At 65.3% G+C, this 53,949-nt stretch carries 45 protein-coding genes and 1 pseudogene; 23 read left to right on the top strand and 23 right to left on the bottom strand.

Annotated features, from left to right (window positions below):
* From K2Y03_RS01135 to K2Y03_RS01115, 5 genes are all read right to left on the bottom strand, one after another.
* On the bottom strand, positions 1 to 452 hold a 452-nt coding region (locus K2Y03_RS01135; RefSeq protein WP_294087609.1), incomplete at its 3' end, for an ATP-binding cassette domain-containing protein.
* Entirely contained in the window at positions 436 to 858 is a 423-nt protein-coding gene (locus tag K2Y03_RS01130; RefSeq protein WP_294087607.1) for a hypothetical protein, read from the bottom strand. The genes K2Y03_RS01135 and K2Y03_RS01130, both read right to left, overlap by 17 nt.
* A complete protein-coding gene (locus tag K2Y03_RS01125; protein WP_294087605.1) occupies positions 855 to 1,361 on the bottom strand; it encodes an endonuclease domain-containing protein in 507 nt (168 codons plus the stop codon). The genes K2Y03_RS01130 and K2Y03_RS01125 overlap by 4 nt, the downstream gene beginning before the upstream one ends.
* Before the next feature lie 41 nt (positions 1,362 to 1,402).
* Entirely contained in the window at positions 1,403 to 2,866 is a 1,464-nt protein-coding gene (sufB, locus tag K2Y03_RS01120) for a Fe-S cluster assembly protein SufB (RefSeq protein ID WP_294087603.1), read from the bottom strand.
* Positions 2,866 to 3,318, bottom strand: coding sequence for an SUF system Fe-S cluster assembly regulator (locus K2Y03_RS01115; protein WP_294087601.1), 453 nt, complete (start codon positions 3,316 to 3,318; stop codon positions 2,866 to 2,868). Before K2Y03_RS01115 ends, sufB begins: the two co-directional genes overlap by 1 nt.
* Positions 3,319 to 3,477: 159 nt before the next feature.
* Here K2Y03_RS01115 and K2Y03_RS01110 point away from each other — a divergent pair, with 159 nt between their 5' ends.
* The 3 genes from K2Y03_RS01110 (at position 3,478) to K2Y03_RS01100 (ending at position 8,123) form a co-directional block, all read left to right on the top strand.
* Positions 3,478 to 4,542 (top strand): quinone-dependent dihydroorotate dehydrogenase, encoded by a 1,065-nt coding sequence (locus K2Y03_RS01110; protein WP_294087600.1) that lies wholly within the window; start codon positions 3,478 to 3,480, stop codon positions 4,540 to 4,542.
* Entirely contained in the window at positions 4,539 to 6,248 is a 1,710-nt protein-coding gene (ggt, locus tag K2Y03_RS01105) for a gamma-glutamyltransferase (protein WP_294087599.1), read from the top strand. The genes K2Y03_RS01110 and ggt overlap by 4 nt, the downstream gene beginning before the upstream one ends.
* A gap of 81 nt (positions 6,249 to 6,329) precedes the next feature.
* Positions 6,330 to 8,123: a long-chain fatty acid--CoA ligase gene (locus K2Y03_RS01100; protein WP_294087596.1), complete on the top strand. Its 1,794-nt coding sequence runs from the start codon at positions 6,330 to 6,332 to the stop codon at positions 8,121 to 8,123.
* 49 nt (positions 8,124 to 8,172) lie between these two features.
* Here the strand turns inward: K2Y03_RS01100 and K2Y03_RS01095 are convergent, their stop codons facing one another.
* On the bottom strand, positions 8,173 to 11,136 hold the full coding sequence (locus K2Y03_RS01095; RefSeq protein ID WP_294087594.1) for a pitrilysin family protein: 2,964 nt from the start codon (positions 11,134 to 11,136) through the stop codon (positions 8,173 to 8,175).
* 202 nt (positions 11,137 to 11,338) lie between these two features.
* On the opposite strand from K2Y03_RS01095, the gene K2Y03_RS01090 reads away from it, so the two are divergent.
* The 7 genes from K2Y03_RS01090 to K2Y03_RS01060 all read left to right on the top strand — a co-directional run bounded on the left by K2Y03_RS01090 (position 11,339) and on the right by K2Y03_RS01060 (position 17,376).
* Positions 11,339 to 12,193, top strand: a complete 855-nt coding sequence (locus tag K2Y03_RS01090) for an aspartyl/asparaginyl beta-hydroxylase domain-containing protein (protein WP_294087592.1) — start codon at positions 11,339 to 11,341, stop codon at positions 12,191 to 12,193.
* 47 nt (positions 12,194 to 12,240) lie between these two features.
* Positions 12,241 to 12,813, top strand: a complete 573-nt coding sequence (locus K2Y03_RS01085; protein WP_294087590.1) for a NifU family protein — start codon at positions 12,241 to 12,243, stop codon at positions 12,811 to 12,813.
* A gap of 28 nt (positions 12,814 to 12,841) precedes the next feature.
* Positions 12,842 to 13,435 carry a malonic semialdehyde reductase gene (locus K2Y03_RS01080; RefSeq protein WP_294087588.1) on the top strand — a complete coding sequence of 198 codons (594 nt, stop codon included), beginning with the start codon at positions 12,842 to 12,844 and terminating at the stop codon, positions 13,433 to 13,435.
* An 84-nt stretch (positions 13,436 to 13,519) separates the two neighbouring features.
* Complete coding sequence (queA, locus tag K2Y03_RS01075) at positions 13,520 to 14,545, top strand: tRNA preQ1(34) S-adenosylmethionine ribosyltransferase-isomerase QueA (RefSeq protein ID WP_294087586.1); 1,026 nt, start codon at positions 13,520 to 13,522, stop codon at positions 14,543 to 14,545.
* A 144-nt stretch (positions 14,546 to 14,689) separates the two neighbouring features.
* On the top strand, positions 14,690 to 16,054 hold the full coding sequence (locus K2Y03_RS01070) for an NAD(P)/FAD-dependent oxidoreductase (RefSeq protein WP_294087584.1): 1,365 nt from the start codon (positions 14,690 to 14,692) through the stop codon (positions 16,052 to 16,054).
* A gap of 129 nt (positions 16,055 to 16,183) precedes the next feature.
* Positions 16,184 to 16,720: an EF-hand domain-containing protein gene (locus K2Y03_RS01065; protein ID WP_294087582.1), complete on the top strand. Its 537-nt coding sequence runs from the start codon at positions 16,184 to 16,186 to the stop codon at positions 16,718 to 16,720.
* Between the two features lie 5 nt (positions 16,721 to 16,725).
* Entirely contained in the window at positions 16,726 to 17,376 is a 651-nt protein-coding gene (locus tag K2Y03_RS01060; protein WP_294087611.1) for an HAD hydrolase-like protein, read from the top strand.
* Here K2Y03_RS01060 and K2Y03_RS01055 read toward each other — a convergent pair whose 3' ends face one another.
* The 10 genes from K2Y03_RS01055 to K2Y03_RS01010 all read right to left on the bottom strand — a co-directional run bounded on the left by K2Y03_RS01055 (position 17,377) and on the right by K2Y03_RS01010 (position 28,963).
* Positions 17,377 to 18,453, bottom strand: a complete 1,077-nt coding sequence (locus tag K2Y03_RS01055; RefSeq protein WP_294087580.1) for a cell wall hydrolase — start codon at positions 18,451 to 18,453, stop codon at positions 17,377 to 17,379.
* A 158-nt stretch (positions 18,454 to 18,611) separates the two neighbouring features.
* Positions 18,612 to 21,446, bottom strand: coding sequence for a pitrilysin family protein (locus K2Y03_RS01050; RefSeq protein WP_294087575.1), 2,835 nt, complete (start codon positions 21,444 to 21,446; stop codon positions 18,612 to 18,614).
* Between the two features lie 55 nt (positions 21,447 to 21,501).
* Positions 21,502 to 22,263 (bottom strand): GNAT family N-acetyltransferase, encoded by a 762-nt coding sequence (locus tag K2Y03_RS01045; RefSeq protein WP_294087572.1) that lies wholly within the window; start codon positions 22,261 to 22,263, stop codon positions 21,502 to 21,504.
* Complete coding sequence (locus K2Y03_RS01040; protein ID WP_294087570.1) at positions 22,260 to 22,457, bottom strand: hypothetical protein; 198 nt, start codon at positions 22,455 to 22,457, stop codon at positions 22,260 to 22,262. Before K2Y03_RS01040 ends, K2Y03_RS01045 begins: the two co-directional genes overlap by 4 nt.
* Positions 22,454 to 23,590, bottom strand: a complete 1,137-nt coding sequence (gene tgt, locus K2Y03_RS01035; protein WP_294087568.1) for a tRNA guanosine(34) transglycosylase Tgt — start codon at positions 23,588 to 23,590, stop codon at positions 22,454 to 22,456. Before tgt ends, K2Y03_RS01040 begins: the two co-directional genes overlap by 4 nt.
* Before the next feature lie 3 nt (positions 23,591 to 23,593).
* A complete protein-coding gene (locus K2Y03_RS01030) occupies positions 23,594 to 24,529 on the bottom strand; it encodes a cation diffusion facilitator family transporter (protein ID WP_294087567.1) in 936 nt (311 codons plus the stop codon).
* Positions 24,530 to 24,720: 191 nt separating this feature from the next.
* Positions 24,721 to 26,628, bottom strand: a complete 1,908-nt coding sequence (locus K2Y03_RS01025) for a prolyl oligopeptidase family serine peptidase (RefSeq protein WP_294087565.1) — start codon at positions 26,626 to 26,628, stop codon at positions 24,721 to 24,723.
* Positions 26,629 to 26,695: 67 nt separating this feature from the next.
* Positions 26,696 to 27,145 carry a MaoC family dehydratase gene (locus tag K2Y03_RS01020; protein WP_294087563.1) on the bottom strand — a complete coding sequence of 150 codons (450 nt, stop codon included), beginning with the start codon at positions 27,143 to 27,145 and terminating at the stop codon, positions 26,696 to 26,698.
* A complete protein-coding gene (locus K2Y03_RS01015; protein ID WP_294087561.1) occupies positions 27,142 to 27,498 on the bottom strand; it encodes a homogentisate 1,2-dioxygenase in 357 nt (118 codons plus the stop codon). The genes K2Y03_RS01020 and K2Y03_RS01015 overlap by 4 nt, the downstream gene beginning before the upstream one ends.
* A gap of 217 nt (positions 27,499 to 27,715) precedes the next feature.
* A complete protein-coding gene (locus K2Y03_RS01010; RefSeq protein WP_294087559.1) occupies positions 27,716 to 28,963 on the bottom strand; it encodes an ectonucleotide pyrophosphatase/phosphodiesterase in 1,248 nt (415 codons plus the stop codon).
* 119 nt (positions 28,964 to 29,082) lie between these two features.
* Here K2Y03_RS01010 and K2Y03_RS01005 point away from each other — a divergent pair, with 119 nt between their 5' ends.
* Entirely contained in the window at positions 29,083 to 30,714 is a 1,632-nt protein-coding gene (locus tag K2Y03_RS01005) for a hypothetical protein (protein ID WP_294087557.1), read from the top strand.
* An 8-nt stretch (positions 30,715 to 30,722) separates the two neighbouring features.
* Here K2Y03_RS01005 and ychF read toward each other — a convergent pair whose 3' ends face one another.
* Positions 30,723 to 31,823, bottom strand: a complete 1,101-nt coding sequence (gene ychF, locus K2Y03_RS01000) for a redox-regulated ATPase YchF (protein ID WP_294087556.1) — start codon at positions 31,821 to 31,823, stop codon at positions 30,723 to 30,725.
* A gap of 140 nt (positions 31,824 to 31,963) precedes the next feature.
* Between ychF and K2Y03_RS00995 the strand changes: the two genes are divergently transcribed.
* Together K2Y03_RS00995 and K2Y03_RS00990 are read left to right on the top strand one after the other, a co-directional pair.
* The gene (locus tag K2Y03_RS00995; protein ID WP_294087554.1) at positions 31,964 to 32,362 is read left to right on the top strand and encodes a hypothetical protein; all 399 of its coding nucleotides are present in this window, start codon (positions 31,964 to 31,966) and stop codon (positions 32,360 to 32,362) included.
* A 39-nt stretch (positions 32,363 to 32,401) separates the two neighbouring features.
* The gene (locus K2Y03_RS00990; protein ID WP_294087552.1) at positions 32,402 to 32,581 is read left to right on the top strand and encodes a DUF2256 domain-containing protein; all 180 of its coding nucleotides are present in this window, start codon (positions 32,402 to 32,404) and stop codon (positions 32,579 to 32,581) included.
* Here K2Y03_RS00990 and K2Y03_RS00985 read toward each other — a convergent pair.
* The 5 genes from K2Y03_RS00985 to K2Y03_RS00965 form a co-directional block, all read right to left on the bottom strand.
* Entirely contained in the window at positions 32,578 to 34,131 is a 1,554-nt protein-coding gene (locus tag K2Y03_RS00985) for a cryptochrome/photolyase family protein (protein ID WP_294087550.1), read from the bottom strand. The genes K2Y03_RS00990 and K2Y03_RS00985 overlap by 4 nt on opposite strands.
* Positions 34,132 to 34,279: 148 nt before the next feature.
* Entirely contained in the window at positions 34,280 to 34,477 is a 198-nt protein-coding gene (locus K2Y03_RS00980) for a hypothetical protein (protein ID WP_294087548.1), read from the bottom strand.
* 64 nt (positions 34,478 to 34,541) lie between these two features.
* Complete coding sequence (locus K2Y03_RS00975) at positions 34,542 to 34,754, bottom strand: cold-shock protein (protein WP_294087546.1); 213 nt, start codon at positions 34,752 to 34,754, stop codon at positions 34,542 to 34,544.
* A 194-nt stretch (positions 34,755 to 34,948) separates the two neighbouring features.
* Entirely contained in the window at positions 34,949 to 35,227 is a 279-nt protein-coding gene (locus K2Y03_RS00970) for a hypothetical protein (RefSeq protein WP_294087544.1), read from the bottom strand.
* Positions 35,228 to 35,323: 96 nt separating this feature from the next.
* Positions 35,324 to 35,497, bottom strand: a complete 174-nt coding sequence (locus tag K2Y03_RS00965; protein WP_294087542.1) for a hypothetical protein — start codon at positions 35,495 to 35,497, stop codon at positions 35,324 to 35,326.
* A gap of 649 nt (positions 35,498 to 36,146) precedes the next feature.
* On the opposite strand from K2Y03_RS00965, the gene K2Y03_RS00960 reads away from it, so the two are divergent.
* The 5 genes from K2Y03_RS00960 to K2Y03_RS00940 all read left to right on the top strand — a co-directional run bounded on the left by K2Y03_RS00960 (position 36,147) and on the right by K2Y03_RS00940 (position 44,393).
* A complete protein-coding gene (locus tag K2Y03_RS00960) occupies positions 36,147 to 36,620 on the top strand; it encodes a hypothetical protein (protein WP_294087540.1) in 474 nt (157 codons plus the stop codon).
* Positions 36,617 to 39,715 carry an N-6 DNA methylase gene (locus tag K2Y03_RS00955; protein WP_294087538.1) on the top strand — a complete coding sequence of 1,033 codons (3,099 nt, stop codon included), beginning with the start codon at positions 36,617 to 36,619 and terminating at the stop codon, positions 39,713 to 39,715. The genes K2Y03_RS00960 and K2Y03_RS00955 overlap by 4 nt, the downstream gene beginning before the upstream one ends.
* Positions 39,715 to 40,368, top strand: coding sequence for a hypothetical protein (locus K2Y03_RS00950; protein ID WP_294087536.1), 654 nt, complete (start codon positions 39,715 to 39,717; stop codon positions 40,366 to 40,368). The genes K2Y03_RS00955 and K2Y03_RS00950 overlap by 1 nt, the downstream gene beginning before the upstream one ends.
* A 153-nt stretch (positions 40,369 to 40,521) precedes the next feature.
* Complete coding sequence (locus K2Y03_RS00945; RefSeq protein ID WP_294087534.1) at positions 40,522 to 42,507, top strand: AAA family ATPase; 1,986 nt, start codon at positions 40,522 to 40,524, stop codon at positions 42,505 to 42,507.
* A 59-nt stretch (positions 42,508 to 42,566) separates the two neighbouring features.
* Positions 42,567 to 44,393, top strand: coding sequence for an ATP-dependent helicase (locus K2Y03_RS00940; protein WP_294087532.1), 1,827 nt, complete (start codon positions 42,567 to 42,569; stop codon positions 44,391 to 44,393).
* Positions 44,394 to 44,451: 58 nt separating this feature from the next.
* Here the strand turns inward: K2Y03_RS00940 and K2Y03_RS00935 are convergent, their stop codons facing one another.
* Complete coding sequence (locus K2Y03_RS00935) at positions 44,452 to 47,811, bottom strand: type ISP restriction/modification enzyme (protein WP_294087530.1); 3,360 nt, start codon at positions 47,809 to 47,811, stop codon at positions 44,452 to 44,454.
* 516 nt (positions 47,812 to 48,327) lie between these two features.
* Between K2Y03_RS00935 and K2Y03_RS00930 the strand changes: the two genes are divergently transcribed.
* The 5 genes and pseudogenes from K2Y03_RS00930 to K2Y03_RS00910 all read left to right on the top strand — a co-directional run.
* Positions 48,328 to 49,296: a zincin-like metallopeptidase domain-containing protein gene (locus K2Y03_RS00930; RefSeq protein WP_294087528.1), complete on the top strand. Its 969-nt coding sequence runs from the start codon at positions 48,328 to 48,330 to the stop codon at positions 49,294 to 49,296.
* Between the two features lie 160 nt (positions 49,297 to 49,456).
* Positions 49,457 to 51,601 carry a ParB/RepB/Spo0J family partition protein gene (locus K2Y03_RS00925; RefSeq protein ID WP_294087526.1) on the top strand — a complete coding sequence of 715 codons (2,145 nt, stop codon included), beginning with the start codon at positions 49,457 to 49,459 and terminating at the stop codon, positions 51,599 to 51,601.
* A 105-nt stretch (positions 51,602 to 51,706) separates the two neighbouring features.
* A complete protein-coding gene (locus K2Y03_RS00920; protein WP_294087524.1) occupies positions 51,707 to 52,123 on the top strand; it encodes a hypothetical protein in 417 nt (138 codons plus the stop codon).
* Positions 52,116 to 52,760: an antitoxin of toxin-antitoxin stability system gene (locus K2Y03_RS00915; protein ID WP_294087522.1), complete on the top strand. Its 645-nt coding sequence runs from the start codon at positions 52,116 to 52,118 to the stop codon at positions 52,758 to 52,760. Before K2Y03_RS00920 ends, K2Y03_RS00915 begins: the two co-directional genes overlap by 8 nt.
* Before the next feature lie 119 nt (positions 52,761 to 52,879).
* Positions 52,880 to 53,949: pseudogene (locus K2Y03_RS00910) on the top strand (methylase); the annotation flags it as partial.

The raw sequence follows: 53,949 nt of genomic DNA, 5'->3' as shown, positions 1-53,949 counted from the left end.
AAGTCCGCGCCCGACAGCGGCGCCTCATCACGCGCGCGGCGCTGCGCGTTCAGGCTCTCGCGCAGGAACTGCACGTTGGAGACGCCGGGAATTTCGACCGGGTACTGGAAGCCGAGGAACAGGCCCGCGGCGGCGCGCTCATGGGGTTCGAGTTCGAGCAGGTCCACCCACTCGCCGTCACCCCGGGCTTGACCCGGGGTCCCGCTTCCTTCTTCCGCCGCCAAGAAGCGGGACCCCGGCTCAAGGCCGGGGTGACGCGCGGGGCGGAACATCACCTCGCCCGACGTCACCTCATAACCCGGCCGCCCGCCGAGCACATAGCCGAGCGTGGACTTGCCCGCCCCGTTCGGCCCCATGATCGCATGGACCTCCCCCGCATTCACGGTGAGCGAAAGGCCCTTGAGGATCGGCTTGCCGTCGATTTCGGCGTGGAGGTTATTTATTTTGAGCATTTAGTCCTCGAATACGCTTGCGGTGGGAAGCTATCTGCACCCGAGCGGCAGCCAGCGCGATATCTCGATCTCGAATATCATCCCCAAACTGTTTATTTATCCAATTACCAATAGGAATATCCGGTAAGGCGGATCTTGGATGATCATCAAAAAATTGATCAACGTAATCTTGTACACAACGTTTCAATTGCCTCTCGCGCTCGTTTTTTATTTTTAAATTTGAATAGCGGTTACGCACCGCTTCCAAGTCACCAAGCGCCTTAGATGCTCGAACGCGGAGCACGTCGACTTTCAAACCGTAAAAGCTAGCAGCCTGAACTATCGCAACATCCGCGGCGACTCCCTCGGCCAACAAACCTTCAAGCTCATCCAGCGCGTTCTCGACCCGCTCCTCAATCGGAGTCACCCCGCCCTCCCCTCAAGCGAACCTGCCGGCAAGCGCGCGCCCGCTTCAAGCCCCTCCCCTTCAGGGGAGGGGTTGGGGTGGGGCCTGTCCGCCTGCCCCAACGCCCGCAGGATCGTGGCCGTTACGCCCTCGACATTGCGCATCACCTCTTCATTGGTGAAGCGCAGCGTGCGGTACCCCGCCTCGGCGAGGCCCGCGTCGCGCGCCGCATCCGCCGCCGCGTCGTGCGTGTCACCATCCACCTCCACGATCAGCCGGGCCGCAGGGCAAAGAAAATCGGCGATGCTGACGCCGATCACCTGCTGACGGCGAAACTTCCAGCCGCCCAGCTGACCGTTCGACAGGTTCCGCCACAGCCGCTTTTCAGGCTCGGTGGGGTGGTTGCGCATGTGGCGGGCGCGTTCATGCAGATCGGCGAGGGTATTCGCGGAAAGGCCCCACCCCTTGCCCCTCCCCTGAAGGGGAGGGGTTCCGTGGCGCATGGCGTCGTCGCGCGCGCTCAAGCCCCTCCCCTTCAGGGGAGGGGTTGGGGTGGGGCCGTCAATCATCCAACCGACCCCTCAAGCGAAATCCCCAGCAGCTTCTGCGCTTCGACCGCGAATTCCATCGGCAGCTGCTGCAGCACTTCGCGGGCGAAGCCGTTGACGATCAGCGCCACCGCCGCTTCCTGGTCCAGCCCGCGCTGCATCGCGTAGAAGAGCTGGTCGTCGGAAATCTTCGACGTCGTCGCTTCATGTTCGATCTGGGCCGACGGGTTCTTCACCTCGATGTACGGCACGGTGTGCGCGCCGCACTGGTCGCCCAAGAGCAGGCTGTCGCACTGGGTGAAGTTGCGCACGCCTTCCGCGCTTGCCGCCACGCGCACCAAGCCTCGGTAAGTGTTGTCGCTGTGCCCGGCCGAAATCCCCTTCGACACGATGGTCGAGCGGCTGCCCTTGCCCAGATGGATCATCTTGGTGCCGGTGTCGGCCTGCTGGCGGTTGTTGGTGACGGCGACCGAATAGAATTCGCCGACGCTGTTTTCGCCCGCCAGCACGCAGCTGGGATATTTCCAGGTGACGGCGCTGCCGGTTTCAACCTGCGTCCAGCTCACCTTGCTGCGCGCGCCCTGGCAAAGCGCGCGCTTGGTGACGAAGTTATAGATGCCGCCCTTGCCATTCTCGTCGCCGGGATACCAGTTCTGGACGGTGCTATACTTGATCTCGGCATCGTCGAGCGCGACCAGTTCGACCACAGCCGCGTGCAGCTGGTTCTCGTCGCGCATCGGCGCGGTGCAGCCTTCGAGGTAGCTGACATACGCCCCCTTGTCGGCGACGATCAGCGTGCGTTCGAACTGGCCGGTATTCTCCGCATTGATGCGGAAATAGGTGCTCAGCTCCATCGGGCAGCGCACCCCTTCGGGAATGTAGACGAAGGTGCCGTCGGAAAAGACCGCGCAGTTCAGCGTGGCGAAATAATTGTCGTGCATCGGCACGACCTTGCCCAGCCACTTCTTCACCAGCTCGGGATATTCCTTGATCGCCTCGCTGATGCTGCGGAAGATGACGCCGGCGGCCTCCAGCTCCTTGCGGAAGGTGGTGGCGACCGAGACGCTGTCGAACACCGCGTCCACTGCCACCTTGCGCGCGCCCTCCACCCCGGCGAGCACTTTCTGCTCCTCGATCGGGATGCCCAGCTTTTCGTAAACGCGCAGGATTTCGGGGTCGACCTCGTCCAGGCTGCCCAGCTTCGGCTTGGCCTTGGGCTCGGCGTAATAATAGGCGTCCTGATAATCGATCGGGTCGATGTTCAGCTTGGCCCAGTCAGGCATCTCCATGGTCAGCCAGTGGCGATACGCCTTCAGCCGCCATTCCAGCATCCATTCCGGCTCGCCCTTCTTGGCCGAAATGAAGCGCACCGTGTCTTCGCTCAGCCCCTTGGGCGCGAAATCCTGTTCGATGTCGCTGGAAAAGCCCCATTCATATTTCTTGTTGGCGGCGGCAATCGCCTCGGCATTCTTGGTGGCCATCAGTCAACCTCAACGGGAATTTTTGCAGGGGCAGGCACGGGCGGCAGATCGGCGGAAAGATCAGCCAGCTTCACGCCATCGAGCGCACCGCGCACCGCCGCGTTCACCACGCCCCAGTGCGGGCGCACGCGGCAGCTGGTTTCGATCACGCAGTCATGGCGGCCCTCATCGACACAGGCCGTCATCGCAATCGGGCCTTCGACCGCCTCGATAATGTCGGCAAGACTGATCGCGGCGGCCGGGCGCGCCAGGCGAAAGCCACCGCCAGTGCCGCGCGCGCTTTCCAGGAGGCCGGCGGCAGACAGGCGGCTGACCAGCTTCTGCGCGGTCGGCAGCGGCACGCCCGTCTCGCCGGCGAGCAGCGTGGCGTTCAGCCGGTGCGCGCCGCCGCAATGGCGCGCGGCAGCGGCCATCATCACCACGGCATAATCGGCAAGGCTGGACAGGCGCATGAGTTCCAATTCGGATTGATTCGATCCGAATTGGCAGATGGGCACCGCCTGCCCCTGTGTCAAGCAGGTGTCTGCCGGCAAAAAGCGTGCATCCAGTGTCCACGAGACGCTCTTTTTTGCCCTTTGACCGCAAGCGGCGGCTGCGCCAGAAGCGGCGCCGTGCTGTTCCCGCTCCTCCGCCCCGCGCTGTTCGCGCTCGATCCCGAAGATGCCCATGGCCTGACCATATCGCTGCTGGCCGGCTGGGCCGGGCTGGGCGCGCCGGGGGGGAGCAGCCGGCACGACCCGCGGCTGGCGGTGCGGCTGGCGGGCATCGACTTTCCGGCGCCCGTCGGGCTTGCCGCCGGTGCCGACAAGGATGGCCGCGCGATCGACGCATGGCATGCGCTGGGCTTTGGCGCGGTGGAGATCGGCACGCTCACCCCGCTCCCCCAGCCGGGCAATCCGCGCCCCCGGCTGTTCCGGCTGGCGGCGGATGCGGCGGTCATCAACCGGATGGGCTTCAACAATGGCGGGCTGCCCGCCGCCCTGCCCCGGGTGAAGGCGGCGCGGCGGCGGGGGGTGCTGGGCATCAATGTCGGCGCGAACAAGGACAGCGCGGACCGGATTGCCGATTATCGCGCCGGGGTGGCACTTGCCGCGCCGCATGCCGATTATGTGACGATCAACATCAGCTCGCCCAATACGCCGGGCCTGCGCGACCTGCAGAGCGGCCAGGCGCTGATCGACCTGCTCGCCGCCTGTGCCGAGGCGCGCGGCACAACGCCCCTGTTCCTGAAGATCGCGCCGGACCTGGACGCAGGCGGCATCGACCATGTCGCCCGCGCCGCCCTCGACCAGCGGATCGACGCGCTGATCGTGGCCAACACCACGCTCAGCCGGCCGGGCCTGTCCTCGCCGGCAGCGGGGGAGGCCGGTGGCCTGTCGGGCGCGCCGCTTGCGATGCTCGCCCGCCAGAAACTGGCCGAGGCGCGCGCGGCGACCGGCGGGCAGATGCCGCTCATCTCGGCCGGCGGCATCGACAGCGCCGAGGAGGCCTATGCCCGGCTGAAGGCCGGTGCGCAGCTGGTGCAGCTTTATTCGGCGCTGGTCTATCACGGCCCGGGTCTTGCCCGGCGGATCAACCGGGGGCTGGCGGCGCTGATGGCGCGCGACGGCATTGCCAGCCTGGCCGATCTGCACGGTTTGACCGCGCAACAAAGCCCGCTAGGGTCGCCGGCATGATCCGATGGCCCTTTTCCGCTGCGCTTGCCGCGCTGATGCTGTTGCCGATGGCCGCCACTGCAGACCCCGCCCCGAAGCCAAAGCCCGCCCCGGCCGCCCCCGGCGTGGTTTCCGCCGCGCATCCGCTGGCGGCGGAAGCCGGGCGCGAGATGCTGCGCGCCGGCGGCAGCGCGGCCGACGCCACCTTTGCCATGATGCTGGCGCTGACCGTGGTCGAGCCGCAATCAAGCGGGATCGGCGGCGGCGGCTTTCTGGTCTATCAGCCCGCGGGCGGCAAGCTCGCCAGTTTTGACGGGCGCGAGGCCGCCCCCGCCGCCGCCCGGCCCGAGCGGTTCCTGAGCGCGAACGGCAAGCCCCTGCCCCAGTTTCAGGCCGCGCCCGGCGGGCTCTCGGTCGGCGTGCCGGGCAATATCCGGCTGATGGCAATGGCACATGCCCGTTATGGCAAGCTGCCGTGGAAGGCGCTGTTCGCGCCGGCCATTCGCCTGGCCGAACAGGGTTTTGCCGTCAGCAAGCCAATGGCAACCGCGATGGGCTATGTCAGCCAGACCTGGGGCTCCTTCCCCGCCATCGCAGCACTCTATGCCCCGGCCGGCCAGCCGCTGGCGGAAGGGGTGATCGTCCGCAACCCGGCAATCGCCGCGACGCTGCGCGAGATTGCCGACAAGGGCGCCGATGCCTTCTACACCGGCGCCACGGCACAAGCGATTGTCGACGCCGTCACCAAATCCACCCGCAACCCGGCGGACATGACGCTGGCGGACCTGGCCGCCTATCGCGCCAAAGAACGCGCGCCGATTTGCGGGCGCTATCGCGGCTACCGGGTCTGCGGCATGGGGCCGCCCTCGTCGGGCGCGATCACCGTGCTCCAGATTCTCGGCATGCTCGAACGCTTCGACCTGAAGGCGCTGGGCGCGGACAATCCGCAAAGCTGGCACCTGATCGCCGAGGCGATGCAGCTCGCTTATGCCGACCGCGAACGCTACCTTGCCGATACCGATTTCACCCGCGTGCCGCTCGCCGGCATGATCGACCGGGCCTATCTCGCCCGCCGCTCGGCGCTGATCTCGCCCGACAAGGCGCTCGGCACCTACGAAGCGGGCACGCCCCCCGGCGCCGAACCACGCACCGCCGCGATTTCGGGCGAGGTCGCCGGCACCACCCATTTCGTCGCGGTCGACCGGCAGGGCAATGTCGCCACCATGACGTCGACGGTGGAGGGGCCGTTCGGCAGCCAGCTGGTCGCCGGCGGCTTCGTGCTCAACAACGAGCTGACCGACTTCACCTTCGCGCCGGTGCGCGAGGGCGGCGCGCCGGTCGCCAACCGGGTGGAGGGCGGCAAACGGCCGCTGTCCTCCATGTCGCCGACGATTGTTTATGATACCAAAGGCCTGCCCGTGTTCACCGTCGGTGCGGCCGGCGGCAAGACGATCATCATGCAGGTCGCCAAGGCGCTGATCGCGCATCTCGACTGGGGCATGGATGCGCGCGCGGCGCTGGGCCAGGGCCTTGTCTATTTCGGGCCGCGCGGCATTGTTCTGGAACAGGGCACGGCGCTGGAGGCGATGAAGGCCGCGCTAGAGGCGCGCGGGCACCGGGTGGCGATTGCCCGGCTGGGGCTGAAGGCGAATGCCGCCGAGCGCACCGCCACCGGCTGGCGCGGCGCCGCCGACCCGCGCAGCATCGGGACGGCCTTGAGCGAATAGCCCCACACTGGCAGGACGGCAGCATAACGATCGATCAGAGTCGCCGGGCACAGGCGACCGTTCAGGGTTTTGGGAGAGACGATGCGTAAGATGGAACATTTCCCCAATCTCGTGACCATGTTCTTCACACGGGCACGCGAGCTGGGTGACAAGCCCTTCCTGTGGCACAAGCACAACCGCCAATGGGTGTCGCAAAGCTGGCGCGAGGCGGCCGAGCAGGTGGCGAGCCTGGCCGCCGGGCTGAAGGCGATCGGGCTGGAACCGGGTGACCGGGTAATGCTGGTTGCCGAAAACCGCCCCGAATGGTGCATCAGCGACCTGGCAATCATGGCGGCGGGCTGCGTCACCGTGCCCACCTACATCACCAATACCGAGCGCGACCACAGCCACATCATCGAAAACAGCGGCGCGCGCGCGGTGATCGTGTCGGACGCCAAGCTCGCCAAGACGCTGCTGCCGGCGGTGCTGCGCTCCAGCCAGCTGCGCCGGGTGATCGGGATCGAGGATCTGCGCGTCGCGCAATCGGGCGATGTCGCCTTCCACAGCTGGCACGGCCTGATCGCCGAACATCGCACCGATCCGGCAGCGGCGGAGGCCGGCGTGGCGCAGGTCGGGCGCGAGGACATGGCCTGCATCATCTACACCAGCGGCACCGGCGGCGCGCCGCGCGGCGTGTGCCAGCACCACGGCGCGATCCTGCACAATGTCGCCGGCGCCAGCGCAGTGATCGCCGAGGATTTCGGCTGGGGCGACGAAGTGTTCCTGTCCTTCCTGCCCTTGAGCCACGCCTATGAGCACAGCGCCGGCCAGTTCCTGCCCATCGGCCTGGGCGCGCAAATCTATTATTCGGAAGGGCTCGACAAGCTGGCCGCCAATATCGAGGAAGTGCGCCCCACGCTGATGGTGGTAGTGCCGCGCCTGTTCGAGGTGCTGCGCACCCGCATCGTCAAGAATGTGGAGAAACAGGGCAAGCTGTCCACCTTCCTGCTCAACCAGGCCGTCGCCATTGGCGGGCGCAAGGCGCATGGGCGCTTTGGCCTGTTCGATGGGCCGATGAACGCGGTGCTGGGCGCCACGCTGAAGCCCAGGATCCAGCAGCGCTTCGGCGGGCGGATCAAGGCGATGGTCGCGGGCGGCGCGCCGCTCAACCCCGATATCGGCGTATTCTTCGACTCGCTCGGCCTCACCCTGTTGCAGGGCTATGGCCAGACCGAGGCGGCACCCGTCATCTCGTGCAACCGGCCCAAGGTGGGGCTGAAGCACGACACGGTCGGCCCGCCGCTTGCCGACACCGAGGTGCGCATTGCCGAGGATGGCGAAATCCTGGTGCGCGGCGAGCTGGTGATGAAGGGCTATTGGAACAACGCGGAAGAAACCGCGCGCGTGCTGAAGGATGGCTGGCTGCACACCGGCGACATCGGCGAGATCGACGCCAAGGGCCGCATCAAGATCACCGATCGCAAGAAAGACCTGATCATCAACGACAAGGGCGACAATGTCGCGCCGCAAAAGGTGGAGGGCATGCTGACGCTGCAGCCCGAAATCATGCAGGCGATGATCGCCGGCGACCGCAAGCCGCACATGGTCGCGCTGATCGTGCCGGACCCTGAATGGACGCAGGAATTCTGCGCGAAATCGGGCACCGCGTGCAATTTCGACACGCTGTCCGCCAATCCCGATTATCGCGCGGCGATTTCCGCGGCGGTCGAGCGGGTGAACAAGGATCTGTCGGTGATCGAGCGGGTGCGCCGCTACATCCTGGCCGACGAGCCCTTCACCATCGAAAACCAGCAGCTGACGCCGTCACTGAAAATCCGCCGCCACGTGCTGAAGCAGGTGTACGGCGCGCGGCTGGACGCGCTCTACAAGAACTGACCGGCGGCGCTGCCCCTCCCCCGCCCCGCCGGGGAGGGGCAGCTCACTCCTACCGCTTCGCCACCTTTTTCGGCGCGGCCTTGCCGGCGGCGCGCGGGGCATTGTCGTTGGCGGCGGCTGGCGCCAGCGCGCGCGGCAGCACCACCATCGTCCATTCGGCATCCGTGCGCAGATATTTGCGCGCGGTGTCGCGCAGCGCCTCCGGCGTCACCGAAGACAGGTCGCGCCCCAGGCTCGCCGGCAGGCCGAACCGGCCGGGCTGATAGGTCGCCCATTCGAACTGGGTGAACCAGAAGGTGTTGCCCGTTGACGCGCGGCTCAGATATTCGCGGTAGGGCACGATGGTGCGCTGCAGCTCGTCGGCGCTGATCGGGTTGGTGGCCAGGTCGGTCGCGATCTCGCGCGCCAGCTGGAAGAACAGCGCCACCTTGTCGGGCGGCACCTGCCCCACGCCCATCATCCGCCCGCCAGCCGCCAGCCCCGTCGGCCAGCTGCTCTGAACGCTGGGCGAATAGCTGGCGCCCGCGCCCGAGCGCAGCTTGTCGAACAGCCGGTCGGTGAAGATCTGCGCGATCAGGTCGAGCCGCCGGCTCTCGCTGATATCGGCAATGCCGCCGCCGGTCGGCCACGCGATCAGCGCGACTGCCTGATTGGCCGGGCCGTTATGCGTGCGCACCACGGGCGTCGTGGTATGCGCGGCAAAGCGCACCGGCGGCACCGGCGTGGTCGGCGCCGTGCGCGGCGGCAGCGCGCCGACGGTGCGGGCGACGGCGGCAATGGCGTCATCGGGCTTCACATCGCCGAACACCTGCACCTCGATCGGGCCACTGGCGAGAATGGGCGCCCAGAACGCCTTGAACTGCGCGGCCGTCGTCGCCTTGATCTCCTCGCGGCTGGGCGTTTTCCAGCGCGGGTCGCCGGCGCGGATCAGCCCTTCCAGATCATGGCCGACCACGCCGAGCGGCGACGAGCGATAGCCGTCATAAGCCAGCAGCGTTGCCGCCTTGGCGCGGTCAAACGGCGCTGCATCCCAGCGCGGGAACGCCAGCTTGGTGGCGAACAGCCGGAGCTGATCGTCGAGGTCCTGCGGCGAGGTGGTGGCGGAGAGGACAAAGGCATCCTCGTCGACCTTGAAGTCCAGCCCGATCCGCCGGCCGCTCGACAGCTGGTCAAGCGCTTCCTGGCCCAGATCGCCGATGCCGCCCTGCACCAGCGCCAGGCCGCCGGCCCAGGCCGGGGTCTGCCGGTTCGCCGGCAGCTGGTTATAGCCGCCGCCGAAGCGCACGCGCACATAGACCCGGCCGGCTTCCGCATTGTTGGCGAACAGCAGCATGCGCACGCCGTTGGAAAAATTGATCTGTTCGGTGCTGAACGGCTTGGCCTCCCGCGACACGACGGTGCCGGGCGCGCCGAGCTTGGGCAGTTGCGACCAGTCCGCCTTCACCACCGGCCCGCGCTTGGCGGCGAGCGTGGAGACATTGGCCTTGAGCGCCGCCGTCAGCTTCTGCGCGGCCATCGGGTCGGGCGCGCGGGTGTTGACGATGGCATGGGTCGCGGTGCCCTGCATCACTCTGCGCGTCGCCTCCAGCACTGCCTGCGGGTTGAAGAACTTCTTGCGCTTGGCCTCCTGCAGAATGTCATAGGCGGCCTGGGGCGTCGTCACCGTCTCGCGGATGTCGAGCGCCTGGCCCATGTCGTCGGCCTGCTTGGCGCCCGCTTCGGCGCGCGCGGTTTCCACCTGGGTGCGAAGCGCGGTGTCGTAATCGGCCACTTCGCGGTCGATCTCGGCCTGGTCGGCGGGGGTGCGTTCGGCATCGGCGATCACCGCGCGCACATCCTTCAGCGCCGCCAGCCAGTCGGGCGTGGAGGGCAGCACGGTGATGAGCGTCGCATTGGCCGATCGCTGCACATCGTCGATCTGGATGCTCGCCTCGATGAAGCTGCCGCCGCTGCGCGCGCGGCTTTCCAGCCGCCGGCTGATGACGCGCAGCGCCACCACGTCCACCATCCGCTTCTGGTTGAACAGCACGGTATCGTCGCGATAGACCCAGGGCCGCATGATGCCGACCTGGACGAGCGGGGGAATCGCCGCCTCGCTCGTCGCGCGGGCGACCGGCTTGGCAGGATCGGGCTTGCCGAAATCGGGATCGGCCGGATCGGCGCCCTTGCCCTGCCAGTCCGAAAAATTCTTGGCGACCAGCCGTTCGAGCAGGGCCGGGTCAACATCGCCGGCGATGATCACCACCGCGCGCGCCGGGCGATACCAGCGGTCGTGAAAGGCGCGGACCTTGTCGGCGGTGGCGGCTTCCAGCGTCTTGATCGTGCCGATGGGCGAGCGGCTGGCCAGCGGCTGGCCGGCGAACAGCGTTTCGCGCACCGCATCGCCAAAGCGCACCTGCGCGCCCGGCGCCTCGCGCTGTTCGGCGAGCACCACGGGGCGTTCGGAATTGAGCGCGGTATCGTTGATGTTGGGCTGGCTGACCATGCCGGCCAGGATCTTCAGGCTCTCGTCGATCCCGCTCTCGGTGGCGCTCGGCAGGTCGAGCTTGTAAGTGGTCGACACCGGCGAGGTGACGGCGTTGGTGTCAGACCCGAAGGTGGTGCCCAGCCGCTGCCACACGCGCTTGGCCTCGCCATCGGGCACATAGACCGAACCACGGAACGACAGATGCTCGATCAGATGGGCAAAGCCGCGCTCGCCCTCGGTCTCGTGCAGCGACCCGGCGTCGATGCGCACCCGCACCGCCACCTGCCCCGGCGGCACGCCGTTCTTGCGCACCGCATAGCGCACGCCGTTGGGCAGCGTGCCGAAATGCCAGTCGGGATCGGGGGTGATGTCGCTGCCCTTGTACAGCCAGGGCGTGGTATCGACCGCGCCATCCGTAGTTTTCCCAATCGCTGCGCTTTTGCTGCTTTGCGAAAAAGCATTTTCCGGCAGGGCGGTAGGGATCGCAAGGCCCAGCAGTGCGAGCAGCGAAAGGGAGCGTATGGCAACGCAGTCACGAAGTTTCATCCGCCCCGTCTAGCGGCGCGCCTGCCCCAGCGCCAGCCATCTTGATGATGCAGCATCACCCCCCACATCGCCCCCGCCATTTTTTTGCCGCGCCGCGCGATTAATCGGTCGAACCGGGCCAGCGGCTTGAAATTGTTGATACAAATTCACGTCGGCCAGGGCCGGGGGTTGAAGGAAGACTGGAATTAGGGAGCAACCACCGATGACTGCCGACACCAAGACGCTCCAGCAACGCGCGCCCCGCCCGGCCGCCGCCCCTGCCGGCATGGTGCCCGATCTGAACCAGATTTCGGGCGCGCCCGCCGCCGGCGACGCGACCCTGCATGAGGACGGCCCCCGCCCCTTCATCATCCAGCTGGGCAAGCGGCTGCGCGGGGTGTTCGACCGGGTGATCGGCGCCTCCTCGCTGGTGTCGACCGCGCCGGTGCTCGACGCGCGCGACTTTGCCTGGACGCAGGCACTGCGCGACCATTGGCGCACCATCCGCGAGGAAGCCGAGCAGGTCGCGCTGGCGGGCAACGCCGCCCCGGCGCTGGCCGATATCTCGCCCGACCATCGCGGCATCGCCCAGGGCGACACGTGGCGCTCCTTCTTCCTCTATGGCTATGGCTATGCGATCGAGGACAATCTGGCCCGCTGCCCGCGCACCGCGCGCGTGGTGGAGCAGATTCCCGGCCTGAACAGCGCTTTCTTCTCGATCCTGTCACCGGGTGCCCACATCCCCGATCATCGCGGCGTCACCAAGGGGCTGATCACCTGCCATCTGGGGCTGGTGGTGCCCGCCGATGGCGACACACGGATGCGCGTGGACGACCAGATCGTGCGCTGGGCGGAAGGCGAAACGCTGGTCTTCGACGACACCTATCGCCACGAAGTGTGGAACGACAGCCGCGGCACGCGCGTGGTGCTGCTGATCCAGTTCGAGCGGCCGCTGCGCCAGCCGGGCAAGTGGTTTTCCGATTTCTTCATGGGCTTTGTCCGCCGCTCCGCCTTTGTGCAGGAAGCGCGCGCCAATCTGGAAAGCTGGAACGCCGCCATGAAGCAGATGGACGGCTAGGCGCGCACGGGCTTGACCGGGGGGCATGCGCGCCCCAGATGGAGCCCATGCTGATCGAGACCGAAACCACGCCGAACCCGGCGACACTCAAATTCCTGCCCGGCCGCACTGTGATGGAGGCGGGCACGCGCGATTTCGCCAGCGCCGATGCGGCCGACGCCTCCCCGCTCGCCGCCGCGCTGTTCGGGCTGGGCGACGTGACCGGCGTGTTCTTCGGGCGCGATTTCATCTCGGTCACGGCCGCGCCGGGCACTGACTGGTCGCAGCTGAAGGGCGATGTGCTGGGCGTGCTGCTCGATCATTTCTCGGCCAACATGCCGCTGTTCAACCAGGGCGCGGCCGATTTCGCGGTGCCGGCCGACGATATCCAGTTCGCCGAGGACCCCGCCGATGCCGAGATCGTCGAGCAGATTCAGGACCTGATCGCCACCCGCATCCGCCCGGCGGTGCAGGGCGATGGCGGCGACATCAGCTATCGCGGGTTCGAAAAGGGCCGCGTCTATCTGTCGCTGCACGGCGCGTGCTCGGGCTGCCCCAGCTCGTCGGCCACGCTGAAGAACGGCATCGAGCAGCTGCTGAAATATTACGTGCCCGAAGTCACCGAAGTCCGCGCCGTCTAACTCTCCCGCCAGAAGAAGGAGCGTCGCCATGGGCGAAAAGCTGTCGTCAGCCGCGCTGGACACGATCTTCCGCACCGCGCGCAGCGCCAATGGCTATACCGACGCGCCCGTGACCGCTGCCGATTGCGAGGCGATCTGGGAGCTGATGAAATGGGGGCCGACCTCCGCCAACCAGATGCCCGCGCGGCTGATCTGGTGCTTGACGCAGGAGGCGCGCGACCGGCTGGCCGCCCATGCCAGCGGCACCAACGCCGCCAAGATCAAGGCCGCGCCCGCCGCCGTCATCATCGCGATGGACGAGAATTTCCACGAGCATCTGCCCGACCTCTTCCCGCATGCCGACGCAAAGAGCTGGTTCGAGGGCAATCTGCCGCTGCGCCAGACGTCCGCCATGCGCAACGCCACGCTGCAGGGCGCCTATTTCATCATCGCCGCGCGCGCGCTGGGCTTTGATGTGGGGCCGATGTCGGGGTTCAACAACGCCGCGCTCGATGCCGATTTCCTGGCGGAGACGCCCCATGTGAAATCGAACTTCATCGCCACCTTGGGCGTGGCCGATCCGGCGACGATCTTCCCCCGCTCGCCGCGCCCGGCCTTTGACCGGTTCAACCACTTCGCCTGACGCGGGCGACCGCATAAATCCCCCCTTGCCCTTCCCGCCGCGCCGACGCATGGGCGCGACTTGCCACCAGCAGGAGGAAAACGGGTGAAGGTCGACCTGTTCGATTTCGAACTGCCGCAGGACAGGATCGCGCTGCGCCCGGTGTCGCCGCGCGATGCCGCGCGCATGCTGGTGGCGCGCGGGGGCGCCATGGAAGATGCCGGCGTGCGCGACCTGCCCCGGTTGCTGAACCCCGGCGACATGCTGGTGTTCAACGATACCCGCGTCATCCCCGCCCAGCTGGAGGGCAAGCGCGGCGACGCGAGCATCGGCGCCACGCTCCACAAGCGTGAGGGCGTCCGCCGCTGGCGCGCCTTCATCCGGAACGCCAAGCGGCTGCAGCCGGGCGACCGCATCCTGTTCGGCATCGATGCCAGCGCGATTGCCAGCGACCGGGCCGAGGATGGCAGCTTTGCGCTGACCTTCGAAGGCGACGAGCCGGTCGAGCTGCTGCTGGCGCGCGTCGGCACCATGCCGCTGCCCCCCTATATCGCCAGCAAGCGCGACATCGACGCGCGCGACGCCGATGATTACCAGACGATGTTCGCGCGCGAGGAAGGCGCGGTCGCCGCGCCCACCGCCTCGCTCCACTTCACGCCCGAGCTGATGGCGGCGATCGAGGCGGCGGGCATCGAGCATGCCACGCTCACGCTCCATGTCGGCGCCGGCACCTTCCTGCCGGTGAAGGCCGACGATACCGACGCGCACCAGATGCACGCCGAATGGGGCCGCATCGACGCCAAGACCGCCGCCCGGCTGAACGGCGTGCGCGCGCGCGGCGGGCGCATCGTGGCGGTGGGCACCACCGTGCTGCGCCTGTTGGAAAGCGCCGCCGACGAGAACCGCTTCATCCAGCCGTTCGAGGGCGACACCGCGATCTTCATCACGCCGGGCTATCGCTTCAAGGGGATCGACGCGCTGATGACCAATTTCCATCTGCCGCGATCGACGCTGTTCATGCTCGTCTCGGCGCTGATGGGGCTGGAGACGATGAAGGCCGTCTATGCCCACGCCATTGAAAATGAATACCGTTTTTATTCGTATGGCGATTCATCGCTGCTGATCCCGTAAGCGGGGGCGGCCGGGCGTTCGTCATGCTGATGGCGTATGCCCTGCGGCGAAATAGCAGCAGGCTATTGTCAAACCCGCCCAGTCATGCACTGAATGATTGACGGGGCCACCGATCAGGAACGGGGACATCGGGATGACGACGCAATGACCGCCGCGCCTGACGCGCCTGCCACGCGCACCGAGGGGGCACCGGCCGCGCCGCTCAAGACGCAGATCGTCATTGTCGGCGGGGGCGCCGGCGGGCTGGAGCTGGCCGCCAAGCTGGGCGCCAAGTTCCGGGGCCGGCATTTCGACATCATTCTGGTCGACCGCAACCCCACGCATATCTGGAAGCCGCTGCTGCACGAGGTTGCGGCCGGGTCGCTCGACGCCAATCTCGACGAGGTCGGCTATCGCAGCCATGCCCATCGCTGGGGCTATCGCTTCTTTCTGGGCAGCATGGAGGGGATCGACCGGGAAAACCGGCAGGTGATCATCGCGCCGATGATCGACGAGGACGGGCGCGAGATCACCCGGCGCCACGCCATCCGTTATGATTATCTGGTGCTGGCGCTGGGCTCCGTCTCCAACGACTTTGCCACCCCCGGCGTGGCCGAGCACTGCATCTTCCTCGACAGCCGGACCCAGGCGGACCGGTTCCGCCAGAAGCTCTTGAACGAGTGTCTGCGCGTGTCGGCGGCGATCAGCCAGTCGGCCGAGACCGACGCCTATGTGCGCGTCGCCATTGTCGGCGGCGGCGCGACCGGGGTGGAGCTGGCGGCGGAGCTGTACAACGCGGCCGCCGCCTTGAGCTTTTACGGGCTGGAAGTGTTCGACGAGAGCCGGCTGAAGGTGACGCTGATCGAGGCCGGCCCGCGCATTCTGCCGGCGCTGCCCGAAAAGCTGGCCGAGGCAGCGCACAAGGAGCTGGAGGCGCTGGGCGTGCGCATCCGCACCGGCGCGCAGGTGGTGGAGGCAACCCGCCAGGGCATTGTGCTGAACGGCGGCGAGACCATCGATGCCGACCTGCGCGTGTGGGCGGCGGGCGTAAAGGCGGCCGACTTCCTGAAGGACATTGCCGGGCTGGAAAGCGCGCGCGGCAACCAGCTGGTGGTGCGCGCGACGATGCAGACGACGCGCGACGACCGCATCTTCGCGATCGGCGACTGCTGCAGCTATGTGCCCGACGGCGCGACCCGCCCGATTCCGCCGCGCGCGCAGGCCGCGCACCAGATGGCTTCGGCCGCGTTCGACAATATCTGCCGCGCGATAGCGAAAAAGCCGCTGCGCCCGTTCGTGTACCAGGACCATGGCTCACTGGTGTCGCTCAGCCGCTTTTCGACCGTGGGCAGCCTGATGGGCAATCTGATCGGCGGGCGCATGGCGGTGGAAGGGGCGCTGGCCCGCTTCGTCTATGTCTCGCTCTACCGGATGCACCTCATCGCGATCCATGGCTGGGTGAAGGGGCTGGCGATGATCGTGATCGGCCATGTCAACCAGATCATCCGGCCAAAGCTGAAGCTCCACTGAGCCGCGCAGCGCCGATTGGCGCCTTCGCCCTTGCCGACGGCCCCGCGCGAATTTACGAGGGCGCGGAACGCCCCCGTCCCCGCTCGATGGCGAACACGTCAGGGCGCTCACTCACCTAGCGAAAGTGGCATGCCGACTCGATCCCACCTGATCCTTGCTGCGGCGCTCGCGGGGCTGGCGGCGACGGCTGCCCCCGCGCAGCAGCCGCCGGGCACGCAGCCGCCGGGTGCACAGCCGCCCGCCCCCGTCCAGCCGGCCGCCACTATCTTCGCCGAGCCGGTCGCGCTGATGATCGCGGCGTGCGACGGCGATGGCGACGCGCGGGTGAGCCCGGCCGAACTGGCCAATTGCCTCAAGCGCAGCTATGCCACCATCGACACGGGCGGCCGCGGGATGATGGGCTATATCAGCTTTGCCGACTGGGCCGAACGCTGGCTGGGCGACCGCAATGCGCTGCCCAGCCCTTTTGAGGTGGACAGCAATGGCGACAACCAGATCACGCTTGCCGAATTGCAGCTCTGGTTCGACCGCGCCTTTGCCCGGTTCGACAAGAACCGCGACGCCGTGCTGGTGCGCAGCGAATTGCTGACGCTGGATCGCGGCATGGCGCGCCCGCGCGTGGACCCCAATGCCCCGCCGCCCGATGGCGCGCGCCGCCGCCGGTGACCGTGATGACCGCCACCCCGCGCTATGCGCTGACCATTTTCGATTTCGACGGGACGCTGGCGGATTCGGGCGACTGGTTCCTGTCGATTGCCGACGATCTGGCCGACCGGTTCCGCTTCCGCCATGTCCACCCCGACGAGGTCGAGGGCCTGCGCGGCCGCACCTCGCGCGAGGTGATCAAGCATCTGGGCATTCCGCGCTGGAAGATACCGCTGATCGCGCGCCACCTGCACCGGCGCCTCGCGGCGGAGACGGGCAAGATCGCGCTGTTCGCCGGCGTGCCCGCATTGCTCGAAACGCTGGAGGCGGCCGGCGTGACGATTGCGCTCGTCACCTCCAATTCGGAGGATAATGTCCGCGCGATCCTGGGCGAAACCAACGCGGCGCGCATCGCGCATTGGGAATGTGGCGCGTCGATGTTCGGCAAGGCGCCGCGCTTTCGCCGGGTCATCCGCCGCGCCCGCGCGCCGCTGGAGGCGTGCCTGGCGATCGGCGACGAAACGCGCGACCTGACCGCAGCGAACAAGGTGGGGATCGACGCGGCCGCCGTGCTGTGGGGCTATGCCAATCAGCAGGCGCTGACCGCGCTTGGCCCGGTCACCACATTTTCCGCGCCCGAACAGGTGGTGCCCTTCGTCCTGAACGGCGCGGCCTGATCAGCGCAGCGGTTTGCCGCTGTCCTTCCATTTGTCGAGGATCTGGCTGTCCGGCAGCGTGTCGGTGCGCGCAGTACCGCTGGCCGCATAGGCCGGCTGGATGTTCGACGGTGCCGTCACCGGCGCAGGCGGCACGGTGAGCGGTGCTGAGGGCGGGCGGAAGCCGAGCGCGGCGGGCGGCAGGCTGGCCGAGGCCATCGTTACCGGCGGCAGCAGCGGCACCGCGCGCGGGTGCGGCCCCGGCACCGGCTCGCCGCCTGCATAACGCTGCGCGAAGGCAGCGGGCGTGCCCCAATAACCCTTCCACCGGTGGAAGAAATGCGCGCCGATCGCCGCCGTCATCACCAGCGCGCGGTTCCACGCGGGCGTCACGGCATAGGTGTGGTAATGGGTGGCGGTGCCGACGCTTGCCTCCACCCCGCCGGCCAGCATCAGGCTGGCATTGCGCAGCGCCCGCGCCCAGCCGGCGCGCGAGGGCTGCCGCGCCATCGCCCCGTCACAGGCGAAGCTGAACTGGCAGCCGGCCCGTTCAGACCCCTGATAGACCACGCCGCACACGGTGGCGGGAAAGGCCGGGTGGCGCACGCGGTTCAAAATCACCTGCGCCACCGCGCGCTGACCGGCATCGGGCTCGCTGGCCGCCTCATAATAGATGGCGGTGGTGAGGCAGTTGAGCGCGCGGCCTAGGTCCTGCCCGCTCGCCCGCGCCATCGAAAAGGGCGCGGCCGGCTTGATCGTGCCATCGGCCATGGCGAGCGCCGCCGCGTTGGACGGCATCGGCAGATCGGGCAGCGGCGCGGTGCCGGTCACCCCGGCGGCGGGCGCGGCAAAGTCCGGCGCGGCGCCGGTTGCGGCGGCCCGCTCGGCCGGCGGCAGTGGCGCGTCATACAGCAGGGCGGCGCCCGGAAAATGGTCCTGCGCGTCGAAACCGCGCGGTGCCGGCTCGCTCATATTGGCGGGCAGATGATCGATGATCGCGCGGATCGCCGCCTGCGCCGAATAGCCGATGGTCGCCAGCGCCAGCAGCGCGGCGGCGCGCGGCGCCCAGCTGCCCATAGTGCCGATGCCAATAGCCACGACGACGCCTCTAACCCAAGCCAAGGCGCGCGATAGCAGAATATGGGCCGCTTTGCTGCCCCTGATTTAACGCTGTGCCAGTGTGATACAATAATTGGTTAACGTAACCCATTGGTCACACCGCGCCACCCCAATCAAGGGCAGCACTGGAACGCGATTTACTTCAGACCAGCACTATCCAGATTGAGCTTGTCAGCCGCAAACAGTTCCAGATTGGGGTAGGTCTTGCGCAGTTCATCGACAAACTGCTTGGCGTCCCCCACCACGATGATGCTGGCGACACCCGGATCGAGCAGCTTGGCCGCCGCCGCCTGCACCGCTGCCGGCGACACCCCGGCAATGGCGGGGGTGTAGCGCTGCAGCTCGTCGAGCGGCACATGGTTCAGCACATAGGTGCCGATCAGCCCGGCCAGCCCCTCGGTCGTTTCCGCCGCGCGGCCGAAATTGCCGATCAGCACCTGCTTGCGCGTGTCGAGTTCGGCCTCGGTCACCGGCTCGGTGCCCAGCCGCTTCATCTCGGCCAGAATAAGGCCCACGACTTCGGGCGCCGACGGGTTCTTGGTCTGCGTCTGCGCGGCGACTTGGCCCCCTTCGGCGCGCGCGCCCAGGCTGCTGCCCGCGCCATAGGCAAGGCCGCGCTTGATGCGGATTTCCTGGTTCAGCCGCGCCGAAAAGCCGGTGCCGAGCACGGCATTGGCGGCCTGCGCGGCGTGGAAGCCGGGGGCACTGCGGGCAATGCCGGCCCGCGCGATCACCACACCCGCCTGCCCCGTGCCGGGCAGATCGACCACGATCACGCGCGGCGTCGTCGCCGCGGTGATGGCGGGGGTCGCCTCGGCGGGGGCCTTGGGCATCGTCCAGCCGCCGAAATGGCTGCGCGCCAGCGCCAGCCCCTGTGCGGCGGTCAGATCACCACTCAGCACCAGCGTGGCCCGGTCGGGGCGCCAGTGGCGGGTGTAGGCGGCGCTGATCTGGGCGCGGGTGATGGCCTTCAGCGATCCCGGCGTGCCGGTCAGCATGCTGCCATAGGCGCCGTCGCCAAACACCGCGCGGCTGGCAACGAAGCTGGCCAGCCGGGCTGGATCCTTCAGCTCCACGCCGATGCCGTCGATCGTCTGGCTGCGCGCGCGGTCAATCTCGTCCTGCGCGAACACCGGGTTGCGCGCGGCATCGGCCATGATTTCCAGCGCCTTCGCCGCCTGATCGGCCTTGACCGACACGGTCAGCGTCGCCCCGTCCCAGTCGCCATTGCTGTCGATCGAGCCGCCCAGCGCTTCCACCGCGCGGGCGATCTGGGTGGCGGAGCGCGTCTTGGTGCCCTTGGTCACCAGTTCGGCGGTCAGCGCGTTGAGCCCGGCCGCGCTGCCATCGGCCGCCGCGCCGCCCGGCACCGCCAGCACGGCGGAAACCAGCGGCAGCGTGTGCCGCTCCACCACCACCACTTTCAGCCCGTTGGCCAGCGTGGCGGTGACCGGCTGCGGCACGCGCGGGGCGACCGGGGCGGCGGGCGGCGGCGGGCGCAGCCGTTCCGCCTCCGGCGCGGGGGTGTGGACGGTGATGTTGGCCGGCGGCGCCAGCACGGCGACCTGAACCCCGGCGCCGATGCCGATGCTGTCGCCCTTGGGGCTTTGCGCGCTGCGCGGCAGATAGCGCACGATGGCGGCCTGATTGTCGCCCAGATAGCGGCGTGCGACGCGCTGCACATCGGCGGCGGTAACGGCGGCAATCTCGGCCAGCTGGCGATCGGCGGCGGCCGGATCGCCATCGATGATGATCGCCTCGGCCAGCGCCGATGCCTTGCCGTCGGCGGTTTCGCGCGCGCGCAGCGTGCTGGTCAGAATGCGGTTGCGCGCCTTGGCCAGTTCGGCCGCCGTGACCGGCGCATCGCGCAGCCGGGCGATTTCGCGCTTCAGCGCCGCTTCGCCCTGTGCCGCCGTCTTGCCGCCGGCCAGAATCGCATAGACGGCGAGCGCCCCGGTCGACTGGCGGCTGCTCATGAAGGTGCCGGCATTCACCGCCAGCTGGTCACGATAGACCAGGCTTTCGTACAGGCGCGAGCTTTCCCCCTCGGACATGATCGCGTTCAGCACCGCGAGCGGCGCATTGTCGGCGTCGCGGTCCGGCGGTACCTGAAAGCTCATCAGCACTGCCGGCAGCGGCACATTGTCTTCATAGACCGTGCGGGTGATCGCGGCGGTGCGCGGCGGCTCGGCCACTGTCACGCGCGGAATGGGCGTGGTCGGGCGCTTGATCGGCGCGAAATATTTGTCGACCCACTGGTCCAGCTGCTTGGGGTCGAAATTGCCGGCAACGACCAGGACGGCGTTGTCAGGGCGGTAATAAGTGGCGTGAAAGGCGCGAACATCGTCAATCGAGGCTGCTTCCAGATCCTCCAGGCTGCCGATGCCGGGCCGGGCATAGGGGTGCGCGGCATAGGAAATCTCTGGAAAATAAAGATAAAACAGCCGGCCATAGGGTTGGGCGAGGACGCGCTGGCGCAACTCCTCCTTCACCACATCGCGTTCGGAAGCGAACACCTTGGGCTCGACGACCAGGCTCGCCATCCGGTCCGCTTCCGCGAACAACAGCCGTTCCAGATGGTTGGCGGGGACGGTCTCATAGTAATTGGTATAGTCATCGTCGGTGGAGGCATTATTGAAGCCGCCAACATCCTCGGTCAGCCGATCAAACTGTTCTGGCACAAGATTGCGCGTCGCCTTGAACATCAGATGCTCAAACATGTGCGCAAAGCCCGAACGACCTTTGGGATCGTCCTTGCTGCCGACATCATACCAGACATGGACGGCGACATTGGCGGTCGACGTGTCGCGGATGGCATAGACGCGCAACCCGTTGGAAAGCGTGCGCCCGGTGTAAACGAGACGCTCTACTTTACCCCCCTTCGCCGCCGCCGGCCGACCCGGTTTTCCAGCGGCTTCAGCAGCAAAAGGCAGCGCGGCAACCCCCAGCAGCAAGGCGGCACGAAGCATCATCTGGCATCCCCTCCGATAGGATTTCAGCGAAATGTCGCTGAGTGATTTAGCCCTGTCAATCAGCCATCACCCAGGTCCGCGCCATCGCCACCGGCACAAATCCCAGCCGCGCATAAAGCTGCTTGGGCGGCTGGTCGGCATGAGCGTCCAGGAACACCGCGTCGCACCCGGCATCGCGCAAATCTTCGGTCACCGCTGCGATGAAGGCGGACATCAGCCCCTGCCCCCGCGCCGCCGGCAGGGTGAACAGATTCTCGATCAGCCCCAGCCGGCCGGGACAGACCATCGCCATTCCATAGCCCTGCGGCACACCGCCGGACATGATGATCCGATAATAGCCGGCCCGGCCCAGCATCTGCGCCATCAGGCCGTCCGCCGTCGCCGCGTCCATCGCACCGGTGCGCCGCCCCTCGGCAAAGTCGGCCTCGATCAGCGCCGCAAAGGTCGCGCGGCTCGCGTCATCGGCAACGGGAATGAGCGACACCGGCGGCGGCGGCGCGGGGAGGTCGATCCGCTCAGCGACCATCTCGATCAGCTGCTGGCACACGGCAAAGCCGGCAAGCGCCAGCGCTGCCTCAATCGCCGGGTCGGTCAGCGCATCGGCAATCACCACCAGGCTGTCCGCGCCCGCCAGCTGCTCGCGCACCTCGGCCAGAAAGCGGGCCGGGTCCGCCCCCGGCTTGGCAAAGGCAAGATTGGCATCCCACACGCTGGGGCGGCCGGGATCGCTCGCGATCTGCGCGTGGTCCGTCTCCACGCGCGCGCCACCCATCAGCTTGAAGTGACGCCGCGCCGCCGCGACCTGCTGCGCGGTCACTTTTTCTTGCGGGCGTGGTTCACATAGAGCAGCGCCGCCGCCAGCGCCGCCGAGCCGATGCCCAGGCCAATGGCGATCGGCAGCACCGATGTGCCCTGTGGCTCCTCGGGGTGGGCCGCGGCCGCCTCGGCCATGTTCTTGGCGTTGATCGCGGCGACTTCGATCTCGTTGATGGGTCGGGGCTGGTCGGTCATGCTGTCATCCTCTCACGCGCGTAACTGGCTCTGAACGCCTGCGCGAACGCGGCCAGCCGCCCCGCCTGAATCGCCCCGCGCAGATCGTTCATCAGTGCCTGATAGAAGAAAAGATTATGCTCCGTCATCAGCATCGCGCCCAAAATTTCGCCTGCGCGGACCAGATGGTGCAGATAGGCCCGGCTCCACCGCGCACAGACCGGGCAGGCGCAGTCGGGGTCGAGCGGGCCCTGATCCTCGGCAAAGCGGGCATTGCGGATGTTGATCGGCCCGCTGCGGGTGAAGGCCTGGCCGGTGCGGCCAGAGCGGGTGGGCAGCACGCAGTCGAACATGTCGATCCCGCGTTCGACCGCGCCCACGATATCGTCGGGCTTGCCCACCCCCATCAGATAGCGCGGCTTGTCCGCCGGCAGCTGGCCCGGCGCAAAGTCCAGACAGCCGAACATCGCCGCCTGCCCCTCCCCCACCGCCAGCCCGCCGACGGCATAGCCGTCAAAGCCGATCTCGATCAGCGCCTCGGCCGATTGCCGGCGCAGCCCTTCATCGAGCGCGCCCTGCTGGATGCCGAAGATCGCCGCGCGCTCGGCATGGGCGCCGCCTGCGTCGAACGCCGCCCGGCTGCGCCGCGCCCAGCGCATCGACCGCGCCATCGCAGCGGCCTGCACGTCGCGCGTGCTGCTGGTCGGCACCAGCTCGTCGAACGCCATGATGATGTCCGAATCGAGCAGGCGCTGGATCTCGATCGAGCGTTCGGGGCTGAGCGTGTGGCGGGCACCGTCCAGATGGCTTTTGAACGTCACGCCATCCTCGCTGCGGGTGGTGAGGTCGGCGAGACTCATCACCTGATAGCCGCCGCTGTCGGTCAGTATCGGCCGGTCCCACCCCATGAAGCCGTGCAGCCCGCCCAGCCGCGCCACCCGTTCCGCCGTGGGGCGCAGCATCAGGTGATAGGTGTTGCCCAGAATGATGTCGGCGCCGCCTGCGCGCACATCCTGCGGCTTCATCGCCTTCACCGTGGCGGCGGTGCCGACGGGCATGAAGGCGGGCGTGCGGATGGTGCCGCGCGCCATCGCGATCTCGCCGGTGCGCGCCGCACCATCGGTCGCGTGGATGGTGAAGTCGAACCGCGCCATTGTTCAGCCCATGCCGTGCAGGCGGCAGGGATCGCCGCGCTCGATTTCGATCTGGAGCGTGCTGTGCTCAATGCCGTGCCGGTCATGCAGCAGGTCTGCGGCGCGGCGCAGAAAGCTGTCGCCGGGATGGCCGCCGGGGATCACCAGCCGCGCGGTCAAAGCAACCTCGGTCGTGCTCATCGCCCAGATGTGCAGGTCGTGCAGCCGCTCCACCCCGGGCAGCGCGCGCAGCGTCGCGGCGACGGCGGCGGCATCGATGCCGCTGGGCACCGCGTCCATCGCCAGCACCACCGCCTCGCGCAGCAAGCCCCAGGTGCCCCACAGGATCAGGGCAACCACCACGAGCGAGGTCACCGGATCGATCCATGAAGCACCGGTCAGCCATACGAGACCACCCGCCACCACCACCCCGGCGGAAACGCCCGCATCGCCCAGCATGTGGAGATAGGCCGCGCGCACATTCAGGTCGGCCCCACGCCCGGCCGCGAACAGCCAGGCGGTGAGCGCGTTGATGACGATGCCGATCGCCGCGACCGCCATCACCATCTGCCCGGCGACCGGCTGCGGCGCGAGCAGGCGCTGCACCGCCTCCAGCGCGATGGCGCCGGTCGCGACCAGCAGGAACAGCCCGTTGGCGAGCGCCGCCAGAATGGTGGTGCGCCGCCAGCCATAGGTGAAGCGCGGCGATGGCCGCCGCCGGGCCAGCCGTGCCCCGCCCCAGGCAACCAGCAGGCCGAGCACGTCCGACAGATTATGCCCCGCATCGGCCAGCAACGCGACCGAGCCCGCCGCCAGCCCTGCCACTGCCTCCACCACCACGAACGACAGGTTGAGCGCCACGCCGATGGCAAAGGCACGGCCATAATCGGCCGCATCGACATGGCTGTGCGGATGGCTGTGCGCGTGGCCGTGCGGGGTCGGGGCGTGGAAATGCGCCATCGCCCGCGCGATAACCGACACCGGCGACGCGGGCTAGAGTCTGTCCCGATTTTATTCGATCACCGTTCGTGTCGGGCGAAGTCGAGACACGTGGCCTTGGCATCACGCCCGCAACCGCGTCCCTCGACTACGCTCGGGACGAACGGATTCAGTTTGAAATGGACCAACTCTAGCGCGATTTCACCCGGGCGTTACGGCTGCGGCTTGGCCCCCAGATATTTGCCGAACCATTCCAGCGTGCGGCGCTGCACATCGGCGGCATTGGCCGGGTTGCGGATGCCGTGGCCTTCCTCGGCATAGATCACCAGGCTGGTCGGCACGCCATGCGCCTTCAGTCCGTTCCAATATTCGACCGACTGGGTGGGTGGCACCTCGATATCGCGCTCGCCGACATAGATGAAGGTCGGCGTTTTGGCCTGGCCGATCACATAGATGGCGGAGACGGCCTTGTACGCCTCATAATCCTCATACACCGACTTGCCGAAATAGGGGATCATCCATTCATTGATGCCGTTGGTGCCGTAATAGCTGATCCAGTTGCTGAGGCCGGCCGACGCGATGATCGCCTTGAAGCGGTTGGTCTGGGTGTTCGCCCACATCGCCATGAAGCCGCCATAGCTGCCGCCCATCAGCCCCAGCCGCGCATCGTCGATCGGCGCCACTTTCTCGGCCGCATCGATGCCGGCCAGAATGTCGCGCAGGTCGCCGCCGCCGAAATCGCGCTTGTTGGCGGCGACGAAAGCCTCACCCTGGCCATAGGAACCACGCGGGTTGGGCAGGAACAGATAATAGCCCGCCTTCAGCAGCTGGGCATTGGTGCCGCCCGAGACGAAGCCGGGCAGATGCGCCGCCGCCGGTCCGCCATGGACGATGGTGATCATCGGCGCGCGCTGGGCGGGGTCTGCCCCTGCCGGCGCGAGCAGCCACCCTTGCGAGGTGAAGCCGTCCTGCGTCCAGCTCAGGCTGCGCGCGCTGACCAGCGGCTTTTCGCCGTCATTGTCATGCGTCAGCTGCTTGAGCGCGCTGAGCGGCCCGGCATGGATGGCCGGCGCCACGGTGAAGCTCTGGATGACACTGGCGGCATGGCGGCCATCGGCACTGAACGCGGCCCGCCCGTCGCCCGCGGCCATGTTGACGGCGGCCGAATAAGCGGCGGGGCCAAAGCCCTGTGCGCCGACGGGGGCAAGCTGCATCTGGTCGCCGCGCAGCACCACCGCGCGCAGGCCGGCATCGGTCCAGTCGAGGCTGAGCGCGGTCGCCTTCTGCCCCTCGGTCAGATTGGCGGGCGCGCCGCCGGCCAGCGGCACCGTCCACACATCGCCACCGACCGAGCCGAAATCGCTCATCACCCCGCCGATGAACGCAACCGTCCGACCATCGGGCGAAACGCGCGGAAAATTCATCTGCAGCTTGGGCCGCGCGATGGTCATGACGGCGCCACTGCCGATATCGATCCGGTCGAGCGTTGCCACCCACCAGTTGGCGTCGCCATTGCCGAGCGCGGTAGTCGCCACCACGCCGCTGCCATCGGGCAGCCAGTCATATTCATAGACATAGCGGCCCGCGGGGCTGACCGGGCTGATCGCCTCCGAAGCGAGCGCCGCCGCGCCGCGCTCGAACACGGCAAGGCGCTGCTCGTCGTTGCGCGCGCCGATCTCGCCGACCTGGCGCACCCCGGCCTGCGCCGCGCCTGCTTCCTTCGCCGCGCCGATCGTCACCAGCAGCGCGATCCGCCGGCCATCGGGTGAAAAGCGCGGCGTCTGGGCAATGCCCTTCACCGTGGCCACCGGTCGCGTCGCGCCGCCCTGGCTCAGTTCCAGCGTTACCGTGCCGGCGCTGCGATCACGCGCCAGAAATGCCAGCGCGCCGTCCGCAGCAAAGGTCAGCCCTGAATAGCTGCACACCGGGCACGGATCGAGCGTGTCGAGCACCCGGCCGTCCGCCGCGGCGCGCAGCACGACGCGGGCATGCCCCTCCCCCTCCACGGTCGCGATGCGCGCGCCCTTCGCGTCGATTGCCAGCGCACCATATTGCTTGGGCGCGGCCAGCGCCGGGCCCGCCACCACCATGCCCGCCAGCGCGAGTGCCCAGAATTTCATGCAACCCTCCCTTATTCTGTCGCCCCGTCCCTGCCGCGCGCGGCTGGCAGGCGCAAGCGTCGCCCGCCTATTCGGCCGATCGCGTGCGGATCAGGCCGATGGCGACCGTCGTCATCACCGCCTCGCCATGCTGGTTCTTGACGGTGATGCGGCTGCGATAGCTGCCCATTTCCGGCCGGCTTTGCGAGCGGCGCTTCTCGAGCACCTCGGTCTCGCAGTGGAGCGTGTCGCCCGGATAGACGGGCTGCAGCCAGCGCAATTCGTCCTGCCCCGGCGAGCCAAGGCTGGCCTGTTGATGGCTCTTCATATTCTCCACGAGCATCGCCATCATCATCGCACAGGTGTGCCAGCCGCTGGCCGACAGGCGGCCGAAATAGGTCTGCGCCGCCGCCTCGTCCGACAGGTGGAAGGGCTGCGGATCATATTTGCCGGCGAACTCGATCACTTCCTCGCGGGTGACCTGATAACTGCCGAAGCGCTGAACTGCGCCAACCTCGACATCCTCGAAAAAGATCATTGGTTTCCTTCGTTCACGACCGGCACCACCATCACGGCGATGGTCGCCGTCTGGGCACCCGAAAGCTGAAGCGTGTAGCGGCCGGCGGCAAGCTGAAAATCAACCATTTTGCGGATACCCGAGCAGGCGGGGCCATGATCATGGCCGACCGAGGCGAGCGGCTTGCCCGCGGCCACCAGGTCGATCCAGGCCGGGCCGCCGAGCATCACACGGTAGCGCCCGGGCGCCGGCACCACGAGCATCAGCAGCCCGCCCTCGCGGCCGGGCGCCGTGCCCTCGGGCGCCACATCGAAATCGACCGACGCCATGCTGAGCAGCTTCACCTCAACGCGCTGGCCAAGAGGCAGCGGCATCGCCCGGCGGTCATCGGACGCGGCCGAGGCCATCATGCCGGCAGCCCCGCGTTGCCAGCCGGCAAAGGGTGGAGGCAAGACAGGCGGGGTCGCAGGGCAGCTATCGGCTGCCAGCGCCAGCGCGGCAATCAGCATCGGGAGTTACTCCTGGGTTGCGGCCCCCACCCTAGCGTGATCGGAACCGGGGGCAATGGTTGCGCCCCGACAGAATGATCCGTCAGCGGCCGAGCGCAGCGCGAAAGGGCGCGTCGTCGCCGTCCAGCCCCTTGCCGGGCGGCAACCCCAGCAGGTCGCGCAGCAGCGGCGCGATGTCGACATTGTCGAAGCTGGCAATGCGCCCCAGCGGCCGGATCGCCGGGCCGCTGGCAAGAAACAGTGCCGCCATTTCGGGCGCGGCCGGATCATAGCCATGCGCGCCGCCGGTCTTGCCCTGCTTGTCGGGCGGCGGCGCCCTTTCCACGATCAGCCAGCCAATATCGGCCAGGCAGATGAAGCTCGGTACGCGCGGATTCTGGCCGTAGTGCAGCGCCACGGGCACCTGCTGCCGCCGCCAGCAGCGCATATGATCATGCGGCGCCAGCAGCGCGGCAGCGAGTGCTGCCTCCTGCCCCGGCTGCGGTTCAAGCCCGGCATAGGGACCGCCGGTGATCACGCGAAAGCTGCCCGGCGGCGCCACGCGATCGAGCGGGATCACGCGATCCGCGCTGGTCGCCGCCATGCCATGATCGGCCACGATCACCAGATTGGCGGGCTGGCCCAGCGCCGCCAACTCCTGGCGCAGCCGCCCGATTGCCGCATCGACGCTCGCGGCCGCCGCAGTGGTACGGGCATCGTCCGGGCCGAAATCATGCCCGGCATGGTCCACCTCGTCGAAATAGAGCGTCAGGAAGGCGGGGCGAGTGGCGGCCGGGCGGCGGAGCCAGTCGATAATCGCGTCCACCCGCTGCCGGTTGCTGACGGCGCCGGCGAACTGCTGCCAGTCGCTGGGTCGCACACCGCCGAAATCGACGTTCGATCCCGGCCAGAACATCGTGGCGGTGCGGATGCCCGCTTTTTCCGCCGTCACCCAGATCGGCTCGGCCTGGGTCCACCAGAAGCTCTGGTCGCTCTGCATCGTGAACAGCTGGCCGGGATAGGCCGGGTCTTCCATCCGGTTGCCGACAATGCCGCTGCGATCGGGGCGGAGCCCTGTGACGAGCGTATAGTGATTGGGAAAGGTGATCGACGGAAAGCTCGGCCGCATCGCCGCCGAAATGCCGGCATCGGCCAGCGCCGACAGATTGGGCGTCACGCCGCGCGCAAGATAATCGGCGCGGAACCCGTCGATCGATACCAGAATGGTAACGGGCGCGCGGACCTCTGCGGCGGCTGGGGCAACCCGGTTGGGTGCAGTGACCGGCTGAGTGACGCACGCCTGAAGACCGGCGGCGAGTAGGGCGGCAGCAATCCGGCTGATCAAACGCATGGCCCGCGCTATGGGCTGGCTTAGCGACAAAAGTGTGACAGCCGCCGCATGCCTTCAGTTAATGTCTTGTGGATCGCTTTTGATTGCGTTTTTCACGCTTGTGACTGACTTTGGCGCGGATGACGATGATTGCAGACATTGACGGTTTTGAGCGCTGGGTGAAACACCGTCCCGACGCTTGGGGTCGGGCCATAACTTGCCGCGTTGCATTACGTGTATTGCCTTTGGCCCTTACCGAACGATTTGACAGAAGCTTCACCCGTGTTTTTCGGGCGGCCAGCATCGCCTTTGCAGCCAACCATTTAATCTCTAAAGATTTTGTTATGGCCGGCCCCGTTACGGGCTTTGATCTCGAATTTGTCGCCGCCTCGGTAGATCGAAACGCCCTCGTCGGACCGTTGCCCAGCTCGTCGGACGTGCTTGCAGTCTTGACGATGGCTGGCGCAGCGTTTGCCGCAATGTCTCACGGCGCGGTGCCTTCAATGATTGCCTGTGTTAACCGCGCGATAGCCGCCGCAAAGGCGATCAACGCAGCGCCTCAAGACTTATGGGATAGCATTTCTGGGGATCGGCAGTTGCTAGAAGCACAAAATTTCATGGAAAACCCGGCGAAGGCCATAGTAGAAATGCCACTTTGGCCAAATCACACTCCAATGTGGTTTAACGAATCGTGGCAAGTGGCGCAGCGCACGTTATTGCGTGCCGATCCTAGCCATGATCTTTGGCAGCGCTGGTTTGAAAGGCGCATAGAAGGGCACTCCTCCGCTTTTGCATTGCCTGCCGATACTGACGCACGAGTGCAATCATGGCTCGCTGATAGAACTGCCCAGCAAGACAAAGGCTTTTGGGAGCGCGACGCGGCCGAAATCAACCGTGATATTCAACGTACTATAAACGAGTTGGCCCCTCTAAACATCCCGGCGCAGCATCCTCACGAGTTGCAAACTTTTGCCCGCGATGGCCGCGTTGCGCGCATGCAGGCGCCGCTGCATTCTGACAATCCGGCGCAGGACCTGCGCCGCCGGGATGCCTGGAATGCGATCCGCAAAGCTCTCGACGATTATATGAACGATGGCCCGGCCAATAATCTGCCGCGCCTCAACCGGATGATTGATCGACTCGCGGCCGCGCTCGGGAATGAATTCGCCGATTTCAATCCGATCGGTCTGGGCGTGCAAGCTGAGTATCTGCAACAATTTGCACTGCGCGCTGACGAGTTGCTGATGGCCGATCGCGCGGCTGATCTGGTCGCGCTTAACACGACGGTTGGCGCGCTACTGCCGCAATTCGACGAATGGCTGGCATATATCGCCGATGCCGATATCCGACATGAGGTGCCTCCCGAGGCGCTTGCTGCCGCACGCCAGGTTGCTGACGCCATTCGACTTCATGATGCCGCCGAAGCCGAGGTTAACAGCGCGCTGAGTGAGATGGGCGACGACGCCGCCGATGAAGAACGCGCGACCGATCCCGAGATGCCGGCCATGCAAACCTATCGGAAGCGCTTTTTGGGGGGCCTGAGCAATGTCCTTGCGACGGCCGGCCAGATTGCGCTTGATTTCATCAAAACTAAGGTTGCAGCTGTCGACAAGGGCATCAATAAGGGCCTAGAATCCGCCGGCGAGCGCGGCACGATGGCGGTATTCATTAGCATTGCCAGCTATTTGTCGGTACTGGCTGGCGCATACCCGCCATTGGCATACCTGACACCGCTGCTCGCATTACTGCGCAACAACACGCCCAAAAGCTGATCCAAGACTCACACGTTAAACCGGAACAGCATCACGTCGCCGTCCTGCACGACATAGTCCTTGCCTTCCTGGCGCAGCTTGCCGGCCTCGCGTGCGCCGGCCTCGCCCTTCAGCGCGACATAATCGGCAAAGGCGATCGTTTCGGCACGGATGAAGCCACGCTCGAAATCGCTGTGAATCGCGCCGGCGGCCTGCGGGGCCTTGGCGCCCTTGTGCACCGTCCAGGCGCGGGCTTCCTTTGGGCCGGCGGTGAAAAAGGTGATCAGGTCGAGCAGCGCGTAGCCGGCGCGGATCACGCGCGCGAGGCCGGTTTCCTCAAGGCCCAGCTCGGCCAGAAACTCCCCGCGATCCTCGGCGGCCATCGTCGCAATCTCGGCCTCGATCGCCGCCGACACGATCACCGCCTGCGCGCCCTCGGCGGCGGCTTTCTCGAACACGCGGGCGCTAAGCGCATTGCCGTGGGCAGCGCTCGCCTCCTCGACATTGCAGACGTAAAGCACCGGCTTGGCGGTGAGCAGCTGCGCCTGCGCGAAGGCGCGGCGTTCATCCTCGTCCTTGGGCACGGTGAGCCGCGCCGGGCGCCCTTCGCGCAGCAGGTCCAGCGCCTGGCCCAGCACGCTTGCCGCCGGTTTCGCCTCCTTGTCGCCCTGCGCCGCCTTCTTGGCGAGGTTGGGCACGCGCTTTTCCAGGCTTTCCAGATCGGCGAGCATCAATTCGGTTTCCACCGTCTCGGCATCCGCAATCGGATCGACCTTGCCCTCGACATGGGTGACGTCGCCATTCTCGAAACAGCGCAGCACATGGACGACCGCGTCCACCTCGCGGATATTGCCTAGGAACTGGTTGCCCAGCCCCTCCCCCTTCGATGCGCCGCGCACGAGGCCGGCGATGTCGACGAAGCCCAGCTGCGTCTCGATCACCTTGGCCGACTGGGCAATGCCGGCCAGCTGGTGCAACCGCGGATCGGGCACCGCGACATTGCCGACATTGGGCTCGATCGTGCAGAAGGGATAATTGGCCGCCTGCGCCGCCGCCGTTTCGGTCAGCGCGTTGAACAGCGTCGACTTGCCGACATTGGGCAGCCCGACAATACCACAGCGAAATCCCATAAAGCCCGATCAATCCCTGTCGCGAAATGATGACGAGGCCGCTTAGGCGCGGATGAGGCCCGCGTCCAGCTTGCGCAGGGCAGCGGCGCGTGTCAGCATTGCAACGCGTTCATATGAAACGGGAATGGAAGGGGGCAATGATGAACAGGCTGATCATCGCGGGCATGCTGGCCTTGGCCACCATCGGCAGCGCTGCGGCGCAGGACACTAGCCCGGCTGAGGGCCTGAGCTGCGCGGGCAAGGTCGTCACCTTCCGCTACAACATCGTCAAGCCCGGCCAGCTCGATGCGTTCAAGAAAGCGGTGGCCGATCACGGCGCCTGGTACGCCGCGCGCAAGAGCGGCACCAGGGTCGCCTATGTGCGGATGATGAAGCGCGAGGGCGGCAAGCTGGTCTATGACGATAGCGCCGTGATGACGATGGTCACCTATGACGCCCGCCCGCAGCCGGCGCGCGACGCCGCCTATGCCGCGTTCGTGAAGGCCTATCGCAACAGCTCGGCCGTGAAGGAGGAGCATCGCGGTTGCCTGCCGGGCTGATCGCTTGCGCGTTGCCGCGCGCCATGCTTGGGGCGCGCCATGCCACGTCGCGACGCCCCACCGACCAAGCCCAAAAAGGCGCATCTGCCCAGTAAGCCGTGCCTTGCCTGCGGCCGCCCCTTCACCTGGCGTAAGAAGTGGGAGCGTGACTGGGAGCAGGTGAAATTCTGTTCCGATCGCTGTCGCGCCCAGGCGAAAACCGCGCGGCAGGGGCCCTAACCGCGCCAGCCGCGATCGGTGCCTTGATGGCTGAGGTACGCTAGAAACCGGTCCGCCTGATCGTTCAGCGCCGCGCGGTGCGCCTCAGTGAACCGATCATAGGTGCGGTACATCTGCGCCATCCGCGGGTTGCCCGCAAACCGATTCCGATGCCGTGCCAGGAAATGCCAATAAAGCGCGTTGAAGGGACAGGCATCCGGACCCACCTTCTCCTTGACGCGGTACCGGCAGCCGCCGCAGTAGTCGCTCATCCGGTCGATATAGGCGCCCGATGCGGCATAGGGCTTGGAAGCGAGCCAACCGCCATCGGCATACTGGCTCATCCCGATGGTGTTGGGCGCTTCCACCCATTCGAACGCATCCAGATAGACCGCCAGATACCATGAATGCAGCGCATGCGGGTCGATACCGGCGATCAGGGCGAAGTTCCCGGTCACCATCAACCGCTGGATATGGTGGGCATAGGCATGGGTCTGGGTCTGCCCGATCGCTTCCGCCATGCACGCCATGTCGGTCTCGCCCGACCAATAGAGCGCCGGCAAGGGCCGGTGCGCGTTCAGCGCGTTGCGCTCGGTATAGCCCGGCATTCCCAGCCAGTAGATCCCGCGCACGTATTCGCGCCAGCCGATGATCTGGCGGACGAAGCCCTCCACTGCGTTGATCGGCGCGCGGCCGGCGCGATATTCGGCTTCGGCGCGGCGGCACAGATCCAGCGGATCGACCAGCCCCACATTGATCAGCGGCGACAGCAGACTGTGATGTAGAAAGGGTTCTCCGCGCAGCATCGCGTCCTGGAAATCCCCGAAATGCGGCAGCGCGTGGCGCAGGAAGTGATCGACCGCGCGAGCGGCATCGGTGCGAGTGACCGGAAACCAGAAGGGCTCCAACGTGCCGAAATTTTCGGCGAAGCGCGCGGCCACCATATCAAGCACCGCGCGCGTGGTATCGCTGGGCGGCACCCTGACCGGCATGGGCATGAACAGATCGGCGCGGGCAGGCTTGCGGTTTTCAGTATCGAAGTTCCAGCGGCCGCCGGCGGGCTTGTCGCCCTCCATCAACAGCCCCGTTTTGCGCCGCATCTCGCGATAGAAATGCTCAAGGCGCAGCTGCTTGCGTCCCTTTGCCCAGCGCCCGAATTCATCGATCCCGCAGATGAAACGATCGTCGGGCCGCAGGTCCATAAGGCTGCCGTAGCGCTCGCACCAACCAGCCTGCATCTGCCGCACACGCCACTCGCTTGCCTCGGTCAGCGCCACACGGCCGGGCCTGTGCCGCGCCATCGCGCGCGCCAGCTCTGCGCCGAATGAGCCGCCGTTGTCAGGCGCGTCCATCGGCACATAATCGACCGTCCAGCCAAGACCGCGCAGCTCGTCAGCAAAGGCGCGCATGGCTGCCAGGATGAAGGCGAGCTTCTTCTTGTGATGCGCGGCATAGACTGCCTCTTCGGCGACCTCGACCATCAGGACGACGTCGCGGGAGGGGTCGGCGCCGCGCAGCGCCGAAATGTCCGGGCTCAGCTGATCACCCAGCACGAAACACAAAGTGCGCATTCGCCCAACAGACCCCGGCTGCAAAGGGGGCTGCTTACGCGATCATTCGGCGATGAGACAGACCCCTCCGATTGCCTCGTCCTGGCCCAGCGAGTTGAATGGCCAACCGACGCAACGAATTTCCGGAATGCGGGAAGCCAGGAGGAGACTATTTGGAATCGTGCAGCGTCAGTTTGCCTTCGCGGACCAGCCGCGCCCGTTCGGTGCGATCCTGGCGGTCCGCCATCTCGAACCAGGCGCGCGCCGCACGCAGATTGCGCTCGCGGACATTTTCCAGCGTGGTGGCTTCGGCTTCCGCCGTCGCGCGGGCGGCATGGCCGCGATAGGTTTCGGCAAGCGTACTCAAAAGCGCGATCTCCCGCGAGGATCGGCGGCGCCCGAACAGACGCCGCCGTGCCAGGGTAACTCGGTCAGTCCGCCGCGACGAGGTTGACTGCGGATGTCTTGCCGCGGTTGTCCTGCTCGAGGTCGTAGGAAACACGCTGGTTCTGCTGCAGCGTGGTCATGCCGGCGCGTTCGACGGCAGTAATGTGGACGAAGGCGTCGCCCCCGCCAGCGTCAGGCGAGATGAAGCCATAGCCCTTTTGTTCGTTGAAGAACTTTACGGTTCCGATGGTGCTCATGTGAATATCCTTTTCCTTGGCGGGCAGACCGACAACCGGCGTGCCCGGTGCCGCGGTGCAGACTGAAGGAAAAGGGGGCCGCAAAGCTCCAAGAACCGTCGATTTGCGACTGTAGCCACTTGCATGTGGGGAGCGCAGGGCGAACAAGCAAGGGCATCCCCGGCGTGCTTCAGCCGTTTGCCCATCAGGGAAAGCTATGCGCCAGCGGCGCGCGCGGCAATTGCCTGCTCAACCGCGTCGCAACCGGCAGCACTGGCCACCGCCAGATCCAGCGGCCTGCCCTCGAGCACATCATGATAACCGTTGAGGAATGCGATCGCCGCGTCAGCGCCCATCATGTTCCAGGCCAGCAGCGTGACTCGGCTCTGCCGTTCGACCGCCTCTGGCGACAATCGCGCCGTCGATTTGTGGAAGAGCCGGCGTTTCGGGCGCGGGGCTGCGACGGGTGCGCCGTCAAGATGGTCGTCGCTCAACGCCGAACACCTCCATCGAGCATCTGTGTCGTCATCATGACCTTTCCACTCCGGGCCAACCCGTCAGACGTGAGCAGACTCTGTCTGTGCACGCCGTCAGCCCTGTACGAGCGGCAGCGCGCCCGTTCCCAGCCGCTGCTGCAACTGGCGGATCTGACCAGCATAGCCCCGCGCCATGCCGCGATGCGACAGTTGTGCGTCTTCGCAAGCCGTGGATTTGGCCCGCATCAGCGAAATCTGGTGACGTGCAAGAAGATAGTTGAGGTCCATGGCGCCGCTCCAACCGGATGTAAGCGGGAGCGCATGCGTCTCTCGGCCGCGGGCGCCTACGATCAGCCCTGCCCGCGATGTCTTGCATATGGGGGCATGGACCGGGTTCCATAACCCCGTTGACGAATTAAACTTGGGCGCACCTGAAAGCTCTGCCGCCCGCCATCACTCCCATTCGATTGTTTAAACTGCCCATAAACCTTTGAAAAATATGCGGTAAGCACCTGAGGTGACGGTCATTTTCCGATTGCGCGGCCGTCAAAATGCTACGCTTTTGATTTTATTGGCAAATCTGCTGCGAACTTTTTTTCGGGGCTTCAGCATCTATCAGCGTCGATTGCACTTCCTACGCCCTTTCTACGACGAGACCAGATCGCTACAAGACTCACAAATATTACTGTCATCAGAACGGTAGGGTACTGCTTCTTTGCGAGAATGGGTAGCCTTTGACATCGCTGACGGCTGATCAGCCAGTCGCAATCGCCCTTGCAGGTGCTGCCATTGGTAGGTCGCCGGCCAAGGATGTTGCAAGCGCATTGGTATGGAAACGACAGGAGCATCGACCCGCCTTGAATTGAGAACATATAAAGAACTAACACGGGGTTGACCCCGTGTTGATCTGGTGCCCGTTCCGCACTAATATGTTCCGATGCGCTACACTCAAAGCCAGATACGCGAACTGCTTTCCATCTCCGTGGATGCTTTTCGCACCTGGCGGGACGCAATTCCCGCCTTGGCTCTGCACAAAGGACACGCCCCCAGCTTCACGCCTGGGGACGTTGTGGCCATGGCGATCGTCACCGAACTTGTCCGGGACTTCGGGGTGCGCGTGGGAGCGGTGGGCGACCGTTTCGATCAGCTTTTCAAAGAGTGCGGGGAGAAATCCTGGCTCTCACTTGAAAACTGCGTCGCCTTGATCGAAGCGGACAACTTCCGCTTGGTCGATGCAAGCCTTGCCCGTCGCGCGCCAGACGCTTCTACCCTCTGCGTACCGTGCGCGCCGATCATAGCGCGCCTGCGCGCGGCGCTCACCGCGACGGAAGTCGATCAAGTGCAGGGGCATCTGCAGTTTCCCCCGACCTCCGTCGGCATGCAGCCTCAACGGCGCAGCAAACGCGCATGACCACGACCCGGGCATCCGCATTGGCGCCAGAGTGGAAAGACCGCTTGGGTCTCACACATCGTCGCTCGCCTGAACTTTACGAGTCAGCCGAGGCCGTCAGCGACGTGCCGCACGCGTCGGCTATCCGAGCCGCCCTCACCGAGATGGGTGTATCGGCGATCTTCTGCGTCCAAGGCGTCCCAACCGTCGCGATCCTGGAAACCGATCACTACGACCGCGCAGCTATTGTCGATCTTCACGGCGCACTCTGGAATCAGGGCTTGGCCAGCCTGTTGCTGGTTATCGCCGACGATACGCTCAGAGCGTTTTCGCTTGCCCGTACTCCGTTGAGCGATCCGGGCGACGCCTTCGAGACCCGCTGCCTCATCGATTGCCTCAGCCTAACGACGGAAGCGCTGCGGTTTCAGAACCTTATTTACGGCGCGGAATCCGGACGTCTGTGGAAAGACTACGGCGAGTATTTCCCCCCGAAAGAACGCATCGATCAGGTACTCCTCGACAATCTGAATGCGTCGCATGACCTCCTGCAGAAGGCCGCGCTCGCTCCCGATGCGGCCCAAGCCCTGCTCATACAGGCGATGTTTATCGCCTACCTTGAGGACCGGGAGATCGTAACCCCCACCTACTTTGCCGCCGTCTCCGAGAAGAGCGCGGCGAGTTTTTCGGCGCTGCTGGAAACCGGCAACGTGAATCTCTTCCGGTCCTTCTTCCGGACCCTCCACGCGGATTTCAACGGCGATCTGTTCGTCGCGCCGTGCTCCTTCGAGGCCACGGGCGAGGCACCAGAAGTCACGCCAGCGCATCTGACGATCCTGGCGCGGTTCCGGTCAGGCCGTGAAGAAATGGCTCGTTCCGGACAGCAACGGTTCTGGGGCTATGACTTCCGCTATATCCCGATCGAGCTCGTCAGCGCCGTCTACGATCGGTTCCTAGGTGAACGCGAGGCTGAACGACGCGCCAACGGCGCCTACTACACGCCTATGTTCCTCGCCGACACAGTCGTTTCCCAAGCGTGGGAGATGTTGCCGGATGCGATAAGGACGACAGGAAACTTCCTCGACCCTGCTTGCGGTTCCGGCGTTTTCCTCGTCCGCTCATTCCAACGACTCTGCGAACACTGGCGCGCCAAGCACAAGACGCAGACGATTTCCTGGGAGACGCTGCTGTCCTTGCTGAGCCAGATCCATGGCTGGGATCTGAATGGCGGCGCCGTTCGAGTCGCCGTTTTTTCGCTTTACGTGGCCCTCCTCGAGGAGGTGTCGCCGCGCGACATCCGAAAGCTCATCACCCGGGGGAAACTCCTCCCGGAACTTTGGGGCAAGACTCTCGTCTGCCGCGACTTTTTCGAAGTGTCACCTGCTGGCGCCCGATACGAGGTCATCATCGGCAATCCGCCATGGACCAGCCGCCGCGGTCTGGCGCGTTCTTCTGTGCAGTGGAGCAAGAAAGCTGGCCATCCCATGCCTGGCGGCGAAGACGCCTGGGCGTTCAGCTGGAAGGCCCTGTCGCATCTCGCCGACGGCGGCCTGATCGCGTTCCTGCTGCCGGCGATGGGATTTTTGCACAACCACGCCCAAAAGACGGTCGAGGCACGTGATGCGTTCTTCCGGAAATCCCAGGTCCGCCGCATCATCAACTTCGCTGACCTTCGATTTCAGCTTTTCGAGAAAGCCCATCGCCCCGCAGCCCTGATCGTCTACGGCATCGCGAATCCGGACAATTTCCCCTATCGATTCGATTATTGGGCGCCAAAGGCCGACCTCAACCTGCGCATCAAGCGTGTCATCACGCTGAGCAGCGCGGACAAAGCCTCGCTCGGGGTGGGCGCGGTTCTCGATAACCCGCTCATCTTCAAGCAGCGCCTTTGGATGCGCGAGCCGGACGCCAAACTCTTCGGCTATCTCGCAAGGCTTCCAAAGCTGGAGGCCTTCGTCAAAGATTTTGGAGGCCTGAGTCGCCGCCGCGAAGAGCCGGGCGACCGATGGGTCATCGGGCAAGGCTATCAGCCCTTCAATGAAGACAGCGATAGCGATGCGCCTCCACTCGAAAGCGCATATGTCGGCCAGCTGCCGGACCTGCCAATTGCGGCCTACTCACGCCTGGCTCAGACCGTGGAGGGCTTGCTGCCTGCCGCATCATCGACGGTTCGCCGTCGCGGATTCGAGGCCGGGTTTGAGGGCTCGCGGATTCTTATCCCGCGTGGAGTCGAGACGTCGCAGAACCGTCTTCGCGCCGCCTATTGCGATCAGCCTTTGACCTTCCAGCATATTTTCCAGGCGATCGTGGTGCCGAAGGGCGAAAGTGACCGCGCCAAGCTGCTGACCGCGATACTCAATAGTCGCGTGGCGGTCTGGTACGCCTTTCATGGCACCGCTTCGTTCGGCTCGGATCGACCCGAAGTCCAGCAGGCCGACCTGCTACATTTGCCGTTTCCATCGCCCAACGATGTCCCCGATCCAACCGCAGCCGCGCAGGCCGCCCTTAAGTTAATCGCGATGGTGGACGACGCACGTGAACGCTCCAACGAGCCGTTCTCGATGCAAGTCGACGACGGCGAGACCCTGCGGACGATCGACCAGCTAGCGTACCAATACTTCTGCCTGTCGCCCGATGAAATCGCGCTGATAGACGATACCGTCGAGGCTATCCTGCCCGCGCTTCAGCCCCATGAAGGCCACTTCCCGAAACTATGGGGCGCGCCGGACCAACAGCAGCGGGCGCTATACGCCCACACGTTGGCGGCCAGCCTCGCGGACTGGTTCAAAGGCAAAAAGATCGATGCGCGCCTCGTCGCGCGCGGCGCTGACCTGGCGATCCTTCGTCTGCACCTGGGCGGCCATGAAGACTATGCCGAGGATGCGGCCGGCGAGCTCGGCGACGTACTCGAGCGACTCGCATCCCACATCCACAGGCCCATGGATGGCAATTTCCAGCTCATGCCAGACCTGCGTGTTTTCGTCGGCGACTGTCTTTACCTCATCAAGCCCATGCAAATGCGCTTCTGGCTACGCTCCACCGCGCTCGCCGACGCCGACGGAATAGCGCTCGACCTCCAGCATGCCGCCGCCCTACCGCGACAGCGAGGCGCGGACTGATGCTGATCGGCGACGTGCAGAGATGGGTCGACAACTTCGTTTCATTCGATGACCGCTTCCTGGAGAGGATCGCGGCGGCGTGGCCAGACTGCATGGCGGTACTACCCGGGCAGCCCGGCGAAGATGACATCACCATCAACCTCGTCGATCGCCTCGCCAAGGATGTCGTGGTGCGCCGGCTGTGCCACTGGGTCGAATATCAGTTCGAGCCGTTCGGCCTTGCCGCAGACGGGTCGAAGTTCAGCAAAGGTATCATCGATATTGCCGTGCTCTTCGACTGGGATCGACAGCGCTACCTGGCCTACGAGTGCAAGCGACTCAACGTGATCAACGGCAAGAGCCGCAGTTCCCTGGCTACCGTGTATGTCACCAAAGGCATGATGCGTTTTCTCACCGAGCAGTATGCCGAACAACAGCCTGTGGGGTGCATGCTGGGCTATGTGCTCGACGGCGATGTGCCCTTCGCCCAATCGCGGATAGCCGACGCCATCCGCAGCCATGCTCCTCTTGCGCTTGGCGAGGGGCCTACACCCCTTGCCGCGATCGAAACGATCGCGCGTTTCCGCACAAGGCACACCCGCCCAACCGGATCGCAGATTGAGCTTCGCCACGCGCTATTTCCGAAGCCATCAGAGGCCGCGCCAACCGGCTGACGGCATGGACGTTAGAACCCTCGCGTTTTATGCGACTAAAGCACGCCTGATACTGATGCATAAAGTATAAGTGGCAGAATCTTGGGACATCGCGACTGCCGATCAAGGCAAACTTAACGCGTGAGCCCATAACTAGTGGGACGTCGAGTAGCTATGTTTGTTGAACGGCTCAGTCTAACGAGTTTCCGTTGCTTCGGTCCTGAAGCGACCAGCGTCGACCTCACCCCCGATCTGACCGCCTTTGTCGGCGTCAATGGCGCAGGGAAAACGGCCATAATGCAGGCGCTGCAGCGCCTCTTCGGCGTGACCGGCGATCAGCGACGCCTTCGGCGCCAGGATTTCCACGTCCCTTCCACCGAACTTGTAGCACCACTTCAGCGAACCTTCGTGCTCGAGGTGATCATTGCCTTTCCTGAACTGGACGAGGACGGTGCCGACAGCGCGGCGATTCCGGAATTCTTCCACCAGATGGCTGCCGAAGTAGCAGGCAAGCTGAAATGCCGCCTACGTCTCGAGGCGACTTGGACCGATGATGGTTCGCTCGACGGAGCGATTGAGCATAAATACTGGGCGGTTAGAACTTTCGGGGCGTTCACCGACGCTGATTGCACTGAGTTGAAGGCAACCGACCGGACGCGGATCCAAATGATCTACGTGCCGGCGACCCGGGACGGCGCGTCGCAGGTGACGGCGTTTCTTCGCGGCAGGCTGTGGCGCGCCATCAACTGGTCGCAGGGAGTGCGGGACACGTTCACGAACGCCGGCGCCACCTTGAACGGGGCTTTCGCCGGGGAGCCGGCAGTCGATGTGATTGCCGCAGCTGTCACGCGGCGGTGGCAGGAAGTGTACACCGCCGGCACCGACACCACGCCGGTCTTCCGCCCCCTCGATCTGCGTTTCGAGCATTTCATCCGCAAGGTTGAGGTGGTCTTCCGCCCCGACGAGGCCGGTCGAGAGCGGGCTCTTGATGACCTGAGCGACGGCCAGCGGTCGCTCTTTCACCTGGCGATGACCGCGGCGACTCTGGATACTGAAGCCGGGATCGTCGCTGATCCCGCCAGCGCCGGATTCCAAGCTGGCGGCGTACCGCTGCCAGCGCTCACTCTCATCGCGATCGAAGAGCCCGAGAACAACCTAGCTCCCTTTTATCTCTCCCGCATCATCCGGCAGATACAGGACCTGACGAAGTCGCCACAGGCGCAGGCCGTGGTCTCTAGCCATTCTCCAAGCATCCTCGCGAGGGTCGATCCCACGCAGGTACGGCATTTTCGCCTTAATCCTCTTGATCGAACGGCCGGCATCCGCCCGGTAAGCCTTCCTGTCGGCGAGGAGGAGGCGTCGAAGTTCATCCGCGAGGCCGTGCGTACTTATCCAGAGCTCTATTTCGCACGCTTCGTAGTGCTGGGAGAAGGCGCATCCGAAGAGGTCGTGCTCCCGCGTCTCGCCGAAGCGATGGGCCTCGACATCGACCGATCTTTCGTCGCGGTCGTTCCGTTGGGCGGGCGCCATGTTAACCACCTCTGGCGGCTGCTGACCGACCTCGATATCCCCTACGCCACACTACTTGATCTCGACTGGGGTCGAGCTGGTGGCGGATGGGGGCGTATTAAGACCGCCTGCACTCAACTGCTCGCAAACAACGTGACGCCTCAGGCCATTTTCGGACAGCACCTCGATCCGCTTGGGCCGGCGGCGAACCTCACGGCCTTCGACGCCCTGCCGGTCGCAGACACAGCGGGTCTCACAAACTGGATAAACTGGCTGCGTCAGTTCAATGTCTTCTTCTGCACGCCGCTGGACCTTGATTATTCGATGCTGAAGGCCTTCCCGCTGGCCTACCAGGTCATTGAACCCGGTCGTCAAGGACCGTCGCCCCTCGGCGAACCGCGCACGGCGGTACTCGGTGAAGACGGCCAAGCTCACCTATATGCCGCCGACCAAGACGCCTTCATGCGCTGGTATCGCTATCTGTTCTTGGGGCGCGGCAAGCCAAGCACCCACGTCCGGGTGTTGAGCGCGCAAGACCCGGACGCGCTCGCAGTCGGCGCCCCTGAAGAACTGCGGGCTCTCCTGAATTCAATTGTCGCTCGCCTTACGCCGCCGCCGCCACCACCGCCACCGCCGGCCGCCGGCTTCTGATTATGCGCCTTATTCGACCAGAGGATTGGCGCCCTAGCGGTATCGACGACCTAGAACCGGTGGCATGGAGCGCCCTACGCCACGCCGGATCGGCTTGCGTTGTCGCAGGCCCCGGCGCCGGCAAAACCGAATTTCTCGCCCAGCGTGCGGACTATCTGCTCGAGACGGGTATTTGCCGAGCGCCGCATCGCGTGCTCGCAATTTCGTTCAAAACGGATGCGGCCAACAATCTCGCATCTCGCCTGCGCCGACGCTGCCCGCCAGAGTTCGCCAACCGGTTCGTGTCGGTCACCTTCGACGCCTTCACCAAGAGCCTAGTCGATCGATTTCTCAATGCGATTCCCGCCGACTGGGGACCGACGCGCCCGTATGAAATCGCTTTCCCAAAGCGCGCGGCGATAGAAAGCTTTCTCACGCTCGCCAGGCTCAATGCGCCGCCGAATTGGCAGGCCGACATCGCTGGCTACAGCGCGAGCGACTTTGAAGCTAAAATCGTCGGCAGCTACCGCCTACCGACCGGACCCATCGCGCCGCAGAACGCCGCCGAGTTCACGATCGCCCGCTGGTGGGCGACCCAACTGCGGCCGGGGCAGCCTTCCGCCCTCACCTTCGTGGGCATAAATCGCCTTGCCGAGCTGCTGCTGCGCGCCAATCCCCACATCCGCCGGGCACTCATCGCCACCTATCCCTTTGTCTTCGTAGACGAGTTCCAAGACACGACCTACGCGCAATACGACTTCCTGCATTCGGCCTTCTCTGGTGGGCAAACCATCATTACCGGCGTCGGTGACGACAAGCAGCGGATCATGGTCTTCGCTGGTGCGCGCCAGGACGCTTTTCAGCGGCTGCAGGCGGATTTCGGAGGCGCCCGTTTCCCTCTCATCTTCAATTTCCGTTCCTCACCGGACCTTGTCGCTATCCAGCACGTCGTCGCACGCGCTCTCGATCCAAATACCGCCCCAACGGTCGCTCAGACGCCTCGCCAGGTGGATGGCGACGTAGCGCAGGTCTGGTTCAGTCAGACCAAGGCGGCGGAAGCCGCTCATCTAGCGCAATGGATCGCCAACGACATGGCCATCCGAGGCCGAGCGCCGCGCGACTACGCGCTCCTCGTGAAGCAGAAGTCCGATGATTATGAGCAAGAACTCGCTGGTGCCTTCGCTGCTCAAGGGCTGCGGATCCGGAACGAAAGCCATGCCCTCGGCAAAACCTCGCTTCAGGATTTGCTTTCCGACGACTTAAGCCGGCTTGCGATCGCTATCTTCCGCCTGGGCGCGACACGCCGCGCACCGGCCGCATGGCAGTTGGTGTCTTCTTCGGTCCTGGCGCTGCGCGCTGCCGGGCCTGACGATGATGCGCGCGCGGCCAAGGTCGAAGCGGAACTCAGCGCATTTCTCACTGCCTTGCGCACCGACATGGCGGCCACCGCTCCGTCGAAACAAAGCGCTCTCGATTTCGTCAAACGGGTTTTTGAGTACCTGGATCTTGGCGCGATCGCCCGAACCTATGCCGAATATGGGGTTGGTGATCAGCTCCAGATCATCCTTAAGGCTTTTTGCATTCACTTCTTCGGCTGCGCCGATGGCGCGCCGAATTGGACCGCCTGCCTCGACGCGTTCGAAGGGCTCGACCAAATCCCCATGATGACCGTTCATAAGAGCAAAGGGCTGGAGTACGACACCATCATCTTCGTCGGCCTCGACGACTGGGCTTGGTGGGCCCACACCCCTGGCGATCCAGAGGGCGTCGCCGCATTTTTTGTAGCACTATCACGGGCAAGACAGCGCGCGATCTTCGCCTTTTGCCAGCAACGCGGAAATCGGAACAATGTCGCTGAGCTCTATCAGCTCCTCACTGCCGCGGGCGTGCCCGAAATCGCGATCTAATATCGTTTTCGATGGCAAACCGAGCCGTCAACCGGCTGACGGCCTCGTTGAAATGAAACTATACTCGAACGCCAAGTTCAACCGACGTAAAGCTCGCGCTTGCACACTCCTGATAGAGAGCGTCAAGCGTTCGACCCATTGCCAACAGCGCGGCAATGCGCTGGATCATCTGCCGGAGCCACCGGCGCTCATCCTCAGTGAGCGGGTTGCCGTCACGTCTATCGGCTTGGCGGTAGCCGAGCCATTTTTTCAAAACCGGATACCCGCCGAGCTGATAAGTCCAAACGGCTTCGGGAACGTGCGCGAAGTAGGCTTGCGCGTTTAGGTATAGATCCCCGGTTCGTTCGCCCCACGCGGCGTCCCATGTCGGCGCCGGCAATTCCGGCTCGAGAAATTGCCGCGCTGTCCATTTGCCTTTCCCACCGCCCCAGTATGTGATGGTCAGCTTCAGGTCGTCAGCTGTGACACTGGCCCCGTCCAAGCGACGCAGCTGGCCGAGCATTTTTGCTCGCTCGGGCGAGAGCACCGCCTCGACCACTTCGCGTGCATCGCGATTGGCGTCGAGCAAACGGGCTACCCGCTCGCCGGCATCGACCAGCCTGCCGAGTAAGTTTGCGTCCTTGGGTATGGGCAGGTGAGCCCAATCGCTCGACAACGCACTCTTATGCTCGGACTGGTAGCTAGGCGCATGAAGCGTCGCGAAGGCGACGCGGAACAGCTTGCCGACGAAGGCGCGCGCGTCATCCCCGCTGCGCTCGCCAATTAGACCAAAGTGGTCGCGCAGCACACGCCAAGCCGGCTCGGAAATATTGGCGTCGCGGTGTGCCAATAGGTCATCGTTAACGGTCTCGCGAGGAAAGACGACAGACCCCCTTTCATGGACATGCAGGTTAGCAAGCGTCGTCGCGAAAAGAGGGCGTGTTTCCGATTCCTTGCGCGGCTCTGGAACCGTCAGCAGGAACTCGTTGCCAGATAAGTTGGACTCGTATTCCGGGCGAGCGCGATTCAGTAACTTGGTCCGAGTTTCATAGTAGATCGTTCGTTGATCGAGCGGAAATGTTAGAAATGGCTTTAGGCGCGACTGATCGAAGCCGAGGCTGCTCAGCGCTGTCCATACTGTCTCCGGCTCGTATCCAACGATTGCGGGCTTACCATCGGGCTTGGTAGGCGGCGCGAGGCCGGGATATGCGGCGGAGGCAGCGGCAAACGTAGGCTTCTTAATGTAACCGGCGATCCGTTTGGCCAAAACGCTCCTATCTGCGTCTATTACCGACCCCTCCATACCTCGATTATGGTTCACACCTTGAACCGTAACCGGGAATAGCTCGTCGAGCGCAGGCCAAGCCTCGAAGCCGCCTTCCATAACACGCGGCGAGAGACGCCAACGGCCTTCGGCGCTCGGGTGAATTTCCTCGTAGGTTGGCGCCGCGTCAGGCGTATTCCCAACCCCGCTAGGCAAGCTCGCGATCAGCGCCTGGCGCTTCCACGCTGCCGTGCCCCAGAAGTCGCGGTACCGGACCTCTGTATCCGCGGGGAGAGTCGAAGCACCGGTGCGTTTGATCCATGTGACGATCGCCGTTCCTGGTTGAATGCCCCGCGGGTCCATCTCCGTGGTGAAAGCGCTATCGTCACGCGTTCCGGCGCCGGTCAGCCCATTGGGAATCATCTTGCCCGTGCGGTATTTGTCGCCGTTGAGGTTATCGACCCAGACCGCGTCGAAATTGGCGAGGAGCGATCGCCGCATCAAGGGATGGGAGCGGCCTGTGAGGTACGACGAGTTAGAAATGTAGGAGACCACACCGTACTCTGCGGCGAGGCCAATACGCTCCTCAGCGAGCCTGATGAATCGAATGTAGAGATCATCTAGTAGCTGCTTCTTGACCCCAAATTCTTCGTACAAGCGGCTACTACCACGCTGCTTCATTAGCGGCCGGCCAAAACCATCCATCTTGACCGCGCCGTCTTTCGTCTTTTGCTCGACGAGTTTGATACCTTTGTAGTGGGCCACAAGCTCAGCTTCCTCGGCTTGGGCTGCGCCGGTGAAACGGTCATAAGGCGGATTGCCCAAGACGACGATGATCCGAGCATCACGCTTGACCTGTTGCGAAGCGTCGAACTCTTCCCGCATTTCAGGAAAGTTGAGCTTCACGTCGCCATGCTCATGCCATCCCGACAGAGCGTTCGTCAGGAAAACCGCGAGCCGCCGATTCGGATCAGGCTTAGCGCCGAGCTGCTCAAGAAGCAGGTAGAGTTGCAACTGAGCGATCGCGAACGGTGCTGTCAGAATCTCGAAGCCGATCACTCGTTCCTGAAATGCGTTCGTGAGCTCCAAGCCAACGGTCGTCGCGTCGCCTTCAGCGATCAGCTCCTCGGCGATGCAGCGCGCGACTTCGAGGAGGTACGCACCTGTCCCGCAACAGGGGTCCAGGACGATCACGTCGGGATCGGCAAGCCCGCGCGGGCGGCCTAGCTCGGTCTTCAGAAGATAGTGAACCCGACGCACTTGGTAGCGAACGATCTCGGGCGGTGTGTACCAGACGCCCAAATCCTCCCGAAGCTTCGGGTCGAACGCTTCAAGGAACGGTTCATAGAAATAGGTAATCGCTGCAATTGAGCTCTCGCCATCGATGGTCGGGAATGTCATCCGCCCGCGAAACAGCAGGCGATCAACACGATTGAGCGTCGCAATGGCACGGGCGAGATGCGGCTCAAGTCCAAGGTGCTTCATGCGCGACGGGTGCCGGATGTCATGGAGCAGCGCGTCGAGGAAAGGGATCGGCAGAAAGCTGTGGGCGTCGTCGATGTCGAAGGACGCATCGTCATCGGCTTTCTTGTCCCAGAGGATCCAGGCAGCGAAGAGGGCGTAGAAGACGGATTGCACCAGCGACGACCGAAAGAATCGAGCGCCCTTCTCGTCATCGACATCGAAGGCCAAACCAAGCGCCTGCCGATAGTCGTCAAGCAGTGGCTTGAGCGGCTTCAAATCGACCGGGAGCGCGTCCTTCGCATCGCGGGCTTGTCGTGCCAGAATTTTGGCCAGATCAGCTGGCGCTCCGATGCGCGCCAGATCGGTCACGGCCCGGGTCACGATATCGACTAGCGCGACGATAGCCTCGGCGTCGACCTTCGGCTTTGTCCCGCCGCTGACTGCAGACCACAGATCGACAGTCTTCAGCAGGACGCGACGTTCTGGTGGGACGGGTGTCGTCCCGCCCCTGGCGTAGCTCGGATCGCAAACGAGCAAACCGAAGCCCCGCACATTGCATAAAAGCACCACCCCTGTTTGTGCGAGGTATCGTCCGATCTGATCCTTCTGCTCAGTTGAGACCGCGAGGTCATGCAGGCTAGTGCTGGCGCGTTTGACCTCGCCGTATACCCCCACGAATAACGCTCCGTTACCAAGGACAAAGTCGGGCATATCGTGGCTGCTTGTGCCCTTCTCGGACGTACCGGTACGAATATCAAAGGGCAGATTTTCTGACTTTAAGACTGCTGTTAGAAGTGTTCGAACATCGGGGTAGAACGTAGTCTCGGTTGATGTTGGCAGAGCTTCCAAAGCTCGCGTGTCCGAGCAATAGGTGACCAGTGCTTCACTTAAAGGGACAGCCAATTCACTTCACTCCCCTGCGTCGAACCCTGCTGAATGTGGTCAAGAAATGGCATCAATTTCCTTAACCCAGCTCACAAGTAACTGATAGGCCAAAACGACGGCAGATTGGTAGCCAGAACACCGCTGATTGATAGTCAACGGTGCTGGCTAATTCGCGAAGTGATTGAGGGGGAAAGCCTTCCCCTGCGGCCGAGCTTTGTCTCTGCCGACCCCTTCTGCGGGGAGCCCCTGCAACGCCCCCAAGAGTGAGAGTGCAGGCCGGCTGTGCCGTGACGGGTTGAAGGCTGGGAGAGAGGCTTCCGGCGCCCGTCGCGGAGACCCGCGATGTCGAAACGTGATCCACGCGGCCGGCCGAGCGCCGACCGGACGAGCCTGTATGACGAAATCACCGGCAAGATCCTGGCCGAACTGGAGGCCGGACGGTTGCCCTGGGTCCAGCCCTGGGGGACGGCCGCGGCCAAAGCGCCACTCGCCATGCCGACCAACGCTGCGACCGGGCGCGGCTACTCGGGGGTCAATGTGCTGATCCTCTGGGGCGCGGTGATCTCGCTTGGCTTTCCGAGCCAAGGCTGGCTGACCTTCCGCCAGGCCCTGTCGCTCGGCGGCAATGTCCGGAAGGGCGAGCGCGGCACCACCGTCGTCTATGCCGACCGCTTCGTGCCGGACGATGAACGCCGTCGTGCGCGAGAGACCAGTGAGGAGGCACAGGCGATCCCGTTCCTGAAGCGCTTCACGGTCTTCAACGTCGCTCAGTGTGACGGCCTGCCTGAGGACCTCGTGGCCGCCGTGCCGGCGCCCGAACCCGGGCTGATCGAGCCCACGGTCGACGCGCTGATCCGGGCGAGCGGGATCGACTTTCGCATCGGCGGCGACCGGGCTTACTACGCGCCGGCACCTGACTATGTGATGGTGCCGCCGCCCCAGGCCTTCTTCGAGCCCATCAACTGGCATCGCACGGCGCTCCACGAATGCGCCCATGCCAGCGGCGCGGCCCATCGGTTGGGACGTGATCTCACCGGCTCGTTCGGCTCCAAGAAATACGCGTTCGAGGAGCTGGTCGCCGAGATCGCCTCGGCCTTCTGCTGCGCAGCCCTCGGCATCGCCCCGACCGTCCGTCACGCCGATTATATCGGATCCTGGGCCGAAATCCTGCGCGAGGACAATCGCGCCATTGTCCGTGCAGCCAGCCAGGCGAGCAAAGCGGCAGACTGGCTGCTGGCCTTCGCACCAAGCACCGGCGACGCTGGTCAGGCGGTTGCCACAACCTCCGAGGCGGCACGCGAGGCGGCCTGACGCACTCGAGCCCGCTCCAAGCATCGGCGCAGTCCCGTCTTTCCGGCTCTACGGTGTTCCGGCTTTCCGGAAGCGATGAGAGGAAGAGGGCTGCGCCGATTTTCGTGACGGGTTGGAGGTCGGGAGAGAGGCTCCCGGCCGCCCGTCGCGGAGACCTGTCATGGCCACTGCCATTCAGAAGATCACCCTGTCGCCGTCGCGCGACATCCCCTTCAACAAGCTCACGCTCTCGCAATCGAACGTCCGGCGCGTCAAAGCCGGCGTGTCGATCGAAGAACTCGCCGAGGATATCGCCCGCCGCGGCCTCCTGCAGAGCCTAAACGTCCGTCCCATCCTCGATGCCGACGGCGCCGAGACCGGCCTCTACGAAATCCCGGCCGGCGGCCGTCGCTACCGGGCGCTCGAGCGTCTGGTGAAGCAGAAGCGCCTCGCCAAGACTGCTCCCGTGCCGTGTGTGGTGCGCGATCCCGCGACATCGATCCTGGCCGAAGATGACTCCCTCGCGGAGAACCTTCAGCGTGCCCCGCTGCATCCGCTCGATCAGTTCCGGGCGTTCCAGGCGCTGCGCGACAAGGGCCAGTCCGAGGAAGACATCGCCGCGGCCTTCTTCACCTCCGCCCATGTGGTGAAGCAGCGTCTGCGCCTTGCCAGCGTGTCTCCGAAGCTTCTCGACATCTACGCCGAGGACGGCATGACGCTGGAGCAGCTGATGGCCTTCACGGTCAGCGCCGACCATGCAAGGCAGGAACAGGCCTGGGAGGCGGTCGCTGGCTCATGGTCCAAGGAGCCCTATCAGATCCGCCGCATGCTCACCGAGAAGACAGTGCGCGCATCGGACCGCCGCGCCATGTTCGTGGGGCTCGATGCTTATGAAGCGGCCGGCGGCACGGTCCTGCGCGATCTCTTCCAACAGGACGATGGCGGCTGGCTCGCAGATGCCGCCCTTCTCGACACCTTGGTTGCCGCCAAGCTGAAGACGGAAGCCGAGGCCATCGCGGCGGAAGGCTGGAAGTGGATCGAGGTCGCTGCCGACTTCCCCTACGGTCACACCCACGGTCTGCGCCAGATCGACGGTGTCGCCGCCGAACGATCGGCTGACGAGCAGGCGACGATCGACGCGCTCAACGCTGAATATCAGCGGCTCGAAGCCGAGTATGAAGGTGCGGACGAATTGCCAGACGAGGTCGATGCGCGGCTCGGCGAGATCGAGGCCCTGCTGGAAGAGCTCGACACCCGGCCGGTGATCTTTGATCCCTGCGATATCACGCGTGCTGGCGTCTTCGTGAGCATCGGCGCGGACGGCAGGCTCGTGGTCGACCGCGGCTATGTTCGCCCGGACGACGAGGCGCCCCTCGTCCTGCCCGATGACGAGACCGGTGGCGCTACGGCGGCCACCAGCGCACATGCCGGCGAACCCGGACCGAGCGGCACGTCCCGCACCGTCATCACGGTCGGCGGGCAGCCGATCGAAAGCGAGGACGACGAGGACGACGTGATCAAGCCGTTGCCCGAGCGCCTGGTGATCGAACTGACCGCCCATCGCACGCTCGCGCTGCGCGACGCCGTGGCGAGCAACCCACAGATCGCGCTGACGGCGCTGCTGCACAAGCTCGTCATCGACACATTCCAGCGCACCAGCACCGGCGGCGGATGCCTCGAAGCGTCCGTGCGACACGTCTTCTTCCCCGCGCAGGCCTCCGACCTCAAGGACAGCCCCTCCGCACGCGCGATCGCGGAGCGTCAGGACGCCTGGAAGGCCGATCTTCCGCAGGACGATCAGGCGCTCTGGGACTGGCTGTCGGCACTCGACGATGCGAGCCGGCTCTCCCTGCTCGCCCACTGCGTAAGCTTCGGCGTCAATGCGCTTTATGAAAAGCCGAACCCCTATGGCGGGAACGGCGTGTCCCAGCACGGTCTCGAACGCCGTCTCACGCAGGCCGATCGGCTTGCGCGCGCAACCGGTCTCGACATGGTCGGGGCCGGATGGCGGCCGTCCGTCGACAACTATCTCGGCCGGGTGCCGAAGCGCCGCATCGTCGAGGCCGTGCGTGAGGGCGCCGGAGACCGGGCCGCGCAGCTCATCGAGCATCTGAAGAAGGGTGACATGGCCAAGGAGGCCGAACGCCTCCTCGCCGACACCGGGTGGCTGCCCGAACCGTTGCGGCTTGCCCATACGGAAAGGTCGTCCGAACCCGGCGAACCCGAAACCGAGGCAGGCTCCGAGGATTTGCCGGCGTTCCTCTCAGGCGACGAGGAAGCTTCGGACGAGGATGTCGAGCCGCTCCCGGCCAACGCGGCCGAGTAGCCGATCCAGGCGGGGCCGCTCCGGCGGTCCCGCATCTCTCCTCACACGTCCTTTCCATCAGCCCGGTCGCCGCGCCGGGCTTTTCCATGTTCGCGGGAGACTGTCATGGCAGACTATTTCACGCACTTCTCGTGCCTGCTCGACGTCGGCACTCCCCAGAATGCCGCGCGCGCGCTCGATCTCTACAACGCACTGACCGAGGCTGGCGCTGCGGAGGAACCGCCGTCCGAAGGCTTCCTCGTCTCCATCCAGCCCGAGCACGGCGGCTCGCAGCTCTGGCTGCGGGATGACGTCTCCGGCGATCCCGAACGGCTGATCCAGTTCGTGAAGCTCTGCGCTGCGGAGTTCGGTCTCAAGGGCCGTTGGGGCTTTCAGTACGCCAACACATGCTCGCGGCCGCGGCTCAATTCCTTCGGCGGTGGCGCGCACATCCTCGACCTCGGCACCGGCGATACGGTCGGATGGATCGACACCGATGGATGGCTCGCCACCGCTCTGGACGGAGGTGATCCCGATGCCTGAGATCATCGAAACCATCGTCTATCGGCTCGACGAACTCTCCGACGCGGCGAAGGACGCCGCGCGCGGATGGTATCGCGAAGGCGGCTTCGATCATGACTGGTTCGAGTTCGTTTATGACGACTTCGAACGCATCTGCACGATCCTGGGCATCAGCCTCAGGACGCGCTCTGTCCGGCTGTTCGGCGGCGGCACCCGCTCGAAACCCTGCATCTGGTTTTCGGGCTTCTGGAGCCAGGGGGACGGGGCCTGCTTCGAGGGCGACTACAGACATGCGAGAGCCGCCGCCCGCCGCATCCGGGCCTTTGCACCAACGGATACCGCGCTTCACCGGATCGCCGACACCCTCCAGGCTGTTCAGCGGCGCAACTACTACCAGCTCCGAGCCACCGTAACCCACCGGGGGCGCTACTATCACGAGCATTGCATGGCCATCACGGTCGATCGCGACAGCCCCACGGGTCAGGACATGACCACCGATGCGGAAAATACCGTCTCCAAAGCGCTCCGAGATCTGGCCGGCTGGCTCTACCGCCAGCTCGAACGGGAATACGAGCATCTGACCTCGGACGAGGCCGTCGACGAGGCGATTGCAGCGAACGGCTACACCTTCACCGAAGCGGGCCGGCGCTTCGGTTGAAGCAGGCACGCTTAGGTCTCGCGAGAGGGAGAGAGGGGCCGGGACGGGTTTGAGCCCGGACGGTCGAGAGAGAGCGCCCACGGGCTCGTCCTGTTCCCGCTCTCCTTGAGGTCTTCCCCATGCACGATCGTCCCGCACCTTGCGTGCAAGAACATACGCCAGCATCGCATCTGCCACGCGCCGCCCGAACCGACGCACTGCTCGGTGCCGCCCGATCCATCCTCCCCCATCTCGAAGCCGGCCGACGTGTGGACGCCACCCTGCTTCGTGAAGCGATGGAAGCGAGCTTCAACGCATCCGATGCTGCCGGAGCCTGGGATTGGAAGCTGGCCTATGATGCTTGCGAAGCAGCGACCGTTCTCTTCCTACGCAAATACGGCAACGCGCTTTTGCACAAAGCCGGCTCTGCGGCCGATGCGCTGCCGCTGATCGCGAAAGTCGCCGGCCTGCTTCCCACGCACTCGCGCCGCTCGATCGACAGCGAGACGTTCCAGCAGTTCTCGACCCCCATCCCGCTCGGACTCATCGCGGCGACCGCTGCCGCCATCCTGCCCTCCGACCGCGTGCTCGAGCCTTCGGCAGGGACCGGCCTGCTCGCGATCCTGTCGGAGATCGCGGGCGCGACCTTGATCCTCAACGAACTGGCGGACACCCGGGCCAGCCTCCTTTCCTCGCTCTTTCCGGCCGTTCCCGTCACGCGCTTCGATGCGGCGCAGATCGATGATTACCTCGACCCGGCCGCAGTCCCAACCGTCGTACTGATGAACCCGCCATTCTCGGCGCTGGCGAACGTCTCCGGTCGCATGGCCGACGCAGCTCTGCGACACATCGCGTCCGCGCTCGCCCGCCTCGCCGAGGGCGGGCGCTTGGTGTCCATCACCGGCGTCAATGTCAGCCCGGAGCATCCCGCCTGGCGCGAGGCGTTCATGCGCCTGCAGGAGCGGGGGCGCGTCGTGTTCACCGCGAGCATCGACGGCGCCGTCTATGCCAAGCACGGCACCACCATCGAGACGCGGCTCACCGTCTTCGACAAACTGCCAGCGGTCGATCCAGCCCTGTTTCCGGCATCACCGGGGACCGCACCCGACGCGCGCACACTCATGGATTGGGTTACGAAGCAGGTTCCTCCGCGGCTCCCGCTGGCGGCCTCTTGCGCCCTGCCCACGCCGTCGCCGATGACATCGAAGCG

It is taken from the genome of Sphingomonas sp. (assembly GCF_019746015.1).
Lineage (GTDB): Bacteria > Pseudomonadota > Alphaproteobacteria > Sphingomonadales > Sphingomonadaceae > Sphingomonas.
Note: the sequence above shows the minus strand (reverse complement) of the source record. Positions and strands in the feature narration are given on the sequence as shown.

What these genes read in the sequence shown, in the direction of transcription:
- sufB (WP_294087603.1), bottom strand. Translation starts at nt 2,866, where the DNA reads ATGGCCACCAAGAATGCCGAGGCGATTGCCGCCGCCAACAAGAAATAT.
- K2Y03_RS01115 (WP_294087601.1), bottom strand. Translation starts at nt 3,318, where the DNA reads ATGCGCCTGTCCAGCCTTGCCGATTATGCCGTGGTGATGATGGCCGCT.
- ggt (WP_294087599.1), top strand. Translation starts at nt 4,539, where the DNA reads ATGATCCGATGGCCCTTTTCCGCTGCGCTTGCCGCGCTGATGCTGTTG.
- K2Y03_RS01100 (WP_294087596.1), top strand. Translation starts at nt 6,330, where the DNA reads ATGCGTAAGATGGAACATTTCCCCAATCTCGTGACCATGTTCTTCACA.
- K2Y03_RS01095 (WP_294087594.1), bottom strand. Translation starts at nt 11,136, where the DNA reads ATGAAACTTCGTGACTGCGTTGCCATACGCTCCCTTTCGCTGCTCGCA.
- K2Y03_RS01090 (WP_294087592.1), top strand. Translation starts at nt 11,339, where the DNA reads ATGACTGCCGACACCAAGACGCTCCAGCAACGCGCGCCCCGCCCGGCC.
- K2Y03_RS01085 (WP_294087590.1), top strand. Translation starts at nt 12,241, where the DNA reads ATGCTGATCGAGACCGAAACCACGCCGAACCCGGCGACACTCAAATTC.
- K2Y03_RS01080 (WP_294087588.1), top strand. Translation starts at nt 12,842, where the DNA reads ATGGGCGAAAAGCTGTCGTCAGCCGCGCTGGACACGATCTTCCGCACC.
- K2Y03_RS01070 (WP_294087584.1), top strand. Translation starts at nt 14,690, where the DNA reads ATGACCGCCGCGCCTGACGCGCCTGCCACGCGCACCGAGGGGGCACCG.
- K2Y03_RS01065 (WP_294087582.1), top strand. Translation starts at nt 16,184, where the DNA reads ATGCCGACTCGATCCCACCTGATCCTTGCTGCGGCGCTCGCGGGGCTG.
- K2Y03_RS01060 (WP_294087611.1), top strand. Translation starts at nt 16,726, where the DNA reads ATGACCGCCACCCCGCGCTATGCGCTGACCATTTTCGATTTCGACGGG.
- K2Y03_RS01050 (WP_294087575.1), bottom strand. Translation starts at nt 21,446, where the DNA reads ATGATGCTTCGTGCCGCCTTGCTGCTGGGGGTTGCCGCGCTGCCTTTT.
- K2Y03_RS01040 (WP_294087570.1), bottom strand. Translation starts at nt 22,457, where the DNA reads ATGACCGACCAGCCCCGACCCATCAACGAGATCGAAGTCGCCGCGATC.
- tgt (WP_294087568.1), bottom strand. Translation starts at nt 23,590, where the DNA reads ATGGCGCGGTTCGACTTCACCATCCACGCGACCGATGGTGCGGCGCGC.
- K2Y03_RS01030 (WP_294087567.1), bottom strand. Translation starts at nt 24,529, where the DNA reads ATGGCGCATTTCCACGCCCCGACCCCGCACGGCCACGCGCACAGCCAT.
- K2Y03_RS01025 (WP_294087565.1), bottom strand. Translation starts at nt 26,628, where the DNA reads ATGAAATTCTGGGCACTCGCGCTGGCGGGCATGGTGGTGGCGGGCCCG.
- K2Y03_RS01020 (WP_294087563.1), bottom strand. Translation starts at nt 27,145, where the DNA reads ATGATCTTTTTCGAGGATGTCGAGGTTGGCGCAGTTCAGCGCTTCGGC.
- K2Y03_RS01015 (WP_294087561.1), bottom strand. Translation starts at nt 27,498, where the DNA reads ATGCCGCTGCCTCTTGGCCAGCGCGTTGAGGTGAAGCTGCTCAGCATG.
- K2Y03_RS01010 (WP_294087559.1), bottom strand. Translation starts at nt 28,963, where the DNA reads ATGCGTTTGATCAGCCGGATTGCTGCCGCCCTACTCGCCGCCGGTCTT.
- K2Y03_RS01005 (WP_294087557.1), top strand. Translation starts at nt 29,083, where the DNA reads ATGACGATGATTGCAGACATTGACGGTTTTGAGCGCTGGGTGAAACAC.
- ychF (WP_294087556.1), bottom strand. Translation starts at nt 31,823, where the DNA reads ATGGGATTTCGCTGTGGTATTGTCGGGCTGCCCAATGTCGGCAAGTCG.
- K2Y03_RS00995 (WP_294087554.1), top strand. Translation starts at nt 31,964, where the DNA reads ATGAACAGGCTGATCATCGCGGGCATGCTGGCCTTGGCCACCATCGGC.
- K2Y03_RS00990 (WP_294087552.1), top strand. Translation starts at nt 32,402, where the DNA reads ATGCCACGTCGCGACGCCCCACCGACCAAGCCCAAAAAGGCGCATCTG.
- K2Y03_RS00985 (WP_294087550.1), bottom strand. Translation starts at nt 34,131, where the DNA reads ATGCGCACTTTGTGTTTCGTGCTGGGTGATCAGCTGAGCCCGGACATT.
- K2Y03_RS00975 (WP_294087546.1), bottom strand. Translation starts at nt 34,754, where the DNA reads ATGAGCACCATCGGAACCGTAAAGTTCTTCAACGAACAAAAGGGCTAT.
- K2Y03_RS00965 (WP_294087542.1), bottom strand. Translation starts at nt 35,497, where the DNA reads ATGGACCTCAACTATCTTCTTGCACGTCACCAGATTTCGCTGATGCGG.
- K2Y03_RS00960 (WP_294087540.1), top strand. Translation starts at nt 36,147, where the DNA reads ATGCGCTACACTCAAAGCCAGATACGCGAACTGCTTTCCATCTCCGTG.
- K2Y03_RS00955 (WP_294087538.1), top strand. Translation starts at nt 36,617, where the DNA reads ATGACCACGACCCGGGCATCCGCATTGGCGCCAGAGTGGAAAGACCGC.
- K2Y03_RS00950 (WP_294087536.1), top strand. Translation starts at nt 39,715, where the DNA reads ATGCTGATCGGCGACGTGCAGAGATGGGTCGACAACTTCGTTTCATTC.
- K2Y03_RS00945 (WP_294087534.1), top strand. Translation starts at nt 40,522, where the DNA reads ATGTTTGTTGAACGGCTCAGTCTAACGAGTTTCCGTTGCTTCGGTCCT.
- K2Y03_RS00935 (WP_294087530.1), bottom strand. Translation starts at nt 47,811, where the DNA reads ATGCCCGACTTTGTCCTTGGTAACGGAGCGTTATTCGTGGGGGTATAC.
- K2Y03_RS00930 (WP_294087528.1), top strand. Translation starts at nt 48,328, where the DNA reads ATGTCGAAACGTGATCCACGCGGCCGGCCGAGCGCCGACCGGACGAGC.
- K2Y03_RS00925 (WP_294087526.1), top strand. Translation starts at nt 49,457, where the DNA reads ATGGCCACTGCCATTCAGAAGATCACCCTGTCGCCGTCGCGCGACATC.
- K2Y03_RS00920 (WP_294087524.1), top strand. Translation starts at nt 51,707, where the DNA reads ATGGCAGACTATTTCACGCACTTCTCGTGCCTGCTCGACGTCGGCACT.
- K2Y03_RS00915 (WP_294087522.1), top strand. Translation starts at nt 52,116, where the DNA reads ATGCCTGAGATCATCGAAACCATCGTCTATCGGCTCGACGAACTCTCC.